Origin of the sequence: Marinobacter segnicrescens, assembly GCF_900111555.1 — a bacterium.
Taxonomy (GTDB): domain Bacteria; phylum Pseudomonadota; class Gammaproteobacteria; order Pseudomonadales; family Oleiphilaceae; genus Marinobacter; species Marinobacter segnicrescens.
Genome location: NZ_FOHZ01000026.1, coordinates 1 through 40,388 on the forward strand (window position 1 = coordinate 1; position 40,388 = coordinate 40,388).

33 protein-coding genes are annotated in these 40,388 nt (G+C 58.9%); 14 read left to right on the forward strand and 19 right to left on the reverse strand.

Translation table 11 applies throughout. The features are described from left to right. Positions 1–9: 9 nt before the first annotated feature. Positions 10–1,215, reverse strand: a complete 1,206-nt coding sequence (locus tag BM036_RS16660) for an ISL3 family transposase (RefSeq protein WP_091854363.1) — start codon at positions 1,213–1,215, stop codon at positions 10–12. A gap of 461 nt (positions 1,216–1,676) precedes the next feature. Here BM036_RS16660 and BM036_RS16665 point away from each other — a divergent pair, with 461 nt between their 5' ends. Beyond that, positions 1,677–2,477 carry a hypothetical protein gene (locus BM036_RS16665; RefSeq protein WP_143066636.1) on the forward strand — a complete coding sequence of 267 codons (801 nt, stop codon included), beginning with the start codon at positions 1,677–1,679 and terminating at the stop codon, positions 2,475–2,477. 38 nt (positions 2,478–2,515) lie between these two features. Here the strand turns inward: BM036_RS16665 and BM036_RS16670 are convergent, their stop codons facing one another. Then, positions 2,516–3,655: a tyrosine-type recombinase/integrase gene (locus BM036_RS16670; protein ID WP_091854445.1), complete on the reverse strand. Its 1,140-nt coding sequence runs from the start codon at positions 3,653–3,655 to the stop codon at positions 2,516–2,518. Between the two features lie 316 nt (positions 3,656–3,971). Here BM036_RS16670 and BM036_RS16675 point away from each other — a divergent pair, with 316 nt between their 5' ends. Then, complete coding sequence (locus BM036_RS16675; protein ID WP_245742699.1) at positions 3,972–4,703, forward strand: TIGR04283 family arsenosugar biosynthesis glycosyltransferase; 732 nt, start codon at positions 3,972–3,974, stop codon at positions 4,701–4,703. Then, the gene (locus BM036_RS16680) at positions 4,700–5,341 is read left to right on the forward strand and encodes a TIGR04282 family arsenosugar biosynthesis glycosyltransferase (protein ID WP_091854446.1); all 642 of its coding nucleotides are present in this window, start codon (positions 4,700–4,702) and stop codon (positions 5,339–5,341) included. The genes BM036_RS16675 and BM036_RS16680 overlap by 4 nt, the downstream gene beginning before the upstream one ends. On the opposite strand, the gene BM036_RS16685 is transcribed toward BM036_RS16680, so the two are convergent. Then, entirely contained in the window at positions 5,320–8,166 is a 2,847-nt protein-coding gene (locus tag BM036_RS16685) for an insulinase family protein (protein ID WP_091854447.1), read from the reverse strand. The genes BM036_RS16680 and BM036_RS16685 overlap by 22 nt on opposite strands. Positions 8,167–8,213: 47 nt before the next feature. Next, positions 8,214–8,510, reverse strand: coding sequence for a hypothetical protein (locus BM036_RS16690; RefSeq protein WP_091854449.1), 297 nt, complete (start codon positions 8,508–8,510; stop codon positions 8,214–8,216). 228 nt (positions 8,511–8,738) lie between these two features. Here BM036_RS16690 and BM036_RS16695 point away from each other — a divergent pair, with 228 nt between their 5' ends. Continuing rightward, positions 8,739–10,721 (forward strand): SDR family oxidoreductase, encoded by a 1,983-nt coding sequence (locus BM036_RS16695; RefSeq protein WP_091854494.1) that lies wholly within the window; start codon positions 8,739–8,741, stop codon positions 10,719–10,721. 15 nt (positions 10,722–10,736) lie between these two features. Here BM036_RS16695 and rnt read toward each other — a convergent pair whose 3' ends face one another. Further along, positions 10,737–11,369, reverse strand: coding sequence for a ribonuclease T (gene rnt, locus BM036_RS16700; protein ID WP_091854450.1), 633 nt, complete (start codon positions 11,367–11,369; stop codon positions 10,737–10,739). A gap of 66 nt (positions 11,370–11,435) precedes the next feature. After that, a complete protein-coding gene (pyrC, locus tag BM036_RS16705; protein ID WP_091854452.1) occupies positions 11,436–12,470 on the reverse strand; it encodes a dihydroorotase in 1,035 nt (344 codons plus the stop codon). Positions 12,471–12,602: 132 nt separating this feature from the next. Between pyrC and BM036_RS16710 the strand changes: the two genes are divergently transcribed. Next, positions 12,603–13,559 carry a flagellar protein MotY gene (locus tag BM036_RS16710; protein WP_091854453.1) on the forward strand — a complete coding sequence of 319 codons (957 nt, stop codon included), beginning with the start codon at positions 12,603–12,605 and terminating at the stop codon, positions 13,557–13,559. Positions 13,560–13,628: 69 nt separating this feature from the next. Here BM036_RS16710 and BM036_RS16715 read toward each other — a convergent pair whose 3' ends face one another. Further along, positions 13,629–14,558, reverse strand: a complete 930-nt coding sequence (locus BM036_RS16715) for a histone deacetylase family protein (RefSeq protein WP_091854455.1) — start codon at positions 14,556–14,558, stop codon at positions 13,629–13,631. A gap of 190 nt (positions 14,559–14,748) precedes the next feature. Here BM036_RS16715 and BM036_RS16720 point away from each other — a divergent pair, with 190 nt between their 5' ends. Further along, positions 14,749–17,493: a bifunctional acetate--CoA ligase family protein/GNAT family N-acetyltransferase gene (locus tag BM036_RS16720; protein ID WP_091854457.1), complete on the forward strand. Its 2,745-nt coding sequence runs from the start codon at positions 14,749–14,751 to the stop codon at positions 17,491–17,493. A gap of 363 nt (positions 17,494–17,856) precedes the next feature. Here BM036_RS16720 and rdgC read toward each other — a convergent pair whose 3' ends face one another. From rdgC to BM036_RS16760, 8 genes are all read right to left on the reverse strand, one after another. Continuing rightward, entirely contained in the window at positions 17,857–18,783 is a 927-nt protein-coding gene (gene rdgC, locus BM036_RS16725) for a recombination-associated protein RdgC (RefSeq protein WP_091854459.1), read from the reverse strand. Between the two features lie 74 nt (positions 18,784–18,857). Further along, positions 18,858–19,058: a DUF2788 domain-containing protein gene (locus BM036_RS16730; RefSeq protein WP_091854460.1), complete on the reverse strand. Its 201-nt coding sequence runs from the start codon at positions 19,056–19,058 to the stop codon at positions 18,858–18,860. Between the two features lie 109 nt (positions 19,059–19,167). Beyond that, positions 19,168–19,938, reverse strand: coding sequence for a peroxide stress protein YaaA (yaaA, locus tag BM036_RS16735; RefSeq protein ID WP_091854462.1), 771 nt, complete (start codon positions 19,936–19,938; stop codon positions 19,168–19,170). Positions 19,939–19,950: 12 nt separating this feature from the next. Then, the gene (locus BM036_RS16740; protein ID WP_091854464.1) at positions 19,951–20,217 is read right to left on the reverse strand and encodes a glutaredoxin family protein; all 267 of its coding nucleotides are present in this window, start codon (positions 20,215–20,217) and stop codon (positions 19,951–19,953) included. Continuing rightward, positions 20,217–20,966: a YciK family oxidoreductase gene (locus BM036_RS16745; RefSeq protein ID WP_091854496.1), complete on the reverse strand. Its 750-nt coding sequence runs from the start codon at positions 20,964–20,966 to the stop codon at positions 20,217–20,219. The genes BM036_RS16740 and BM036_RS16745 overlap by 1 nt, the downstream gene beginning before the upstream one ends. Positions 20,967–21,045: 79 nt before the next feature. After that, positions 21,046–21,717 (reverse strand): HAD-IA family hydrolase, encoded by a 672-nt coding sequence (locus BM036_RS16750; RefSeq protein WP_091854465.1) that lies wholly within the window; start codon positions 21,715–21,717, stop codon positions 21,046–21,048. A 4-nt stretch (positions 21,718–21,721) separates the two neighbouring features. After that, on the reverse strand, positions 21,722–22,438 hold the full coding sequence (gene ubiG, locus BM036_RS16755; RefSeq protein WP_091854467.1) for a bifunctional 2-polyprenyl-6-hydroxyphenol methylase/3-demethylubiquinol 3-O-methyltransferase UbiG: 717 nt from the start codon (positions 22,436–22,438) through the stop codon (positions 21,722–21,724). A 41-nt stretch (positions 22,439–22,479) separates the two neighbouring features. Then, complete coding sequence (locus BM036_RS16760) at positions 22,480–23,826, reverse strand: TRZ/ATZ family hydrolase (RefSeq protein WP_091854469.1); 1,347 nt, start codon at positions 23,824–23,826, stop codon at positions 22,480–22,482. Between the two features lie 101 nt (positions 23,827–23,927). Here BM036_RS16760 and mtnA point away from each other — a divergent pair, with 101 nt between their 5' ends. Beyond that, the gene (gene mtnA / locus BM036_RS16765) at positions 23,928–24,998 is read left to right on the forward strand and encodes an S-methyl-5-thioribose-1-phosphate isomerase (protein WP_091854471.1); all 1,071 of its coding nucleotides are present in this window, start codon (positions 23,928–23,930) and stop codon (positions 24,996–24,998) included. 78 nt (positions 24,999–25,076) lie between these two features. Here mtnA and BM036_RS16770 read toward each other — a convergent pair whose 3' ends face one another. Then, entirely contained in the window at positions 25,077–27,215 is a 2,139-nt protein-coding gene (locus BM036_RS16770; RefSeq protein WP_245742701.1) for a carboxy terminal-processing peptidase, read from the reverse strand. Between the two features lie 232 nt (positions 27,216–27,447). Continuing rightward, the gene (locus BM036_RS16775; protein ID WP_091854474.1) at positions 27,448–29,898 is read right to left on the reverse strand and encodes a DUF349 domain-containing protein; all 2,451 of its coding nucleotides are present in this window, start codon (positions 29,896–29,898) and stop codon (positions 27,448–27,450) included. A gap of 174 nt (positions 29,899–30,072) precedes the next feature. Between BM036_RS16775 and BM036_RS16780 the strand changes: the two genes are divergently transcribed. Beyond that, positions 30,073–30,552: a regulatory protein RecX gene (locus tag BM036_RS16780; RefSeq protein WP_091854476.1), complete on the forward strand. Its 480-nt coding sequence runs from the start codon at positions 30,073–30,075 to the stop codon at positions 30,550–30,552. On the opposite strand, the gene mltF is transcribed toward BM036_RS16780, so the two are convergent. Then, positions 30,533–32,035: a membrane-bound lytic murein transglycosylase MltF gene (mltF, locus tag BM036_RS16785; RefSeq protein WP_091854478.1), complete on the reverse strand. Its 1,503-nt coding sequence runs from the start codon at positions 32,033–32,035 to the stop codon at positions 30,533–30,535. The genes BM036_RS16780 and mltF overlap by 20 nt on opposite strands. Positions 32,036–32,321: 286 nt before the next feature. Between mltF and purL the strand changes: the two genes are divergently transcribed. After that, complete coding sequence (gene purL, locus BM036_RS16790) at positions 32,322–36,221, forward strand: phosphoribosylformylglycinamidine synthase (protein WP_091854480.1); 3,900 nt, start codon at positions 32,322–32,324, stop codon at positions 36,219–36,221. Positions 36,222–36,680: 459 nt separating this feature from the next. Next, positions 36,681–36,992: a YqfO family protein gene (locus tag BM036_RS16795; protein ID WP_091854482.1), complete on the forward strand. Its 312-nt coding sequence runs from the start codon at positions 36,681–36,683 to the stop codon at positions 36,990–36,992. 26 nt (positions 36,993–37,018) lie between these two features. On the opposite strand, the gene BM036_RS16800 is transcribed toward BM036_RS16795, so the two are convergent. Then, positions 37,019–37,567 carry an NUDIX hydrolase gene (locus BM036_RS16800; RefSeq protein ID WP_091854484.1) on the reverse strand — a complete coding sequence of 183 codons (549 nt, stop codon included), beginning with the start codon at positions 37,565–37,567 and terminating at the stop codon, positions 37,019–37,021. 86 nt (positions 37,568–37,653) lie between these two features. On the opposite strand from BM036_RS16800, the gene BM036_RS16805 reads away from it, so the two are divergent. The 4 genes from BM036_RS16805 to purT are packed head-to-tail and all read left to right on the forward strand — an operon-like array spanning position 37,654 to position 40,238. Beyond that, a complete protein-coding gene (locus BM036_RS16805) occupies positions 37,654–38,238 on the forward strand; it encodes an NUDIX hydrolase (protein ID WP_091854486.1) in 585 nt (194 codons plus the stop codon). A 30-nt stretch (positions 38,239–38,268) separates the two neighbouring features. Beyond that, positions 38,269–38,811 (forward strand): gamma carbonic anhydrase family protein, encoded by a 543-nt coding sequence (locus BM036_RS16810; protein ID WP_091854488.1) that lies wholly within the window; start codon positions 38,269–38,271, stop codon positions 38,809–38,811. Beyond that, a complete protein-coding gene (locus tag BM036_RS16815) occupies positions 38,811–38,993 on the forward strand; it encodes a DUF1289 domain-containing protein (RefSeq protein ID WP_091854490.1) in 183 nt (60 codons plus the stop codon). The genes BM036_RS16810 and BM036_RS16815 overlap by 1 nt, the downstream gene beginning before the upstream one ends. A gap of 57 nt (positions 38,994–39,050) precedes the next feature. Beyond that, positions 39,051–40,238: a formate-dependent phosphoribosylglycinamide formyltransferase gene (gene purT, locus BM036_RS16820; protein WP_091854498.1), complete on the forward strand. Its 1,188-nt coding sequence runs from the start codon at positions 39,051–39,053 to the stop codon at positions 40,236–40,238. Positions 40,239–40,388 lie beyond the last annotated feature (150 nt).

Below are 40,388 nucleotides of genomic sequence, written 5' to 3' on the forward strand. Positions count from 1 at the left end.
AAAAAAGGTTCATCGCGCTTTACCGGGAAACGCTGCTTTTATCTTTAAGAAGAAGTAGCCGTTATCCCGGTAGCCATACGCCATCCTCTTGATCACCTTGATCTTGTTGTTCATGCCTTCCAGGACGCTGGTGTTCAGGCGGTAGGTCGCACTGGCAACGATCCCCTCTACGTAGCCTTTAAGGCGCCGAGCAAACTGCTGCACGGGCGCCAGCCCACTGCTCATGGCCAACTCCAACCATTCGTTCCAGCGCCGTCTGGCCTCGGCTTCAGACGGGGCATACCACAGTTCTTTGAGTTGGTCTTTCAGCAGGTAAACGGTCATCAAGGGCTGGTTGGCTTGTAGCAACTCTTCCAGCTTCACAGCCTGTTCGGCCTTGAGGTTGCCTCGGTTCCTCAACAGCAACCAGCGACTTCGTTTAACCACCTTGCGCGCCGGTCTGTCATGACGTAGCTGGTTCGCCTGATCAACCCTGACACGGTCGATCACTTCCCGACCGAACTTGGCCACGACATGGAACAGGTCGTAAACAACACGGGCCTGTACGCAGTGGTGCTGGACTTCCAGGTCCATAGCCGTGTTCATGTCCATGGCGACCGCTTCGACCTGGGCGCAAGCTTCCGGCCCCAGCCATTCAAAGAAGGGCCGTATAGCCTGTCGGCTATTACCTTCACCAACCCATAGAACCTGCTGAGTGTCGGCATTGATCACAACGGTGGCGTAACGGTGGCCCTTGAACAGGGCAAATTCGTCCATGATCAGGCGATGTATCTGGCTGCGGTCTGGTTCGGTAACCTCACGGGCAAGCCGATGTTGATCAATGGCTTTGACCGTATGCCAATGCAACCCCAACAGTTGAGCCACATGCTGCACCGGCATCAAGCGGACCAGGGATTCGACCCAGTTGACCATGCCGGCTGTCAGGCGCTGTCGACCGGCCAGCCATCGAATCTCTTCCAACTTGGGGCCACAGGTCGCACAGCGAACACGCCGCACAGGAACCTCCAGCCAGACGCGGTACTGGAACAGGTCACGCTCCCTCACCCGGCGAATAGTCGTGTCATGGATGGCAAGGCAGTGCTGATGGCAACCACTGCAACATGGTTGGTAATCATCCGCAGGATGCAGTCGGATCAGCAGGGACTGAGGAGCAATCTGGGCATAGGAGTCAATCGTGAATCCTTCCCAGAACAGGGCAAGAGGATTAGCATGCATAGTGACGGCGGTGAGTCGATTGGCTTTGTTGTTTTGGCGAACTCAAAACTAACCGGTTTTACCGCCGTCTCCTACTTTTTCACGGTTATCTGCGAAGAACCAAAAAAAAGGCCCCATATTTCAGAGGCCCTTTACTGTCGAGTTGTATCTGCATCGATTCATTTGAGGGTGTGAGTCGACAAATAATTACCGGTACACAACCAACTCAACATACTTCTTTTCACCCCATCCCTGGGGCATGTATCGAACATGGAGAGGGGGAGGGCTATTTGTGAGATAATCCTGTTCCGCGAAGGAATTCCATATCCGATACCTATAATTATATCAGAGATGAGGAATTTTGCAATATAAATGCGATAAAAAAACAAATATTTTTTGAAGCCAAAAAAAAGCCCCAGCACAAAGTGAGGGGCGAATATTACTGCATTGAGGAGTTCACATATGAATAAATCAAAACTTGATTGGCTATCTCTGCTTTGATATTAACTATTATAAGGCCTTATTCTTTAAAGTCAATAGATGAAATACAAATAAAGGTATTGTTGATGGGCGTATATAGTCGGGTTCAGAAGAAATTTGCAGATGCTTATCCTCTTTTGATGCACCAAAGGGAGGGTGGTTCTTTTGATCGGTTTGGATTGGAAGTAGGTCCAGGTTGGTATCCTCTGGTTTATGAGCTTTTTGGATTGGTTGATGACATGCAAAGAGTTACCGGAAAAGCAGCAAGCATAAGTCAGGTCAAAGAAAAATTCGGGACTCTTCGTATCTATTGTAATCTGCCGTGCGAAAGCATTGAGCAAGATATTCTTGAGACCGTCTTTGAGGACATGTCATCTCATACATGTGATTTTTGTGGATCACCTGGTCGTCTGAGTGATAAAGCTGGATGGTGGGCGACACGTTGCGACAAGCACAGGGGGATCAGTGATTTTGATGAGGCTGAAAGACTGAGAACCAAGTCCGCTGAGGAATTTCTAAAGTATGAGCGGCAGGGGGTTATTACAGAGGGACTTATATACGCTGACGCTAAAAGGTCTGAGAAAGGCCAGGGCTTTGCTTGTCTTGTGCTGTATGCTTTGCCTGAGCGGATTGATGATCTATATGATGGACTTATGGAAAAGCTGACTGTGACTGAGTATGTAGATCGACCGGTCGACGAGCTTGCTAAGATAGTTGAAGACTTGAAAAAGCAGGGGAAGAGGATTGCAGCGGTCGGTGATGGCTCTGAAGACTCAAGAAAAGCTGTCGGCAGTAAGTGGTAGAGAGCTGGGGAATCAAGGGGGCAGAGCCCCCGAGACTCTTAAAAGTCTTTGAAACCGAGGATGTCCTCGATCTTGATAGATGCTTCTTTTGAGCGGCTGGCAAATGCATGCAGATATTTTGCAGTTGTTTCGATTTGTTTGTGACCCATCATTTTTTGGACCACGTGTATCGGATAGTGCTCGATCAGGTATGAGCAGTAGGTATGACGGAAGTCGTAAAAGCGCATGCCTTTGATGTCAGCGTAATCGACAATTTTCCCCCAAACCGTGCGGAAGGTTTTTAGACGATCCTGGGTGCGGGAATTGAAGAACAGCCAGCCCTCGGGGTTTTGCTCCCACTCTTTTGCTAGGTAGTCCTTAATAACCTCTTTAAGCTTTGGCGGAAGCTCAAGATACCTGGCGACTTGTGTCTTTGTGCCTGACGCAGGGATAAGGATCTGACCCTGTTCAAAGTCGATATCCTTGACCCTGACCTTGAGTGTCTCGGATGGCCTGGCCCCGCTCAGCACAGTAAAGAGGATGATCGTCTGGTCTCTGAGTGAGCAAGTTTTGAGGACGGTCTGCACTCGCACCATTTGTTGAGGGGTGTAGATCTTTGCGACAGTTGCATTTTTATCGATCACGAACGTTACTCCGCTTGTGTGATGCTGACTGATGTGGTTTTTTCGGCTGGCATATTGGAGCATCCCGTGCAGGGCGTAGTACTGCTTTCTGAGGGTCTCGTGAGTCCGCCCATCTTGCAGCCTTTCCCGCTTCCAGATATCAAGGTCGTGTGCATAAAGCTCGTTGATCCGCTTGCCACGGATAGAGTAGGGGAAGCGTTTTATTTCGCCATACACTCCCTTTGATGCGACCTTTTTGTAAACCTTTTCGAGGTAGTCATCGACTTTGTATGTGTCGTAAAACTCAACGCTTTGTGTCTCATACTGATCACTGATGCCCCGAGCCCGCCTCCTCATGTGATTGAGTTCCTGCTTTGTCAGCTCGTAAGCATCCACTGAAAAAAGCTTCTGGCTTTTGCCTCGTTTGATGTAGCAATAGAAGGTCAGGCGTGTCTTACCAACTCGACAAAATAGAGTGGGGATATCGGTATCGTAAAAATCGAAAGGCTTTTTCTTACCTTCTGCAACGCTGTCTTGGGCTGCTCTGAGGCGGTCTAGTCTCATCAGATCTTTCATGGCCGGGCTCCTTGGTGGGATGCACTATGATCATAGCAAAATAATGCAGCAGTAAGACAAGAATAGTGCAAATCCGCGCACGAGGGGTAAAAACGGGTGATTTTTGGGGTCTGTAAGCCCTTGTCTTGCATAGTAAAAACAATGGCTTACGAAATAATGGGGTCAAGTCATCCCCTTAGGAGGGGGACGCTCTATCCAGATGAGCTACGGGGGCGTTTCGCCGGAAAGGCCGGTATAATAACGGGCTCATGCCCAGGTCTCAAGGCGGGTAGGTCGATCCGCCGGTTCCATTCACGTTTTTGCGTCGGAGCACACGGTGCCACGGTCGCCTACTGTCAGCATTATTATTCCCGTCCTGAACGAATCTGCCGCCATTGTGCCGACGCTTCAGCGCCTTGCTGCCTTGCGTGAGCGGGGAGCCGAGGTGATCGTGGTGGATGGTGATAGCACGGATGATACCCGCGCTCTCGCGGAGCCGCTTTGCGATCGACTCGTGCTGTCAGAGCGGGGCCGTGGGGTGCAGATGAACCGTGGGGCGGCTGAAGTAACCGGTGAGGTACTGCTGTTCTTGCACGGTGATACGGTGCTCCCGACGGAGGCCGACAGAGCTTTAAAGGCCTTCCTGCTCAGTGACCGGGCCTGGGGGCGCTTTGATGTGCGCCTCAGTGGCAACCGGCCAGTGTTCCGGCTCATTGCGTCCATGATGAACCTGCGCTCCCGGCTTACCGGTATTGCGACAGGGGATCAGGGCATATTCGTGCGCCGCGGGATATTTGAGAAACAGGGCGGTTTTCGGGAGATGCCGTTAATGGAAGATATCGAGTTTTGCCGCCGACTCAGACGGGTCTCTCGTCCTTTCTGTATCTCCGAATCCGTGGTTACCGACAGCCGTCGTTGGGAGCAGCATGGTACCTGGCGGACGATCTGGCTGATGTGGCGACTGCGGTGGCGGTACTGGCGTGGGGCTGACCCTGCCGACCTGGCGTTGGCCTATCGCACCGAAGTCAGGCGGAGCACAGCACGGTCTTCGGAGGTCGGGCAGGAATGAACGCTTCTGTTCAGCTGGTCCAGTTTGCCAAGTGGCCGCGGGAAGGGCGGGTGAAGACCCGTCTTGAGCCCGCGCTGGGCCGTCAGGGCGCCCTTGCGGCCCATATACATCTGACAACGACGGTCATGGATCGGCTCCAGGCCAGTGGTCATCCGGTGGTGCTGGCCTGGGACGAGTTCCTTGCAAAGGCGCCGCCGGAGGCTGGCCCTGTGCTGGCTGTCATGGAGAAGTACCACGTGCCTTCGACAGTTCAGCAGGGGGAGGATCTTGGCGAGCGGATGACCCACGCCCTGGGCGTCGGGCTCGCAAGTGCTGGCATAGCCATGGTAATTGGCAGCGATTGCCCGTCAGTGGACGCTGCCTATATCGAAGAGGCCAGGCAGGCGCTCGACGACGTCGATGTGGTGTTTGGGCCTTCGGATGACGGCGGCTACGTGCTTATCGGCGCCCGCAACACCCGGCCGGACATGTTGGCCGGGGTAGCGTGGGGAACCGGGAAAGCCCTGGAGCAGAGCATTGCGGCGGTGCAGGGGGTCGGCCTGTCAGTGGCGATATTGGCGCCTCGCTGGGATGTGGATGAACCAGCCGACTGGGACCGGTTCATCGCGATGATCGGTCAGCCCTCCACCGGCGGCTGATTCCGCAGCTTGTCCAGGGTAGCTGCCGAGGTTTCCAGTGCTGCACCGGTTGTCACCAGCAAGCTGGCATCACGGTCGATCAGCGCTCGGTCGAAAGTCGCCAGTAACGCTTCCCTGCTAACCTCGGCCACAGCGGCAGCAAGCTGTTCCCGGCTGTCGAAGTCGGTGGCCTGGCGGTCGATTTCCCGCCAGTAGCGCTCGGACACAGACGACAGGGTGCGCTCCTGTTCCATCAGTTTGCTGATGACCGCTTGTCGCTCCCGTTCCAGGGCCTTTTCGTCCATGTCGGCCAGACGCTTACGGAAGCTAGTGGCGAACTCGGATACGGCCTGGTCAATTTGTTCCGCACTGGCCTCGGGCGATTGCACGACAAGGCCGATGGCCGGGGTTTCCAGCATCTCAAACGGGGTCGCATACACCACATAGCCCAGTTGGCGGGTGGTGCGCAGCTCCTCGTAGAAAGCGCCGCTGACCACCTGGGTCAGCAGGCGGAAGCGGGCGCGTTCGGCAAAGCTCGTATCACTACCCTGGCTGTAACGCAGGTAGCCGGTATCCGGGTGTGGAACCTGTAACCGGATGGCGGTCTGGCCATCGGGCAGGTCCCGGACCTGGCTACGGCTGACCGTCGCCGCCTGTGACTCCTGCAGCAGCGTGGCCTTCGCCTGCTGGGCAGTGTTCAGGGCAAAGGCCCGGGTGGCATTACCGTGAACCAGCATGACCGCGTCGACGTCTCTGGTGAACGCCTCGGCAAATGCTCGCAGATCAACCACCGACAACGCCTCTGCTGCGTCCAGCTTCTCCTCGGTGGTCCAGGTCCCCTGGATCAGCGCATCCTGCGCCAGTGAGGCGGCCTGCGACACGGGTTTGTCCTGCAGTTGGTTGCGCAGACTGTCGACGAGTTGCTGGCGGGCAATGCGGAAGCGTTGCTCGCTGATGGCCGGATCGGCCAGGGTCGCCATCACACGGTTCATCAGCACCGGCAAGCGGTCGTGGTAGCCTCCGGTACGGACAGTCAGGCCGCGGAGGTGCGGGTAGATTCGGTAATCCAGGCCGGCCATCTGCGCCGGATAGGCCCAGGGGTTGAGCTCCACCGACACCGCATCTGCCAGCAGGTGGGTCAGCACCTGGCCCCGGGGAGACTCTGTGGTCAGCGGCGAGCGCAGGCTAAGGTAGATGTTCGCCTCCGGCCGACCAAAGCGGGTGTCTTTTGCGTGCCAGACCTCAAGGTTGTCCAGGGTAGCCAGCTTCTCCGGGTGTGCCATTGACGGCCCCTCCAGCAGACTGAGGTCCTCCGGAATAAACGGGTTTTTCCGGGGAAGCGCCAACTGTTCGGCGAGGGCTGTTAGCTGTTGGCCGGGGCTCGGCACTTCAATGTTCTTTTCCAGCACGAAAGGCGTGTCGTACCAGGGGCTCCTGTCGGCATCCTCCGGCAGGGCTTCGTTGGTGCGCAGGGTAATGAGCAGGTTGTCCGGGGTCAGCTCGTTCAAGAGGTCAAGGTACTGATCCGGCGTGTACTCCGTCATCATCCAGCGGGCCCGGAGCACGTCTTCAGGGGCTACCTCCTGCATTTCCATGGACAGGCGCATGGCAAGGTGCAGGGGCTGCGGGCGTTGCTGGTAACGGAAGTCGATCTCCGAAAGTTGCCGGTCTTCTTCGAAGCGGAACCGGTCTATGCCCTGTTCCCGGACCAGTCCGATATAGTCAAACGCCAGCGCGATGATCTCGTCCTGATGGTTGAGACCCTCATCGGTCAGGGCCATGCCCAGCTCCAGGCTGGAATGGTGGCCCGTGTCGGTGCCGCTGCCGGCAGACAGGCTTTCCACCCAACCCTTGCGTTTCAGCACATCGAACAGGCTGCCCGGGCCCTCGTGGCCAAGCAGGCTGGCGACATAGTGCATGGGCTTGGTGCGATAATGTTCCTGCTGTGAGGGAATGGGAAATACCAGCTTCAGCTGTTTGATATCCTTGATGGTCTGAACCTGCAGGCGGGCAGGAAGGGCGTCGTTGTCGAATAACGGCTCCTGATGTTCTTTTACCTCGAGGTTCCGGTTTTCAATCGCGCTGAACCGAGGGCGCACCATGCTCTCGAGTTCATCCAGGGGCTGGGGGCCGTATACCGCCAAGGTCATCAGGTTGGCAGAGTATTCGTTTTCCCAGAACTCAATAAGGTCAGCCCTCAGCGGGCGTTCGTCGGTGTTGTCCAGGGTGATCAGGTTGCCCACGGAAAACTGACTGAAGGCATGGTCCGGGTTGCTGATGGCCTTGCGGACTGAAAAATACCGGCGGCCATCTTCTTTGAGTGAGGCACTGTATTCCGAATGCACGGCGTTACGCTCACGGTCCACCAGATCGGCGGTGAACAGGGGAGCGGCAAACTGCTGGGCGAAGCGGTCCAGCGCGGGTTCCAGGTGGGGGGCCTGGATATCAAAGAAATAGTTGGTGTCCTGGAACGCGGTAAAGGCGTTATGAGTCCCGCCGTGGCTACGGATGAACTGCTGGTACTCACCCGGATCCGGGTATTTTTCGGTGCCCAGGAACAGCATGTGCTCAAGGAAGTGTGCCAGACCTTCACGGCCGGCCGGGTCGTTGCCGCTGCCCACGGCAACGTTCAGGGAAGCCGCGGCCTTGTCTGCATCCGGGTCGGAGATCAGCAGTACCTCCAGGCCGTTCTCCAGGCTCAGGTACCGGTATTCATTGCTGTCCGCCGGGCTTTTGATGGGCTCCACACGCTCCGGGCTGGCTGCCTGCGCCGTTGAGATCGCCAGCAGTGCCAGCAGTGCGGCCATCCAGGTGAACATCAGGCGTGCAACAGAATGATTACCCATGCAGTGATTCCTTTACCGGTTTAAACGGGAGTAGCGGTGATGACTGATCAGTGCACCTGGCCCTGGTCGGTTGCGGCAGGATGCTGGTCCAGGGTGATTCTGGCAAGGGTGGCAGCCTCATCAGCACTGAGTTTGCCGGAGGCAATGCGTTCCAGCACCGAGGCCATTACCGCAACGGCCTGACGCTGCTCGGCGAACTCGGCCTGGAAAGCATCATCAATCGCCTGGTAGACGGCCTGGATTTTCTCTTCCCGGCTGCCGCTGTCTGTGGCGGTGTCATTGATGGCCTTGAGACAGGCGCGGGCAATGGAAATGTAACGATCAGCATTGTCCTGGCTGGACATTAACGGTTCTCCTGGCTGGCTGACTGTCCGGGGTGTTACTTCGTTTGGAGATCCCCGGGATGATTAGGACCGGTATTATCGCATCTGGTTCCGCGGGATGCATTTCGCGGCAACACTGAGACAGGTCAAATGTTTATTGTATTCGCGTTTCGCGATGCCCCATGTTGGCATAGAGTAAGGGTCAGGAAGACAACCATTACAACAACGTGAGCGCAGGGCAGGATGATCATGAACTATTTTCTGACGGGTGGTACCGGTTTTATCGGCCGTTTTCTGGTGGAAAAGCTGCTGGCCCGGGGCGGTAAGGTCCACGTGCTGGTGCGGGAAGAATCGCTGGACAAGTTTGAGAGCCTGCGTAAGCGGTGGGGTGAGGGGGCTGACCGGGTGAATGCTGTAGTCGGCGACCTGAACAGGCCTGGCCTGGGCCTCGATGCCAGGGCCCGCAAGGCCCTGACGGGTAAGGTAGACCACTTCTTCCACCTGGCCGCCGTGTACGACATGGCATCGGACGCCGACGCCCAGCAGCAGGCCAACGTGGAGGGCACCCGCCACGCACTGGAGGCTGCGGAAGCTCTCAAGGTCGGTTGCTTCCACCACGTTTCATCCATTGCCGCCGCCGGCCTGTTCAAAGGCACCTTCCGGGAGGACATGTTTGATGACGCCACCAACCTCGACCATCCCTACCTGAAAAGCAAGCATGACTCTGAGGCGGTGGTGCGTAACGAGTGCCAGGTTCCGTTTCGCATCTATCGCCCCGGCATGGTGATAGGCCACTCCTGCACCGGCGAAATGGACAAGGTGGATGGCCCCTATTATTTCTTCAAGCTGATCCAGAAAGTCCGCCACGCGCTGCCCCAGTGGGTTCCCACCATTGGTGTGGAGGGCGGCCGGCTCAATATCGTGCCGGTGGATTACGTGGTAGACGCCCTGGATTTCCTGGCCCACAAGGAAGGGGAAGACGGTCAGTGTTTCCACCTGGTGGATCCCGATCCGTACAAGGTGGGAGAAATCCTCAATATCTTTTGTGAGGCCGGGCACGCACCCCGTATGGCCATGCGGGTGGACTCTCGCATGTTCGGGTTTGTGCCGCCGTTTATTCGACAGTCACTGAAAGGACTGCCTCCGGTGAAGCGCCTGACCTCGGCTGTCCTGGATGACCTGGGCATTCCCGACTCGGTACTCTCGTTCATCAATTACCCGACCCGGTTCGACAACCGGGAGGCGGAGCGGGCGCTCAAGGGTAGCGGTATCGAGGTGCCCCGGTTAACGGACTATGCCCCGGTGATCTGGGACTACTGGGAGCGGCACCTTGACCCGGACCTCTTCCGTGATCGCAGCCTGCGGGGTGCTGTCGAGGGCAAGGTGTGTGTGGTGACCGGGGCCACGTCGGGTATTGGCCTGTCTACGGCGGAAAAACTGGCCGATGCGGGGGCCATCCTGGTGATTGGCGCCCGCAAACCGGAACGGCTCAAGGAGGTGACCGAGGCCCTGCGCGAGCGGGGAGCGGAGGTCCATGCCTACCAGTGCGACTTCGCCGATATGGAAGCCTGCGACCGGTTTGTAACCGACGTTCTGACCAATCATGGTGGGGTGGATGTGTTGGTGAACAACGCGGGGCGCTCCATTCGCCGTTCGCTGTCCCACTCCTTCGATCGCTTTCACGACTTTGAGCGCACCATGCAGCTCAATTACTTTGGCGCTGTGCGGCTCATCATGGGCTTCGCCCCGGAAATGCTGAAACGCAAGCGGGGCCATGTGGTGAACATCTCATCCATTGGCGTACTGACCAACGCCCCCCGGTTCTCCGCCTACGTGGCCTCAAAGTCTGCCCTGGATGCGTTCAGCCGGTGCGCCGCCGCAGAATGGTCCGACCGCAACGTGACGTTCACCACCATCAATATGCCGCTGGTGAAAACGCCGATGATAGCGCCCACCAAGATCTATGACTCCGTCCCCACCCTGACACCGGATGAAGCAGCGGACATGGTTGCCGAAGCGATTATCCACCGCCCCAAGCGAATTGCCACCCGGTTAGGCGTTTTCGCCCAGGTAACCCATGCAGTAGCCCCGAAGCTCGGGGAGATCGTGATGAATACCGGTTACCGGATGTTCCCGGACTCGCCCTCTGCAACCGGTCGAAAGGGCGAGCAGGCAAAGGTCACCTCGGAGCAGGTGGCCTTTGCCGCCCTGATGCGGGGAATTCACTGGTAGGGGAGCCTCCGGTGGTCAGGTTCCTGAGCCTTCGCTGGTTGCCTGTGGCAGCGGGAATCCGCCCAGGGTTTTCCAGCGATTGACAATGCCACAGAACAGGTCCGCGGTTTTCTCGGCGTCATAGGCTGCGGAGTGGGCCTCACGGTTACTGAACTCCAGTCCGGCCCTTTTACAGGCTTCGGCCAGCACGGTGTGGCCATAGGCCAGGCCCGCCAGGGTAGCCGTGTCAAAGGTTGAGAAGGGGTGGAACGGGTTGCGTTTGATGTCCGCCCGCTCCGCTGCCGCGAACACAAAGTTATGGTCAAACGTGGCGTTGTGGCCCACCAGCACCGCTCGCTTGCAGTCAAATGCCTTGACCGCCTTGCGGATCGGGAGGAACACATCCCGCAGGGCATCCTTCTCGTTGATGGCCCCACGGTCCGTCGCCCATGGATCAATGCCGGTGAAATCCAGGGCGGATTGCTCAAGGTTCGCCCCCTCGAACGGATGCACATGGCGGGAGATAGTCTCGCCCCGGTGCAGCCACCCTTCTTCATCCATGGTGATCAATACGGCGGCCACTTCCAGCAGTGCATCGGTACGCGGGTTGAAACCCCCGGTCTCCACATCCACCACAACCGGCAGAAAGCCCCGAAAGCGGCGGGCCATGGGGTGGGGTGTCCTGGTTTCGTCAGTCACAAGGTCTCCGGATCGGAAAAGGGTTCAGGGGCGCTCTCAGGCGAGGCGCCAGCGCAGGGTTTCACCGGCCTTTAAAGGCACAATCCGGCCACCTGCCAGGGGCAGTGAATCCGGCACCGTCCAGGGCTCCCGGGTGAGTGTGATGGTATCCGTGTTGCGGGGCAGGCCATAGAAATCGGCGCCGTTGAAACTGGCAAACGCTTCCAGCTTGTCGAGGATGCCGAGGTCTTCGAAGACCTCGGCATATAGTTCAATCGCTGCGAAGGCAGAATAGCAGCCGGCGCAACCGCAAGCGGTTTCCTTGCGGTCCTGGGCGTGGGGGGCCGAATCGGTACCCAGGAAGAAACGGCGGTCACCACTGACCACGGCATCCTGCAGGGCCTGCTGGTGAACGTTTCGCTTCAGTACCGGCAGGCAGTAAAGGTGTGGCCGTATACCACCGACCAGCAGGTGGTTGCGGTTGTACATCAGGTGCTGGGGGGTAATGGTCGCGGCCAGGCGATCTTCGCCGTGTTCCCTTACGAAGCTGGCGGCATCCCGGGTGGTTATGTGTTCCATGACTACCCTCAGTGTCCGATGCCGTTCCATGACCGGGGCCAGCACCTGGTCGATGAACTGCTGCTCCCGGTCAAAGATATCCACGTCATCGTGGGTGACTTCACCGTGAACCAACAGCAGCATGCCGCACTCGGCCATGGTGGCCAGTACCTCGTCGATTTCCCGGATATCACGGACGCCAGAGGCCGAATTGGTGGTCGCGCCAGCCGGGTAGAGCTTGGCGGCGGGGATACCGGCCGCGTTCGCCTCCCGGATATCGTCGGGGGTGGTGGAACCGGTGAGATACAGGGTCATCAACGGCTCGAAGCCGGTGTGGTCACCCAGGGCCTCCAGGATGCGCTGCCGGTATGCTTCTGCCTGCCCGGCGGTGGTTACCGGTGGCACCAGGTTAGGCATGATAATGGCTCGCCCAAAGCGCCGGGCAGTCGCTGGCACGACATCCGCCAGCACATCGCCATCCCGCACATGGAGATGCCAGTCGTCAGGGCGGGTAAGGGTGATCTGATCAGTCATGGTGGCGTTGGCTCCGGTTGATCCTGGCGCGAAAAAACGCCGCGAGTATACCAGAAGGAGAGGGCTAAAGAATCCGGCCGATCAGCCGATACCCTTTTCAGGTACCTTTCAATCGGACATCCGGAAACCGTTATGGCAATACAGCAGCGGGCAGGACAATCCTCAGCCTCTTTACCGGCAGGCAGACGTTTCCGCAGGTCACTACTGGCACTGTTCGTTGGTAGTGCTCTGGTATGGACCAGTCTGGCTGAAGCCCGCAGCTTTGGCGCGGGAATCGAGAACAGTGACTGGTATCTGTCGGAATCGGTGTTTGATTGCACCCTGAGCCACGAAGTGCCCGGTTACGGACGTGCGGTCTTCAGTCACCGGGCGGGCGAGCAGCTTTCATTCTACCTGGAATCCGACCTGCCACTGATGCGCCCCGGTCGGGGGCTGTTGGTGGTCGAGGCGCCGGCCTGGCGCCCCGGGGAGGGCACAATGCGGTTGGGCTATGTCAACGTGAGCAATGATCGCAAGGCTGTGGAAGTTGGCCATCGGGAGGCCATGGCCATGGTAGAAGGGCTGCTTTCGGGAATGGCACCAACGGTTACCCGCCAGGCCCGCTATGAGGGGGACCCCGTCAGGGTCCGGCTGTCCAACATCAACTTCCGGGCCCCGTTCGAGAACTACCGTCGCTGCGTGAGCGGTCTTTTGCCGGTCAACTTTGACCAGATCCAGCGCTCCAGGGTGCCTTTTGCATCCGGTAGTGCCGGGTTGTCAGATAACGACCGGAAGCTGTTGGATAACATTGCTGCCTATGTCGAGGCCGACCAGACCGTCGAGCGGCTGCTTGTGGACGGTCATTCGGACAGCATTGGCAGTCGTATCCAGAATCGTGCCCTGTCAGAGGAGCGCGCGCGCGTGGTGGCGGACTACCTGGTACAGGCTGGTGTGCCGGAGTCGATGATTATTGTACGGTCCCATGCAGACCAGTTTCCGGTATCGAATAACCCGGCGGACAATCGTCGGACAACGATTCGCCTGGAGCGGGAAGGCCAGGGCCAGGAGATTCGCCGCGCAGATCGGGGCGCAGGCGCCTACAACGGCTGATCAAGCGGGTCAGGAAACCCGCTTGCGAGTATAGCCTCCTCAGCATCCCTGAGCTGATAAAGGGGTGGGTTAACGCCCTGCCCGAACCAGCTCACCCACGTGTACGCCAACGCTCTCTGCCAGGGCCCGGAGGTGATAGCCGCCTTCAAGCGTTGATACGATCCGGTCGTTGGCGTATTCCCTGGCAACACCGGTCAGCATCTGTGTCAGCCACAGGTAATCGTCGGTTTCCAGGTTCATCTCTGCCATCGGGTCCAGCCGGTGGCCATCAAACCCTGCCGAAATCAGTATCAGCTGCGGCTTGAACTCTTCCAGCCGCTTCAGCCAGCCTGCTTCCACCAGCTTGCGATATTCTGGCCCCTGGCATCCGCCCGGCACCGGCACGTTAACGATGTTTTCCGGCAGCCGGTAGACGTGGGAGTGGGGGTAGAAAGGATGTTGGAAGCTGGAGCACATCAGGATGCGCTCGTCACCCTGCACGATATCCACCGTGCCATTACCCTGATGTACATCGAAGTCGATGATGGCAACCCGCTCAAGGTGGTGGAAGGTCAATGCCCGCATGGCGGCCAGGGCTATGTTGTTGTAAAAGCAGAACCCCATGGACTTGGCGCGCTCGGCGTGGTGTCCCGGCGGCCGGGCACAGATAAAGGCATTGGTCACCTGACCACTGAGCACCATATCGACCGCTTCGATATTGGCCCCGGCGGCAAGCCTGGCAGCACGGAGGGTATCCGGCATCAGTGCTGTGTCCGGGTCGGTAAACACCCGGCCCTTGGTGGGTTGCATCAGGTCCAGCTGATGCAGGTACTTCTCCGGGTGCACCATCTGCAGCTGGTCTCGGGTAGCCTCGTCCGGGCGAACCCAGTCCAGCTCCTGGTCCAGGCCAGTATCTTCGATATAACTGATAATCCGGCTCAGACGTTCCGGTGATTCCGGGTGCTCGGCGCCCATATTGTGCATGGCGCAGTCGTCGTGGGAGAAAAACGCTGTTGTCATGTTATTGATACGTTCCTGACAAGCCCCCAGGGCGTAAATGAATAATCTCATGGTAACAGGGATCTTCCGGCTTCGCTGCGTTTCTTTGGTCGTAGTCAAACCCGGCGCGATTTTCGTTTTACATCAAGAACGCAGCGCCTAAGATAGAAGCTATCCCACAGCGTTAATGTCTGTAAAAGGAGACTGCATTTTGGGCACCCGATACCTGGAAAGCCTGTTCAATCCCTCATCCATTGTGGTCGTTGGTGCGTCCGAACGCGCCGACAACCTTGGGGGCATGGTACTGCGTAACCTGTTGGGCGGAAGCTATCCCGGTCGGATGCTGGTCATTAACCAGAGCAGCTACGAATCGGTGCATGGGGTACCTTGCGTGGCGCGGGTGTCCCAAATGGAGTTCAGCCCCGAGCTTGCCATCGTCTGTACGCCGCCGGACACAGTGCCCAAGGTGATAAGGCGTTTGGGCAAGGCCGGGGTTCGCACCGCCATGGTAATGACGGGTGGTATGTCCCGTGCCCACTCCAAGACGGGACAGCCATTGATGTACTCTGTGGGCGAAGCGGCCCGGGAGACCGGTATACGGGTGCTGGGGCCCAATACCATCGGGGTGATGGTTCCGGCACGAAGCCTTAATGCAACCTATGCCCATATGGGGGCACTACCGGGAAAGGTGGCCTTCGTGGGGCAATCCGGCAGCGTGGCCAGTGGTGTGATCGACTGGGCATTTGCCAGGGGGGTGGGGTTTTCCTACTTCCTGACTCTCGGGGACTCCATGGACATCGACCATGATGACCTCATTGATTACCTGGCCCAGGACTCCCAGACCCGCGCCATCCTGCTGCATATCGAGAATATCCCCAATCCCCGCCGGTTCATGTCTGCGGTGCGGGTGGCCGCGCGCACCAAGCCGGTCATTGCTGTCAAGAGCGGCCGGGTACCGGAGTCCGAATGGTTTCGCCATGAGCTGCCGGCAGGCCTCAACCGTAGTGACCCCATATATGACGCCATGCTGCAGCGCGCGGGTGTGTTGCGGGTGGACGGTCTGGGGCAGATGTTTGATGCCCTCGAAACCCTGTCCCGGATGCGTCCGCTGAAACGGGAATCCCTGGCCATCATGGCCAACGGCGTGGGCCCCGGGGTTCTGGCCGTGGACCGCCTGGCGGCCCTGGGGGGCGAACTTGCCACCCTGTCGCCGCAATCCGTAGACGCCCTGGCGGAGATCCTGCCGCCTTACTGGACCCGCAAGAACCCCATCGACCTGAACTACGATGCTTCCCCTGAACTATACGCCAGGGCCATTCGCATCCTGGCGAAAGACCCGGAGGTCTCCAACGTACTGATCATGTACTCGCCGAGCCTGACGGAAGATAGCCTTCAGATAGCTGACGCCGTGGTACAGGCCATCAAGGGAACCCGGCTGAACGTTTTCACCTGCTGGCTGGGGCAGAGTACGGTGATGGATGCGAGGGATGAGTTCTATCGGGCGGGCGTGCCTTCATTTTTCTCACCGGAAAAGGCGGTGATGGCGTTCATGCAGCACGTTAACCACCAGCGGGTACAGCGGCTGCTGGGGGAAACCCCGGAAAGCTTTACGGATCATTTCGCCGACCACTCCCATACCCGCCGTATCATTGTCAATGTGAAGCGCTCTGGTCGCAACCACCTCACCAACAACGAGGCACGACAAATCCTCAGCGATTACCACATCAACACGGTGCCCACCGTGTATTGCGATGATGTGGAAGAAGTCCTTGAAGCCTTCGCTGTGGAGCGTCGCCCGGTGGACGTCACCCTGATGCACCAGCGCGCCTGTCACCCATTCATGGAGTACCAGTCAGGGCAGGGGCGCTACCGCTCCACTGTGCACGGACTGACCAACGAAAACGATCTCATCGACGCTTGCCGTCAGCTGATGGAAGAGTACCAGCAGCACTTTCCGGAAAGCGGTTTCCTGGGCTTTGCTGTACAGCGCTCCTACAAACATATTGACGGCATCGCCTTCAGCGTCGGCATCACCCGCGACCCGCTGTTCGGCCCCCTGGTAGTCTGCGGAGCCGCCGGTGCACAGATTAATGTCATGACCGACCGTCAGACGGCCTTGCCGCCGCTGAACATGGTGCTGGCGCGTGAGCTGCTGCGACGCACCTATATGTACCGGTTGCTCAGGGAGTTCAGCACCCAGCCGGAACGGGACATCCGGGCGATTTGCGAGGTTCTGATCACCCTGTCGCAGATCGTTATCGACCAGCCGGAGATCCGCGGCCTGGAAATCTCGCCATTGATGTTCGACAACGAGCAAATTCTGGCGGTGGATGTGGCCATTGACCTGGCCGACGACCCCGGCAAGCCCATCATCCAGCCGTACCCCAGGGAACTGGAAGAGTGGATCGTACTGCCCAAGTCGGGTCGCCGGGTCATCATCCGCCCGGTGCTGGCCGAAGACGAGCCTGCCCACCGGGCCTTCCACGAGCACCAGTCACCGGAATCCATCCGCTACCGGTTCTTCCAGTTCCGTAAGCACTTCTCACGGGAAGACGTGGCCCAGATGGTCCAGATCGACTACGACCGGGAGATGGTCTTCATTGCCAATGCGCCCCGTGAGGATGGCGAAGGCGAGGAAACCCTGGGCACCGTCCGGGTCTGGACTGATGCCGACAACCTGCGCTGTGAGTTCGCGGTCATGGTCCACGACAAGATGAAGGGCGAGGGGTTAGGGGTGGCCCTGATGCAGAAGATGATCGACTACTGCCGTGCCCGGGGCACCATGGAGATGGTCGGCAACGTACTACCGGAGAATCGCCCGATGTTGCAGCTGGCGGAGCACCTGGGTTTCGATATCCATTACAACCGGGAAGAGGAGGTGATGGACCTGCGGTTGGTGCTCAACGAGCCGGAGAAGGACTGGCAGCGGGAGCGCCTGGCGAAGGCACATCATTAAAGCCCATTGTCTTGAGGTGCAATCGTTCTTGGGTGCAGGCGCATGGTCGGAGGGGGACTTTTCTGGACACGCCGTAAATCCATCCATGGAGGCTCTTCAAAAACGTCCCTGTTTTTGAAGGTCCAGAAAAGTCCCCCTCCGACCACACGCTTCTGGCTATTCTCGTGCCTTCGGGGGTTAAAGGCGTTATCTCGGAGTTTAAAGGGCGTGGGCCAGGTAGCTTGTTCCGGGACCTTCAAAAACAGGGACGTTTTTGAAGAGCCTACAGGGACGTATCCACGGCGTGTCCCGGAACAAGCTACCTGGCCTGCGACCCGGCACCGAACCAATCAGGCTAGGGACCAGGCACCAATCTGAAAAGGTCTACTCGGAGACAATAGCCGACGTATCCTCCCCACCCATGGCATCGAGCATACCCGGAATGAGCCGTGACAACTCCAGCGTCATCAGAGAAAACGCGGCATCAAACTTCGCAGCCGCATCATCGGAGTCAACGTCATCCAGCTTCTCCTGGAGCGTCTCCCCGAACTTCAGCCGGCGGATACCAAACTCCTCATCCAGCACAAACGACACATTCTCATCCCAGGTCAGCGACAACTTCGTCACCTGCATCCCCGCCGCCAGATGATTCTGGATCTCGTCAGATTTCAGGTCCATACCCTTACAGCGAACCACGCCCCCGTCCTCAGAGGGATCTTTCAGCTCACACTCCATACCCAGCTCGATTGAGGCCGGCAAATCAATAGACTCATCCAGCCAACCGGTAAAGGTGAACGCCGGCGCCTGCTCCAGCACCGGTGGACGCACCGGCAGCGAACCAAGACTCTGGCGCAGTGCAGAGGCCACATCTTCCGCCTGCTTCGCCGAGCCGGCATCCACCACCATGACACCGTCAGCAGGAGACAGATACGCATAGGTACGGCGATTGCGTGAAAACGCCCGGGGCAAAAGTTCCAGGGTTACCTCCTCCTTGATCTCGTCCTTCTCCTTCTTCCGGACCTTGCGGCCCTGTTCCTGCTCGATGGCTTCGGCTTTCTCCTCAACCATCTCCTTGATCACCGGGGCTGGCAGAACCTTCTCTTCCTTGCGCAGGGCCACCAGGTGGTAACCACCGGCGCTATGTACCAACAGCTCGCCGTGCTTGCCCAGGGGCGGCACCCAGCCATGGCGGGTGGTCTCCTGCGGACCGCAGGGTTTGAAGGCGTCGGCGGCCAGCTTTTCCTCCAGCGCTTCCGCGCTGATATCAAACGGCTTGGTGAAGCGGAAAACTCGGGCGTTACGAAACCACATGGAGTCGGGTCCTTGCGTTGTTGTTCAGTTCAGTCGGTTATTGAGCGGGCGGTGCTGGTGGTGGGGGTGTCTGGTTATATCTGCATGACTTCAACCAACACGGTCTTGATCACAAAACCTACCACGCCGGCACCCAGCACGGTAAAGAGGGCGATGGTACCAAAACGGCCGGCCTGGGACTTCTTCGCCAGGTCCCAGACGATAAAACCCATCCAGCCAATCAGCCCGGTGAGGCAGACGTAGAGGGCAATTTCAGAAAACAGCGCTTCATTCATGCAAGGCTCCGTCAGGTTTTTCAAACACAAAAGCAGTCGCCACCAGCCCCGGAGAGCTGGTGACAAAAAGAATTCAGTTGGTGCGGAACGGCGGCGTTGTTATTGCGGCTTATTGCTCGTCGCGCAGGAAGGTCCAGTTATCGCCGGAGGACTGCTCCTCACTGAAGCGATAGCCGGCCAGGTCGAAGCCTTTGAGGTCATCGGCCTGGGTGATGCCATTGGTAATGGCGTAACGGCACATCAGTCCACGGGCTTTCTTGGCGTAGAAGCTGATCATCTTGTACTGGCCGTTCTTCCAGTCCTTGAACTGGGGGGTAATGATCCGGGCGTCCAGCTTTTTCTTGCGAACGCTCTTGAAGTACTCGTTGGACGCCAGGTTGACCAAAACACCGTCATCGGCCCGGAGTTCCTCGTCCAGGGCATTGGTAATGGTATCGCCCCAGAATTCATACAGGTCCTTGCCCCGCTTGTTCTGGAATTTCGTGCCCATCTCCAGGCGGTATGGCTGCATCAGATCAAGGGGGCGCAGCACACCATAAAGGCCGGACAGGATGCGCAGGTGCTTCTGGGCGAAATCAAATTCTTTCTCGCTGAAGTCCTGGGCCGCCAGCCCCGTGTAAACGTCACCGTTGAAGGCCAGCACCGCCTGCCGGGCATTTTCCGGGGTGAAGGGTGTGTGCCATTGCTGGAAGCGTTCCGCGTTGAGCTGGCCCAGTTTTTCGCTGATGCCCATCAGGTTGCTGACCTGGTGAGGCTCCAGGGTTTTCAGCTGGTCAATCAGTTCGCAGGCCTCATCAAGAAAGGCCGGCTGGGTGTGTTTCTCGGTGGCCAGTGGGCTCTCGTAATCCAGGTTCTTGGCAGGGGAGACAACCATTAACATGACAGCAAATCCTCAGTGAAGTTGGCCTGATGGTGCGCCTGCCTTCGGACCCAGGAAGTCCAGCAGGTCATCCCGGGTGAAGGGCCAGCCCAGTTCGGCACCGGTATCTTCCCGGCGCAGTACCGGAATCCGCGTGCCGTAACGCTCCACAAGTGCTTCCGACGATGCGATGTCTACCGCTTCTACCGGAATCGGATGGGGCAGGGGTGTGTTGATCAGCAGGTGTTCCGCCAGCTCGCAAAGTTCGCAATGACTGGTGGTAAAGAACGTCAACTGCATTACTTTTCCTGGGCGTTCAGTTGCTGACCGGTGACCCCGCGGCTATCCGGGCCCATCAGGTACAGGTAGCTGGGCATCAGATCTTCAGGGGTCGGGTTATGCATGGGGTTTTCTGCCGGGTAGGCGTGGGCCCGCATGTTGGTTCGGGTAGCGCCAGGATTAAGGCTGTTGACCCGGATGTTATGGCGTTCGTCGTCCAGCTCGTCCGCCAGCAGCTGGCTAAGGCCTTCCAGCGCAAACTTGGATACGGCATAGGCTCCCCAGTACGCCTTCGCCTTACGGCCGACACCGGAGGAGGTGAAAATGACCGAGGCGTCTCCCGCCTTGCGCAGCAGGGGGATGGTGGCCCGGGTCAGAAGGAACGGGGCGGTGGCGTTGACGTGCATCACCTTGTTCCAGGTTTCCGGATCGTAGAGCTCTACGGGGCTACGGGTACCCAGGATGCCGGCGTTATGGAGCAGGCCATCCAGCTTGCCGAAATTGTCCTCGATGGTCATTGCCATCTCTTCGTAGTCCTTGACGGCTGCGCCTTCGAGGTTCAGCGGCACGATAGCCGGCTTGGGGTGACCGGCGGCCTCGATCTCGTCGTACACGGATTCCAGCTTGGATATGGTACGCCCCAGCAAGATGACTGTGGCACCGTAGGCTGCGTATGTCTTTGCGGCAACACGGCCAATACCGTCTCCGGCACCGGTGACCAGGATGATCCGGTCCTTCAGCAAACCCTCAGGGGCCTGGTAGGTGTGCATGGGGTTGTCCGCCATAAGACAGTATGCTCCTGCGTATTGTGCTTGGTTTATCGCTCTGCCGCCGCTGTTCGGCAGGCGGCTAGTGTATCAGTTTTACCAGTTCGTCGACGGTATCTACGATATGGTCGGCTTGCCAGAGATCAACCTCGGACGGCCGCACGATGTAACCATAGCGAACCGCTACGGTGACCATGCCTGCGTTGCGACCGGCCTCGATGTCCCTGACATGGTCGCCTACGTAGATACCGCGATAAGGGTCCGCGCCCATGCGTTCACAAGCCAGGTGAAGTCCTTCCGGGGCCGGCTTGCGCTCGGTTACATGGTCGGGGCAGATCAATGCGCTGCAGCGGTCGTCCAGGGCAAGGGCGGCCAGCAGTGGCTCTGCGAACCTGGCGGGCTTGTTGGTCACGATTCCCCAGGGTACACCCGCATCCTCAAGGGCACCCAGCAACTGGTCCATGCCGGTAAACAGTTCCGTTTCCTCGCAGATACCGGCTTCGTAAAGATCCAGGAAACGGGCGTGCCGCTCCCGGTAGCCAGGGTCTTCTGGCTCCAGGCCAAAGCCCAGGCGAATCATGGCCCGGGCACCGTCGGATACGTGGGGGCGGATACCTTCGGCTGGCAAGGGCTCAAGCCGGTGCTCCTCGCGCAGGCTATTGAGGCAGCGAATAAAGTCCGGTGCGGTATCTATCAGTGTGCCGTCCAGGTCGAACAGGACCGTGGACGGCGGCCTGGGTAATGGCCTCGCCATGCTATTATTCCCCCGACGGTTTGCCCGCGTGCATCAGGTAATTGACGTCCACATCCCGGGCAAGGCGGTAGACCTTGGTCAGCGGGTTATAGGTCATGCCTGTGAGGTCATGGATATCGAGCCCCGCCTGGCGCAGGTGGTCGGACATTTCAGAGGGACGGATGAAGCGCTTCCATTCATGGGTGCCCTTGGGCAGCAGGCGCAGCACGTACTCGGCGCCCACAATGGCAAACAGGAATGACTTCGGGTTCCGATTGATGGTGGAAACGTACAGGTCACCACCGGGCTTGAGCAACCGCGCACAGGCGCGGATGACCGAGGCAGGCTCGGGAACGTGTTCCAGCATTTCCAGGCAGGTAACGATGTCGTATTGGCCTGCATGGTCGGGGTCCGCCGCGAGTTCTTCCACGGTGGTCTGGCGGTAGTCCACCTGAACGCCGGATTCCAGACCATGGAGTCGTGCCACTGCCAGCGGCGCCTCGCCCATATCAATTCCCGTCACATTGGCACCCCGGCGAGCCATGCCCTCTGACAGGAGGCCTCCGCCGCAACCGACATCCACAACGCGACGACCGGCCAGCGGCGTACGCTCGTCGATGTAGTTCAGGCGAAGGGGGTTGATGTCGTGCAGAGGGCGGAACTCGCTGGTGGGATCCCACCAGCGGCTGGCTAGGGCCTCGAACTTGGCGATTTCGTTCTGGTCTACATTGGTTCTGCTCATGGTCTCGGGCCTGGCTGTTTATTCAGAAAAAGGAAAGGCTGTCAGGATGCTGGCCGGTCGGCTCCGGCAATGCGCTGGTGCCAATCGCTGACCCGCAACATCAGGTCTGGTACGTCGATCCGGGTCAGGCGACCATCCTGTACCTGTGGTACGCCGGCAATCCAGCTGTGGCTTACCTGACGACCGTGGTTGCTGTAGACCAGGTGGGAAGCCGGGTCATAGACCGGTTGCAGGAACGGGTCGCTCAGGTCTACCGCAATCAGGTCTGCCTGTTTGCCGGGTTTGAGGGAGCCAAGTTCATGGGAGCGCCCGAGGGCCCGGGCACCATTGATGGTGGCCATTGCCAGTGCCTCGTGGGCGCCCAGGGCAGCTGCATCACCGGAAACAGCCTTGGCCAGCATGGCTGCAGTGGACAGCTCACCAAACAGGTCCAGATCGTTATTGCTGGCCGCGCCATCGGTGCCGATGGCGACATTTGTGCCCGCCTTTTGAAGGGCATGGACCGGACAGAAGCCACTGGCCAGTTTCAGGTTGGATTCGGGGCAGTGGATAATGTGCGTACCACTACTGGCCACCATGGCCATGTCGTTGTCGTCAAGGGTGGTCATGTGCACGCACTGGCTGTGGGCATTCAGCACACCAAGTGCCTGCATCCTGGCAATCGGCCGTTGGCCGGTCTGACGCAAGGCCTCTTCCACCTCGAACGCGGTTTCATGGAGGTGAATCTGCAGCGCGGCCCCGGATGATTGCTGCAGCGTAACGGCCCGCTCAAGGGTGTTGTCCGCTACGGTGTAGGGCGCGTGGGGACCAATGGCAATACGCACCCATGGATCATCGCGCCACTCCCTCAACAGGGCCTCGCCCTTTGCCAGGTATTCGTCCGGGCCACTGCCCCAGGCGGTCGGCATTTCCATAAGCGGAAAGCAGACCTGGGCGCGCATGCCTGCATCCCTGGCCATTTGTGCCGCAATTTCCGGAAAGAAGTACATGTCGGAGAAACAGGTGGTACCTGTGCGGAGCATCTCTGCCATGGCAAGCTGGGTACCGTCTGCAATAAAACGTTCGCTGACAAAGCGTCCTTCTGCCGGCCAGATGTGATCGTTCAGCCAGGTCATCAGGGGCAGGTCATCGGCGAGGCCACGAAACAGGCTCATGGCAGCGTGCCCATGCATATTGATCAGCCCGGGCAGGACCACATGATTGGGCAGGTTGATGACTTCCCGTGCCCGGTAACTCTGATCCGCTTCCCGCTGAGAGACGATGGCCTCAATGCGATCACCCAGCAGCAGTACCGCCTGGTCTTCCAACACTTCGCCGAAAGGTTCGACCGGAATCAGCCAGCGGGCATTGATTCGGATGTCAGCGGCAATGATAGTGTCTGCGGTCATGAAGGGGCCTGTCACTCCGGCTTGGTTTGTCTGGAAGGGCAGAGTATAACGGTCGAGTCAGACAGCAGCCAGCCTGTTACATATCCACAAGAGGTGAATACATGACCCGAGTTACTCCAGATCCTTTTGATCAGTCAGCCTCCCCTGACACCGTCGCGATCCGCTGGCTGGGCCATGCCGTGCAGTTATTGGACCAGCGTCGGCTACCCCAGGAAGAGCACTGGCTGACCATCGAAGGTGCTGCTGGTGTCAGCCAGGCGATCCGGGATATGGCGGTACGGGGTGCCCCGGCCATTGGCATCAGTGCGGCTTACGGGGTTGCGCTGGCAGCGAGGGGGGCGGACGAACGCGACTGGCGAACAGAGGTCGACGTGGCCATTGCTGTACTGGCAGAGTCCCGGCCAACAGCGGTTAACCTGTTCTGGGCATTGCAGCGCATGGAAAGTGTGCTGAGACAGTGCCGGTCCCGCGAGGACGCCGTTGCCCGGCTGGCGGAAGAAGCGATAGCGATACACCGGGAGGACCTGGCTGCCAACTTGGCCATGGCAGATCTGGCCCTGGCGGCCATGGCGCTGGATAAACCCTGTGCCGTACTGACCCATTGCAACACCGGTGCACTGGCCACCGGGGGCTATGGTACCGCCCTGGGTGTGGTCCGCCGGCTCCACGAACAAAGACTGTTAAAGCGGGTCTACGCGGATGAAACCCGCCCCTGGTTGCAGGGGGCGAGGCTGACCGCGTGGGAACTGGTCAAGGACGGTATACCGGTTATCCTCAACGCGGACGGCGCTGCCGGAGCTATTCTGGCCCAAGGCGATGTGAAGTGGGTAATAGTGGGTGCCGATCGCATTACTGCCAATGGCGACGTCGCCAACAAGATTGGCACCTATGGCCTGGCGGTACTTGCCCGTCACCACAAGGTGAAATTCATGGTGGTGGCGCCTTCCAGCACTGTCGATATGACGCTCGAGCGGGGCAGCGACATTCCCATCGAAGAGAGGGATGGCCGGGAAATTCGCCAGGTTGGCGGTATTGCAATAGCGCCGGAGAAGGTGGGTGTGTTCAATCCTGTGTTCGACGTTACCCCTGCCAACCTGATCGACCTGATCGTTACCGAACGCGGTGTTGTCCATAATCCGGAGGTTACCGGGATGCACAAGTTGTTAGGATAACCTGTCGTCAACAAAAAGGCCGGCTTCCTTCGAGGAAGCCGGCCTTTTTGTTGTAAGGGCAAGCGTGCGGAAAAGCGTTTATTCGGCTTTCGCAGTCACGGTATCCACAGGCAGGATGGACGCCATGCGGCGATCCAGTTCCAGCATGTCTGCCATGATGTGGCCGCCTTCCCGGACAATGAAGTCGAGTTCGTCGTCCTCGTTGCCGTGGGCCTCGGCAGCTTGCTGCTCCTCATACTCTTCCATCGCCTCGAAGCTCTCGAAGGGCTCTTCGCCCTTGATTTCCCGGCGGGCGTTGGCGATGGTCAGCTGGCGGTGCTCAAGCTGCTGCTGGTAGTCGCGGCGCTGGTCTTCGTTCAGGCTGACCATAGTGGTCTTGCGCTGCTCCCTCAGGAAGTCTATTTCCTGCTGGAGCAGACGGAATTCCGGGCTTTCGTCGAACCGACTGGCGTGACGGTCACGAAGTTCATCAATCATGCCACTGAAATCAAAGTAACGGGTATGGGGCACCGCCTCGATCTGGTCCCAGGGCAGTGCGCGCTCAAGGGCGTCCTCACCGATCCGCGTGGTATCCACCCGTGACGGGATCTCGATGTCCGGAATCACACCCCGGTGCTGGGTCGAACCACCGGATACCCGGTAAAACTTGGACTGGGTGATCTTGAGCTGGCCATGATTCAGTGAGCGGACCGCCTGGACGGTCCCCTTGCCAAAGGTCTGGGAGCCCACCACCAGGCCGCGGCCGTAGTCCTGGATCGCGCCCGCAAAAATCTCGGAGGCGGAGGCGCTCATGCGGTTGACCAATACGACCATGGGGCCGTCCCAGGCAACACTTGGGTCCTGGTCGGAGAGCACCTGTACCTGGTTATCTGAGCTGCGGATCTGTACGGTCGGGCCCTGGTCGATAAACAGGCCCACCAGGTCATTGGCCTCGTGCAGGGCACCACCGCCATTATTGCGCAGGTCTACCACCAGGCCGTCGACGTTCTGTTCGTTACGGAGCTTCTCCAATAACCGGCGCACGTCCCGGGTGGTGCTCTTGTAGTTCGGGTCACCCTGCTGCATGGCCTGGAAGTCTGCATAGAACGTCGGTATGTCGATTACGCCAATGAGGTACTTTTCACCGTTACGCTCCAGTTCAATCACTTCGCTGCTGGCACTCTGTTCTTCCAGCTTGACCTTGTCCCGCTTGATGTCGATGGAGCGGGTCACGGTTTCGTCGCTGGCGTTGGCCGGTACCACCTCCAGGGTTACCGTTGAGCCGCGGGGGCCGCGAATCAGGTCGACCACCTCATCAAGGCGCCAGCCAATCACGTTGGTAGGGGTATCGTCGTCCTCCTGTTTCACCGACACAATCCTGTCGGCGGGACCGAGCTGGCCTTGTCGGGCAGCCGGTCCGCCGGGCACAAGCCGGACAACCTTGGTGTATTCGTTATCCGACTGAAGCACCGCGCCGATCCCCTCCAGGGAAAGGCTCATGTTGATGTTGAAGTTCTCGGAATTGCGCGGGGAGAAGTAATTGGTGTGCGGATCCCAGGTGCCGGTAAAGGCATTCATGTAAGCCTGGAAGGCGTCCTCGCTGCGCATCTGGGACACCCGTTTGCGCTGGCTTTCATAACGCCGGGTGAGGACTTCGATAATTTCGTCATCGCCACTGCCATTCAGGCGCTGGCCGAGTACGGCATTGCGAATGCGCTTGTTCCAAAGCTTATCGAGTGCTTCCTGGTCTGGCTCCCACTCTGTTTCTGAGCGGTCCAGCAGGATTTCGTCGTCACTGCTGAAATCAAACTGGTCGAGCCCGTCGTCAAGCAGGCCCAGCGCGTAGTCCATGCGCTCGATAATGCGCTGCTGGACACGATTGTAGATTTCAAAGCCCGGTTGTAGCTGACCGGTCCTCAGTGCCGCGGCCATTTCAGCTTTCAGAGGCTGGAAGTCCCGGATATCTTCTTGAGTGAGGTAGACACGCTGGCCATCGAGGTAGTCGAGATAGTCATCGAACACTTCATCGGCGAGTTCGTCATTGATGGCCTGGTCCCGGAAATGGGTGAATTGAAGCTGGCGGGAAATCAGGATGTTGGCGCGGGCCTGCTCGATGGTGGGTGTCACTGCCGTGTAGGCACCTTCGATGTTCGCCGAAAGGGAAGTGCCGATCCCGGCCAGGGGAAGGAAAACCAGCAGCCCTAAGGCGATACTCCTGGCTCGGAAAGCTATCGGCATGTTTTTTATCTTCATATCTTGGGTTACCTGCTAATACCTGGGCTCACGTGCCGATAAACAGTATCGGCACATGACATCAACCTGTCTGCCGACCGTGTCCGGTTTCCCGTAACCCGGCCAGGGAGGCGGTTGGTGCCGGCCTTTTAAATCATTGTAGGCAACCGCTCCTTGCGTTACCACAGTGTCTGTTGGCCATGTAATGACAATCTGTCCATATGATGACCAGTACTGGCTACGTAAGTTCCATCGCGCGCTGAAGTCGATCGCTCAGCTCGGGCGTGAGGCTCTCCCGGTCCAGCGCGACACACCAACGGGCGGCAAGGGCCTCCAGGTTAATCGCCTGGTCTCCCTGTGCCTGTTCGAAGCCTTGTTTCAGGCGGCGAACCTGTAGTGCCATCCGCAGTGACTGGTCCTCCTCCGGAGAGGCATGTCCGCCGTGAATCTCTGCAAGTACGACGAGTTCACGGGGATCGTGCAGGTCAGTCTCATCCGAAAGATCCGGCCAGTGGGCTGGTAACTGGGTCGGGGTCAGTTCACCGGCCTGGCGCTGATGAATCCATTGCTGCCACTGCCGCATCTGGGCCTGGCGACCAAGCTGGTCCAGACGCTCCTTTACCTGCTTTCTGGTGGCACGGAGCGATTGTTTCAAGTTCCCCGAAACAGGGGTCTCGCTCGCTACTTTAAGTGCCTCAAGTATTTCGCCCGCGTCGGCTTGCTCTGCGCCTGCTGTGTCCAGCCAATGGCGGGCTTTGGCCAGGTCAGACTCAGCTGCGGCGTCAGCCTCGGTGGAAGCCTGTGCCTTCTGCTGTCGCTGCTCCTCCCTCCTTGCAAAGATGGCATCGCAGGCGGCACGGAATGCTTTCCAGAGCTTGCGATCCTCCCGGTGGCGGGTAATACCAATGGCCTGCCACTGCTGTTGCAGTTCCTTGGCCTTATCCATCGCTTCTGTCAGTGGGGTATGGTCTACCAGTTCCCGTGCCTGGTCGACAATGGCCTGCTTGCGGTCCTCGTTGCGGCTGCGCTCTTCGTCAAGGTGGCCCGACAAGGTGTTCATCAACCGGTCAAAGGCTTTCTGTATTGTCCGGTTATCCCGAAACTCCACGGGCCAGGCTTCCCGCCATTCCTGTCGTGCGGTTTTCTCGATCTGTTCGGCCGCTTTCCAGTCCACCTCTGACCAGTCAGTGGCCTCCAGGTATCGTTCAAGCTCGTCGCAGATACTCCGGCGCTTCTGTAAATGAACCTTTTTCAGGTCCGAACGTGCCTCGAAGTAGGCTCGGCAGGGCTCAAACGCCCGGTCAGACGCAGCCCGGAAACGTTGCCAGAGGTCTCTGTCCGATGAGCCTCCAAGGTCCCGCCACTCCTGCTGGAGTTCCTGGATTCGTTCGGCCTTGGCTTCTGGCTCCATGGGCTGTTCGGCAAGGTATTCCATCTGCTCGCACAAGGCGGTCTGTTTTGGTGTCGTGGCAAAACCCTGCCAGTCACCGAGTTCCCGCACCTGCCCACCAAGCCGTTGCAGCCTGGCGCGGTAGCGGGTGCCCTCGCGTTCTGGAAGCTGTCGCTGGAGTGACTGCGCTCGTTTAAGAAGCTGCCGGGACTCTTTCAGCTGGCGGGCCTCCAGGGCCTCCTCCAGGTCGGCCACAGCCTTGTCCAGTTGCTCGAGCTGCTGCCGTTGTGCTTCCGGATCAGCTTGCGACGTTGGCTGTGGTGTCCGGACACTGGCTGTGCGTGCAAGTACCTGCAAGGCTTCCGGGAGTGCGACAGCCCCGGGCCAGTCCAGCTGCGCCAGTAGTTGCCTTGCCCTGGCGGGTTCTGGTGACTCGGCTTTAGTCAGCTGGTCGAGCTCATCCTGGTGATGACTGAGGCGGCCCAGCGCAGAGATAACCCCCCGCAGCGCCACCATTCGCTGTTCGTAGTCCTTCTGTTCCTGGCGGGCGACGTCTGTTTCCCTGGTCGCCTCGAGCCAGCGATTTTCCTGGGTGCGCTGGAGTGCATCGAGGGAGGGCAGTGCGTTTACAGCCGGAGGCTCGGCTTCAAACGCCTCCAGGGTATCCTGTAGCAGGGTAAGGGTTTGCTGACGCTGCACCTGCTTTGCCTGATGCTCCGCCCGGGCCTGTCGCTCCTGTTCCATTTCCCTGACCCGGAGGCGGCAATTGTGCAGGGCTGACAGCACCTCGCTGCGAGTCTCATTATCGGCTGCGTGTTCCAGGGACTGCCATCGTTGTTCCAGTTTCTGGACCCGCGCTTCATATAGGTTGGTGTCCCTGGTTGCGGCCAGTTCTTCAGCTTGCCGGACAATCGCCGCCACGGCTTCGTTGGTGGCGCGAGTCTTTTCTTGTTGGCGGCGCAGTTCCTGAAGGGCCTGGCGTACCTGCTGGTAGACTCCCTTGTCCTTGCCCCGGGCCAGCTTCTGCACCTGTTGCAGGTATTCCGTATCGGTCAGCCCCCGGGCTGCCTCGAGGCGTACGTCTGCGGCCAGACCTTCAATGGCAAGCTCCGCCAGGGTTTGCTGGCTGCAGTCTGGCTGAGACAGCAGGGTGCGCTGACGGTCTATCGTGTCCTGGTCAACGCCGGGGGGTTCCTTTCCCGGAGGGTTATTCGCTTCTGGCCTGGTGCCCGAGCGATTGTCCTGACTGGTCGCGGAGGTAAAGCGCTTCTGGAAGAGTCTCTGGATAAATGCGGCCATGTCGGTATCCTTCAGGGAATCAGTTCACCGGGCTTCAAGCCTGCAGGTGAAAACGGGTGGATGGTGCTACCCGGATAACGGGCGCCCGGGCACGCCAGGATTTTGGCGACTGCTCCGGCGCCCGGGCAGGTGGCATAGTCTATCCTCTGGAAACCGCCGGCGGAAAGGGGCTGTATGGCAAACCAGGACAAAAAAAAGGACCCTAATCAGCAGGCGCCCGAAATTGCCCTGCGTTTACTGGCGCGACGTGAACACAGTCGCTTTGAGCTAACCATGAAGCTTCGCCAGAGGCGCGTCGATGCCAGGGTCATTGAGGATGTGCTGGATGACTTCGAGGACAAAGGCTGGCTGAGCGATGACCGGTTTGCCGAAGTGTTTGTGCGACAGCGCATGGATGCAGGCTATGGCCCACTGAAGATTCTGGCGGATCTGCAACAGCGCGGCATCAACCGGGTACCCTCCGAACTGGATGTGGTGCCGGACTCGCAATGGGTCGCTCGCGCGGTTCAGCTGAGGGACAGACGATTCGGGCTCGGGGATATCTCAGGTGACTGGTCGGAGCGCCAACGCCAGGGGGGCTTCCTGGCGCGCCGTGGGTTCTCCGGCGACCAGGTGGAGCAGGCCCTGGGTAAAGTCAGAGTGTCGGAGGAGTAAGGCCCATCTCACGGGGAAGCACCAGGGACGTTTCCTGTTCGTCGGGATTCGATTCGCGAGTCTGGTACGTGGGCTGGTTTGGCGGTATTGACAGCTCGCCGGAACCGGAGTCGGCAACCATCGGGGCCTCTGCCTCGGACTGGAGGTCGTAACGGCGTGCCAGCACGTCGTAATAACGTCGAATGTTCTGCACGTAGATGACCGGTTCATGGCCGCGGGCGTAGCCGTGCCGGGTCTTCGAATACCATTCTTTCTGCGACAGCAGTGGCAGGAACTCTTTCACATCCAGCCAGCGGTCAGGGTTGCGGCCAGCAGATTCGGCGAGGCGGCGGGCGTCTTCCAGGTGCCCGAATCCCACGTTGTAGGACGCAAGGGCGAACCAGGTTCGGTCCGGCTCCTGAACATGCTCCGGAATCATCCCGTGGACCTGGCGGAAGTAGCGGGCGCCGCCCTCAATGCTCTGGCGAGGATTGAGCCGGTTGTCTATGCCGATATGGTCGGCGGTCGACCGGGTGAGCATCATCAGTCCCCGAACGCCGGTGGGGGAGACCGCATCCCGACGCCAGTTGGACTCCTGGTAACCGATGGCAGCCAGCAGGCGCCAGTCCAGGCCGTTGTCCTCGCCATAGTCGCGGAAGATATCCAGGTATTGGGGCAGGCGCTCCTGGATGTGCTCCTCGAAGGTCAGGGCGCCCACATAGCCCAGCTGCCCCAGATGGCCGTAAAAACGCTCCCGCAGGTTGGCCAGGGTGCCGTCGTGTTCGATTTCTTCCAGGAAACGTCTTGCTTCCCGGTACAACGAGCCGTCATTGCTGGTGGGGAACAACCAGGCGATGGCTTCCTGGTCGCTGACGCTGAAGGCTCGCTTTACATTGGGGTAGAACACATGGTTCAAGGCCAGCTCGTTCGCGTCCACCACTGCTGCGGGGAATTCGCCGGACTCAACCCGTTCCAGTATGCCGGCAGCATCCAGTCCCGAGTGGATGCGGTAGGTGAAGGCAGGGTGCTGCAACTGTAGCTGCTCGAGGTGGGGGAGGTGGTTTGACTCTGTCGCCACATGCACCACAACATCCTGCTCAAGCAGGTCTTCAATACCATCGAGGTGCTCCAGTCCGCGATGGTAGATCATTACGGATTCAGACGTCAGGCCGTTGGCCAGCGAACGGAACCGGTCGCCCCAGTCCCGGTCGGCAGACAACCCGGTAAAGCCTATGTGGGCGTAGCCGTCATCAAGCACCCTCAGAATTTCGCTGTTGCCGTCAGCCAGCCTGACCCGGAGCTCAACCCCCAGGTGGTCGGCAAAACGGCGGGCCAGTTCATGGTCAAAGCCGGTTGGGCCTTCCCGGCCTTCGTAATAGATAGAGGGGGCATTACGGGTTATGACGTGGAGAACGCCCTCGGCCTGAACGGTTGCGAGGGTATCCGGCCGTGTGCACCCGCTGGCCAACACGACCCACAGCATGGCCAGCAGTATGCCGGACATGGGCAGGTGGTGGTTTCTTGAATGTCGGGACTCACCCAAATTCACAGCCTCCGGAGCGGGATGCTTCATAATCCCCCAGAGCGTGGAAAAAGGTCAATCGGTACCGGGAGAGATTGCTTGGACATGGGGGTATTGTACATTTGTTGTTCGCTGCTGTATCCCCGCACCAGTTTCCAGTATTATTGCGCCCGATCATAAACGGTGCCCTGATCCCCCGCCTGCCAACACGCAGCGACGGGTTGCAGGGTATCGGTTTCCCAAGTTCGCGCGATACAGGTTATAACCCATGCTGGAACTCCGCGGCGCCCCCGCTCTTTCCCCTTTCCGCTCCGAAAAACTGTTTGGCCAGCTTACCAACGCTGTCGAAGGCGTTCAGGCCATCTATGCGGAATTCATGCACTTCGTGGACACCGAAGCGGAGCTCGGCGATGCCGACCAGGTCGTCCTCGACCGGCTGCTGACTTATGGCCCGAGTGCTGATCGCCAGGAGCCCGCAGGCATACTGTTCCTCGTGGTTCCCCGGCCAGGTACGATGTCACCCTGGTCGACCAAGGCGACCGATATCACCCGTAATTGCGGTTTGCGTCAGATACGCCGGATCGAGCGAGGTATTGCCTACTACGTAACCGCGGACAAGAAGCTTGGCCGCGAAGACCGCCAGGCCATCGCAGCGTTGCTCCACGACCGCATGACTGAAACCGTGTTCCACGAGATGGGTGGCGCCGAGTTGTTGTTCCATCGAGAGGAACCACGTCCGCTTGGGCGAGTCCCCGTGCTTGCCGGCGGCCGTCCCGCGCTGGCGGAAGCAAACCAGCGCCTGGGCCTGGCCCTTGCCGAGGATGAAATTGACTACCTGGTGGCGTCCTTCAGTAACCTGGACCGTGATCCTACCGATGTCGAGCTGATGATGTTTGCCCAGGCGAACTCCGAACATTGCCGGCACAAGATTTTCAATGCGTCCTGGGATATCGACGGCGAAGGGCAGCAGAAATCCCTCTTTGCCATGATCCGCAATACCCACGAAATGAGCAGTGAAGGGGTGTTGTCTGCATACCGTGACAACGCCTCGGTGATTCGTGGTTCGGTCGGTGGTCGCTTCTACCCTGATCCGGAAACGGCTCGCTACCACTATGTGAACGAACCTATCCACATTCTGATGAAAGTGGAGACCCACAACCATCCCACGGCTATCTCCCCGTTTGCCGGTTCCGCCACTGGCGCAGGCGGTGAGATTCGTGACGAGGGTGCTACCGGACGGGGCTCCAAGCCAAAGGCCGGTCTTACCGGGTTCACCGTCTCCAACCTGGAAATTCCCGGTGACCTGCAGCCCTGGGAGGATGGTTACGGTCGCCCGGAGCGCATTGCATCTCCGCTGGATATCATGATCGATGCCCCGGTCGGCGGCGCCTCCTTTAACAACGAGTTCGGCCGGCCGAACCTCGCCGGTTATTTCCGCACCTTCGAGCAACGTGTGGCCGGGGCCGCTGGTGACGAAGTGCGCGGATACCACAAGCCCATCATGATAGCCGGCGGCCTCGGAAATATTCGCGAGGAGCATGTCGAGAAGGGTGAAATCCCGGTCGGCGCCCGGCTGATCGTACTGGGCGGCCCGTCCATGCTGATTGGTCTGGGTGGTGGCGCCGCATCATCGATGGACTCTGGTACCAGCAATGAGAACCTTGACTTCGCTTCCGTTCAGAGGGGCAACCCGGAAATGGAGCGTCGTTGCCAGGAGGTAATCGACCGTTGCTGGCAGCAGGGCGGCCAGAACCCGATAGCGTTTATCCATGACGTCGGCGCCGGTGGACTGTCCAACGCCATGCCGGAGCTGGTCAAGGACGGCGGCCGTGGTGGCAAGTTTGAACTGCGGGATATCCCCAGCGATGAACCCGGCATGTCGCCACTGGAAATCTGGTGTAACGAGTCTCAGGAGCGTTACGTACTGGCGGTTGCCGAAGAAAACATGGAGCGCTTTGATGCCATCTGCCGTCGTGAGCGTTGCCCCTACGCGGTTATCGGCGAGGCCACGGAAACCCACCACCTCTCACTGACGGATGCCTATTATGGCGACTCGCCTGTAGACCTTCCTATGGACGTGCTCTTCGGCAAGCCGCCACGGATGCACCGCTCTATCAACCGCACGTCTTTCACCAAGTCCATCTTTGATTCCACGAAGGTGGACCTGAATGAAGCTGTGCGTCGGGTCCTGCGCCTTCCATCCGTGGGCAGCAAGAGCTTCCTGATTACAATTGGTGACCGCACCATTACTGGACTGGTGGCCCGCGACCAGATGGTTGGGCCGTGGCAGGTACCGGTTGCTGATGTGGCGGTAACGGCTGCGAGTTACGATGTGCTTACCGGCGAGGCCATGGCCATGGGTGAACGCACCCCGGTGGCGTGTATCGACTCGCCTGCATCCGGCCGTATGGCCGTGGGTGAGGTTATCACCAACCTCGCGGCGGCGCCGATTGCGCAGCTTTCCGACATTCGCCTGTCGGCAAACTGGATGGCCGCAGCAGGTCATCCGGGTGAGGATGAGAACCTCTACGAAACCGTTCGTGCCGTCGGCATGGAGCTATGCCCGGCACTTGGTATTGCCATTCCGGTGGGCAAGGACTCCATGTCCATGAAGACCGTGTGGGAAGAGGGCGAGGAACACAAGAGTGTGACTGCGCCGCTGTCACTGATCATCAGCGGTTTTGCACCGGTAACCGACGTCACCCGTACCCTGACACCGCAACTGAGGACCGATCAGGGCGAAACCGACCTGATCCTGGTTGACCTTGCCGCTGGCCAGAACCGTCTTGGCGGCTCTGCCCTGGCGCAGGTCTTCGGGCAGATGGGCGCGGTAGCGCCAGACCTGGATGATCCAGAAGACATCAAGGCGTTTTTCGCGGTCATTCAGGGCCTGAACCAGGATGGTAAGCTGCTCGCCTATCACGATCGTTCCGATGGTGGCATGTTCGTGACCCTGGCGGAAATGGCCTTTGCCGGACGCACCGGGTTGGATATCCGTCTGGACGGCCTGGCCGAAGAGGCTGGCCAGTTCGCCCGTGAGCTGTTCAACGAAGAACTGGGTGCGGTTATTCAGGTACGCCGGGACGACACCCCGTTCGTTCTGCAGCAATTCTCTGGCGCCGGTCTGGGTGAGCATACCTCCGTGGTTGGCACCCTGAATGCAGAGGACAGGGTCCGGTTTACCTTTGAAGGGAAGCCGGTTATCGACGAGGCCAGGGCAGATCTGCAGCGTCTTTGGTCAGAAACCAGCTACCGCATCCAGAGCCTGCGGGACAACGCCAATTGTGCGCAGGAAGAGTTCGATAACCTGCTAGCCAGTGATGACCCCGGACTTGGCGCGCAATTAAGTTTCGACCCCTCCGAGAACGTGGCGGCACCGTTTATTGCTGGCAGTGTTCGTCCTAAAGTCGCCGTACTGCGGGAACAGGGCGTAAACGGCCAGACTGAAATGGCCGCGGCTTTCGACCGGGCCGGCTTCGATGCGGTGGATGTTCATATGAGCGACCTGCTTTCCGGCAGGGTCACCCTGGACGGGTTCCGCTCACTGGTCGCCTGCGGCGGCTTCTCCTATGGTGATGTGCTCGGCGCAGGTGAGGGCTGGGCCAAGTCCATCCTGTTCAATCCGCGGGTCAGGGACCAGTTTGCCGGTTTCTTTGATCGCGAGGATACACTGGCGCTGGGAGTCTGTAATGGCTGCCAGATGCTTTCCAATCTCCATGAGTTGATTCCGGGCACAGCCAACTGGCCACGGTTCGTCCGTAATCAGTCAGAGCAGTTTGAGGCTCGCCTGGTGATGGTCGAAGTTCAGCCCTCGAAATCGGCCTTTCTTGACGGCATGGCTGGTTCGCGAATGCCTATTGCAGTCGCCCATGGTGAAGGACGTACCGAGTTCGGAGTCGGGGGCTTCGAGGCGTTCGACCGGTCCGGTCAGGTCGCCCTGCGTTACGTGGATCACCATGGTCAGCCAACAACCCGTTACCCCTATAACCCTAATGGCTCTGATGGCGGTATCACCGGTCTGACAAGTGAGGATGGCCGTGTCACCATAATGATGCCGCATCCAGAGCGGGTATTCCGCACGGCACAGTTCTCCTGGCATCCGGAAGGCTGGGGTGAGGATGGACCGTGGCTGCGAATGTTCCGTAATGCACGCAAGTGGCTGGGATAAGTTGACGGGCTGAAAGGCCTTGTTATGATCCTGTAAGCCGGTGACAGAGTTGCTCTGTCACCGGCTTTTTTGTGTTTTCTGAAAACCCCCACCTAATGCTACGTATTACAAGGGCTTTCGCCCTGTTTATAACGAAAAAAAATCTTGACTAAACGGTTTTATGCACACGCGGCCACCGTCTTTGTGACAGGGGTGCCTAAAACGCCGACAACTCGCTCAATAATTGGTCGGATAATGTAACCTATTGATTTATAGGGTTTAAATAATAGAGGTGGATTTCTCGCCAATTTGAGGTGAGGGCTGTAACCACGGGGCCTCCCGGCGTCTGCCCAAAAACTATCCCCAAATTTATCCACAGATTTTGTGGGTAACCCGGAAGGCCCTGAGCACGCCCGGGTTGACGGTCAAGTCAAGCTGTTTCAGTCTTGATTCCACAATTTATCAGCCGGAGATCTGTGGATGTACAAGCTCTGTTTCTTCGTACCGGTAATCGACGCCGAAACCACCAAGGATGCCGTTTTTCAGGCCGGAGGTGGTCGTATCGGTGATTATGACTGCTGCGCATGGCAAACCCTGGGGCAGGGTCAGTTTCGGCCCCTGGACGGCAGCAACCCTCATCTCGGGGAGCATGGGCAACTGGAGCGCGTGGATGAACTGAAAGTGGAGTTGGTTTGTGAGGACCGGCTGATTCGTGATGTGGTAGCGGCGATGAAGCGGGCCCACCCCTACGAGGAGCCCGCCTACGAAGTCTATCGGCTGGAAAACTTCTAGGACAGAAGCAATGCCTGGCCGGGTGGTTACTGTTTGGGTTTCATCCTGTGGCGGATGTCGCTAATGCGAAGAGGGAAGTCGTTGCGCTGAACGTCCTCCACAAAGTGCTCCAGGGTTCGGCGAACCGTTGGAAACGAAATTTCGTCCCAGGGAATACGGTTCAGGTCGAACAATTCCGCCTCCAGTGATTCCTCGCCCGCCCCGAAGCGCTCTTCGGTGAGGAACGCCCGGTAGAACATATGGACCTGATCGATGTGAGGCACATGGATCATGGTGTACAGACCCGCCAGTTCCACGTCCGCCATAGCCTCCTCAAGGGTCTCCCGGGCAGCAGCTTCCTCCGTGGTCTCGGAATTTTCCATAAAGCCCGCAGGCAACGTCCAGTACCCATAACGGGGCTCAATGGCCCTGCGGCACAGCAGGATTTTACCCTCCCATACCGGTACCGTACCCGCTACGATACGTGGATTCTGGTAATGAATGGTCTCGCATCGGGTGCATACATAGCGGGGCCGGTTGTCGCCGGCAGGAATGCGGCTTTCCACCGGATGACCGCAGCTACTGCAGAAGTTCATGAATTACCCCGTATAATAGTTCGAGTTGTGGTACCAGTGTATCGTTCGCAGGGTGCCTTGTCCCATCTCAAACGCGGAGACTGATTTTGCGTGATTTACTGACGGAAAGGCTAGCCCGACATGCACCGACCCGGCTGGCGATGGACTACCCGGAGGCCAGTGTGCTGGTCCCGGTGACTGACAATACCGGCTCCCCGGAAATCCTGTTTACGCTTCGGTCGTCCAATTTGTCCACCCACCGGGGCCAGGTCGCCTTTCCCGGCGGTAAACGGGACAGCACCGATCCGTCCCTGGCCTATACTGCGCTGCGGGAGACCCACGAAGAAATCGGCCTGCCCCCGGACCAGGTACAGTTGATTGCGCCCCTGAGCCAGGTCATCTCCAGGTACGGAATCCTCGTAACGCCATACGTTGGCGTGGTGCCTGCCGACCACCCGCTGACCCCTAATCCCCATGAGATCGAGAGTATTTTCCACGTGCCGGTGGAGTTCTTCCTCGAGGATCGCCGTGAACGCACCGATGCCCTTCCGTTCCTTGATAACACCTACCACGTTCCTTGTTACCGGTGGGAGGGGTATCAGATATGGGGGCTCTCGGCGGTGGTTCTGGTGGAGTTTTTGAATGCCGTGTACGATGCCCGCATCGATTTGCTGAAACCGCGCCACGACTGAGCCTGGCGGCGAACTGTAAGGAGAATTTGCATGTTATACGAACTCGCAGAACGCAAACCTGAGCTTGTCGGCGAAGGGCAGTTTATCGCCGCAAACGCTACTGTCATTGGCAGTGTCGCCCTGCACGAGCGGTCGAGTATCTGGTTCAACGTAGTGATTCGGGGCGATAACGACCTGATCACTATCGGGCCCGAATCAAACGTCCAGGATGGCTCGGTATTGCATACGGATTCCGGTATTCGACTGACCCTGGGCCGGGGAGTCACAGTGGGCCATAAGGCCATGCTCCATGGTTGTGAGATTGGGGATTATTCCCTGATCGGTATCAACGCCGTGGTGCTCAACGGTGCCCGTATCGGCAAGCACTGCCTGATCGGTGCAAATACCCTGATCCCGGAAGGCATGGAAGTACCCGATGGCTCCCTGGTTATCGGAGCACCAGGCCGGGTCAAGCGGGAACTTGGAGAAAACCAGAAAAAAATGCTGGAGCTCAGCGCTGCCCATTATGTACAGAATGCGGTGCGTTACATGAATTCGCTCAAACCGTTTGATCCGGAAAACGGGCAGGGCTGATGGAGACGAAGCACCGGGTCCGGTCTCCCTGTGTCAGTGTCTGTGCGCTGGATGAAAAGGACATCTGCATCGGTTGCCACCGGTCCGGTGATGAAATCCTGCGTTGGACAATCATGACGAATGAGGAGCGCCAGCAGGTACTGGAGAATGTTGCCCGGAGGGAACGTGGCAGTCTTATCTGAAACTTTATGGCCAGGGAAGGCTTTCTCGCCGGTGAGGCAGTAACAGACAGGAACAATATGACGACAACCATAGGTACGCCCCTGAAGAACAATGCTTACCGGGTGCTTTTCTGCGGCTCCGGTGAACTGGGTAAAGAGGTGGTCATTGAGTTACAGCGGTTTGGTGTGGAGGTTGTTGCCTGTGACCGTTATGCCAATGCGCCCGCCATGCACGTGGCCCATCGAAGCCATGTAATCGACATGCTGGACCCGGCAAGCCTCAGAGCGGTGATCGAACAGGAAAAGCCGGATCTGATTGTGCCGGAGATAGAAGCCATCGCAACAGCTGAACTGGTCCGACTGGAGCAGGAGGGTTACCGGGTTGTGCCAACCGCGCGAGCGGTTGACCTGACCATGAACCGGGAAGGCATACGCAGGCTTGCTGCCGAGGAGTTGGCGCTGCCTGTGTCGGACTACCGCTTCGCAGAAACCCGCGAAGAGTTTGAGCTGGCCGTTGCGGAAATTGGCTTCCCCTGCGTGGTCAAACCGGTCATGAGTTCCTCTGGTAAGGGGCAAAGCCTTGTTCGTGACGCCTCCGGCGTGGGTTCTGCGTGGGATTATGCACAAACCGGCGGCCGTGCGGGTAAGGGCAGGGTCATCGTCGAAGGGTTTATCGACTTCGATTATGAAATCACGCTGCTGACCGTGCGGCATAGAGATGGCGTCAGTTTCTGTGCGCCTATCGGGCATCGTCAGGAAGATGGTGACTATCGCGAGTCCTGGCAGCCGCAGCCCATGACAGACCTCGCCCTGGAGCGGAGTCAGAATATCGCCCGTAAGATTACTGATAACCTGGGGGGATATGGCGTCTTTGGCGTGGAGCTGTTTATCAAGGGTGATGAGGTGTGGTTCTCGGAAGTCTCCCCGCGCCCCCATGACACTGGTCTGGTGACGCTGATCTCCCAGGATCTTTCCGAATTTGCCCTCCACGCACGGGCCATCCTCGGGCTTCCTGTTCCGGCGATTCGCCAGAGCGGGCCTTCTGCATCTGCGGTCATCCTTCCTGAGGGCGAGTCTGATGCGCCGGCCTATTCCGGGCTGGACGAAGCCCTGTCAGAGCCTGATGTCCAGCTGCGGCTTTTCGGTAAGCCGGAATTGTCCGGACGGCGGCGTATGGGTGTGGCTATCGCGCGGCGTGAGTCCATTGAAGAGGCCCGGCGTGCAGCTACCCGGGCGGCTGAGAAAGTGCGGGTAAAGTTGGACTAAGCGAATATTGCTTGAAAAATGGTCGAGTCGGGCGAATAATCATCAGTCCGGTAGTGGCAAACCGAAACCGGGATAAAAAAGTTTCAAAAGGTCGTTGACAGAAAACGGTGGGGCTGTAGAATGCGCCCCACTTCGACAGGGAACGCCGGC

What these genes read in the sequence shown, in the direction of transcription:
- BM036_RS16660 (WP_091854363.1), bottom strand. Translation starts at nt 1,215, where the DNA reads ATGCATGCTAATCCTCTTGCCCTGTTCTGGGAAGGATTCACGATTGAC.
- BM036_RS16670 (WP_091854445.1), bottom strand. Translation starts at nt 3,655, where the DNA reads ATGAAAGATCTGATGAGACTAGACCGCCTCAGAGCAGCCCAAGACAGC.
- BM036_RS16680 (WP_091854446.1), top strand. Translation starts at nt 4,700, where the DNA reads ATGAACGCTTCTGTTCAGCTGGTCCAGTTTGCCAAGTGGCCGCGGGAA.
- BM036_RS16685 (WP_091854447.1), bottom strand. Translation starts at nt 8,166, where the DNA reads ATGGGTAATCATTCTGTTGCACGCCTGATGTTCACCTGGATGGCCGCA.
- BM036_RS16690 (WP_091854449.1), bottom strand. Translation starts at nt 8,510, where the DNA reads ATGTCCAGCCAGGACAATGCTGATCGTTACATTTCCATTGCCCGCGCC.
- BM036_RS16695 (WP_091854494.1), top strand. Translation starts at nt 8,739, where the DNA reads ATGAACTATTTTCTGACGGGTGGTACCGGTTTTATCGGCCGTTTTCTG.
- rnt (WP_091854450.1), bottom strand. Translation starts at nt 11,369, where the DNA reads ATGGCCCGCCGCTTTCGGGGCTTTCTGCCGGTTGTGGTGGATGTGGAG.
- pyrC (WP_091854452.1), bottom strand. Translation starts at nt 12,470, where the DNA reads ATGACTGATCAGATCACCCTTACCCGCCCTGACGACTGGCATCTCCAT.
- BM036_RS16710 (WP_091854453.1), top strand. Translation starts at nt 12,603, where the DNA reads ATGGCAATACAGCAGCGGGCAGGACAATCCTCAGCCTCTTTACCGGCA.
- BM036_RS16715 (WP_091854455.1), bottom strand. Translation starts at nt 14,558, where the DNA reads ATGACAACAGCGTTTTTCTCCCACGACGACTGCGCCATGCACAATATG.
- rdgC (WP_091854459.1), bottom strand. Translation starts at nt 18,783, where the DNA reads ATGTGGTTTCGTAACGCCCGAGTTTTCCGCTTCACCAAGCCGTTTGAT.
- BM036_RS16730 (WP_091854460.1), bottom strand. Translation starts at nt 19,058, where the DNA reads ATGAATGAAGCGCTGTTTTCTGAAATTGCCCTCTACGTCTGCCTCACC.
- yaaA (WP_091854462.1), bottom strand. Translation starts at nt 19,938, where the DNA reads ATGTTAATGGTTGTCTCCCCTGCCAAGAACCTGGATTACGAGAGCCCA.
- BM036_RS16740 (WP_091854464.1), bottom strand. Translation starts at nt 20,217, where the DNA reads ATGCAGTTGACGTTCTTTACCACCAGTCATTGCGAACTTTGCGAGCTG.
- BM036_RS16745 (WP_091854496.1), bottom strand. Translation starts at nt 20,966, where the DNA reads ATGCACACCTACCAGGCCCCTGAGGGTTTGCTGAAGGACCGGATCATC.
- BM036_RS16750 (WP_091854465.1), bottom strand. Translation starts at nt 21,717, where the DNA reads ATGGCGAGGCCATTACCCAGGCCGCCGTCCACGGTCCTGTTCGACCTG.
- ubiG (WP_091854467.1), bottom strand. Translation starts at nt 22,438, where the DNA reads ATGAGCAGAACCAATGTAGACCAGAACGAAATCGCCAAGTTCGAGGCC.
- BM036_RS16760 (WP_091854469.1), bottom strand. Translation starts at nt 23,826, where the DNA reads ATGACCGCAGACACTATCATTGCCGCTGACATCCGAATCAATGCCCGC.
- mtnA (WP_091854471.1), top strand. Translation starts at nt 23,928, where the DNA reads ATGACCCGAGTTACTCCAGATCCTTTTGATCAGTCAGCCTCCCCTGAC.
- BM036_RS16770 (WP_245742701.1), bottom strand. Translation starts at nt 27,215, where the DNA reads ATGCCGATAGCTTTCCGAGCCAGGAGTATCGCCTTAGGGCTGCTGGTT.
- BM036_RS16775 (WP_091854474.1), bottom strand. Translation starts at nt 29,898, where the DNA reads ATGGCCGCATTTATCCAGAGACTCTTCCAGAAGCGCTTTACCTCCGCG.
- BM036_RS16780 (WP_091854476.1), top strand. Translation starts at nt 30,073, where the DNA reads ATGGCAAACCAGGACAAAAAAAAGGACCCTAATCAGCAGGCGCCCGAA.
- mltF (WP_091854478.1), bottom strand. Translation starts at nt 32,035, where the DNA reads ATGTCCGGCATACTGCTGGCCATGCTGTGGGTCGTGTTGGCCAGCGGG.
- purL (WP_091854480.1), top strand. Translation starts at nt 32,322, where the DNA reads ATGCTGGAACTCCGCGGCGCCCCCGCTCTTTCCCCTTTCCGCTCCGAA.
- BM036_RS16795 (WP_091854482.1), top strand. Translation starts at nt 36,681, where the DNA reads ATGTACAAGCTCTGTTTCTTCGTACCGGTAATCGACGCCGAAACCACC.
- BM036_RS16800 (WP_091854484.1), bottom strand. Translation starts at nt 37,567, where the DNA reads ATGAACTTCTGCAGTAGCTGCGGTCATCCGGTGGAAAGCCGCATTCCT.
- BM036_RS16810 (WP_091854488.1), top strand. Translation starts at nt 38,269, where the DNA reads ATGTTATACGAACTCGCAGAACGCAAACCTGAGCTTGTCGGCGAAGGG.
- BM036_RS16815 (WP_091854490.1), top strand. Translation starts at nt 38,811, where the DNA reads ATGGAGACGAAGCACCGGGTCCGGTCTCCCTGTGTCAGTGTCTGTGCG.
- purT (WP_091854498.1), top strand. Translation starts at nt 39,051, where the DNA reads ATGACGACAACCATAGGTACGCCCCTGAAGAACAATGCTTACCGGGTG.